Genomic DNA, 57154 nt, shown 5'->3' with positions numbered 1-57154 from the left:
AACGCCCCGGCTGTCAGGCAGCCGGGGCGTTTGCGTTCAGGGCCCGCTGCTTAAGGGCGCCCTTGAGGCCGGGGCAGGGCGATGCCCAGCGCGGCGGCCGCCTCCAGCAGCAGGTCCGTGGCGTAGCGCTTGCCGCAGCGAAGCTCCCCCGAGACGCTGTACTCCGTGATCAGGCCTTCTATTATTGGTGTGCTTATTTGACTTATTGTGTGCTATCTTCGCGGCATGAACTCAATTAAGCTTAGTGCTTTTTATCGGCTTTATGCTTTTTCAGACTATCAGAGCATGAAAGCTGCTTTGCCTTATATGCGGCACGTAGTACTGGCCAAAAGATTAGAGGAAGTGGAGGAAGGCGAGGCTCGCCGCTATGTATGGCGAATCAAAGGTGAGGGGTATAAGAATTACCTAGGTTCTCTGAGTCCCTCGCAACGCACAACATCTACCGGAGGTCAGGCATTTATTACTGCGCTGCAGGAGCTCTATAAGCAGAATGGTTTTTCAGCGCGTTACGTGGCCATCGAACGGGCTTAACTATGAAGTCCCTTCATTCCTTAAGACATGCGATAGCCGCTTTGCGAGAATAAGAATATGGCTAACCTGCCGTGTTAAATGTAATAACGAATTTTTTCCCGTTGTCTTTGCCCAGCTGTTCTGCCCAAAGTTTGCCTTGATGCAGTTCAATAATTCTTTTGGCTTTGGCTAATTCCAGGCCTGAAACTGTTTCATTGCCTGTAGCCTTGCCTGACAGGATAGCATACTTCAGGAAAATTTTCTGAAGGTCTTGTGTTGTCAAGACAGACGTTTCAGAGCTAATTTCGATGCGATACTCGCCGTCATTCTCAAAAATGTCCAAGCCAATGGCACTACCGCTCGGAGCAAATTTTATCGCCATGCTAACTAAGCTACTCAGAGCTTCCCGAATCAGGTTTGGGTCTACCAGAAATTCTCTTCGGCTGGCAACGGTGAAATAAAACTCTTGCTTCTTGGTTTTCGCTAGCGGTTCATACTCTTCGGCTATCTTACGCGCGATGGCGGATATGGCTACTTTCTGGGGATGCGGCACCAGTTCATCCTCTTCAATAGACTCCTCCAATAATTTATGAAGGCTCTCCTGCAATACATTTGTTTTGGCTTGCGCTTGCCGAATCAGCTCACTCTTATCTTCGGCATCGTAGGCAGCGGATAACAATGTTTGCTGGTCTTGCATTGGGCCAATAATGTTGCTTTCCAGGTTATTGTACAACTCATTGTGCCTGCGTGTAGCCTTGCGTGCCATAGCGCGGAACTCAATCTGCTCTACCACAAGCATAGCCAAGTCCCTTAAAGTCTCTTTTTCCTCCTCTGTTGCACTTCTAGGTTTGGAGTCAATTACGCAAATAGTGCCGATGTTAAAATGGTCGTGCGTAATGAGCGGTGCACCAGCGTAGAAACGTATACCGTTTGGACTGCTTACATAAGGGCTTTCCTGCAGACCGTTGACTTGATGCGTGTCCTCGAAAACGGTTACCTCAATATCATTTATAATGGTTAGTGAGCAGAGGCTGTCATTACGTTCTACACTTGGTACCTGAAGCGGACTGAAATTAGATTTATACCATACTCTTTCTTTATCCACCAACGAGATGAACGCACTTGGGGCCTTCAGTAATTTAGCAGCAAGCCGTGTTATCCGGTCAAAGAATGCTTCAGGAGGGGTATCCAGGATCTCATAACGAAATAATGCTGCTAAACGCTTCGCATCATTTGTGGGAATTATGCTGTCTGGTTTGCCTGTGGTGGCAATGTCGAGTAGTTGCAATGTGGTCGGTATAAGAATGAGGCGATGCCGTTAGAACAATTTTAGGAAATACAATATTACCAAATGCAAATGGATTCAAAAATTTGCACTTGCCAAAGTATGCCTAAGCCTAAACAAAGATATTAGAATTATGTTCACGAGACGAGGATTAATATAACAAACTATTTTTGAATGATTAAATAAAAATGAGGCATGTGATGGAGTACAATAACAAATGATGTATGAGTTTCATGGTGTAACCCATGAGTTACACGTACCAACAATGCGCAATTCAGGCCAGCAGCTTTTTGACGCCAAAGGCATGCATAATTAAATATTGATTAGGCGGATTTACCTTTTGAAGAATACCCTGAATGTAGTTCCCACGTTCTCCTGACTGTCAACCTCTATGTAGCCCCCTGCATTCTCAATTATCTTTTTGATCATGTATAAGCCTATACCCGTTCCCTCTACATGGTCGTGAAAGCGCTTAAACATATGGAAGACCTGCCCCTGTAGGTGACTCGGGATGCCCAAGCCGTTGTCTTGCACCGTGAGCACAACGTGGCTTTCGGTGTGCCCGCATTCAATGCGAACGTAAGGACTGCGCTCAGCGGCCCTGTATTTTATGGCATTTGAGAGTAGGTTGTAAACGATACTACGAAGGTTTTTCTCTGAAAAGTGAATAGGAGGGCAATCTGTGGCAACAATTTCAAGTTTCAGGTTTGCCTCTTCGATATTGGATTCCAAATCTAGGCTGACGTCCTTTATCACCTTTTCGAAATTGACCAATACAGCTGCCGCACTACTTTCCTGCTGCAATTTCACTACATCTGTTAAGTTGCCAATGGTTTTCTTGAAGCGTTCTACGGCACCTTGCATCAGGCCGATGATGTGTTGCGCTTCCTCATCCTGTACAATGCCAGCCTTCATGTCATGGGATAAGAGTGCGAGGAGTCCTTCGATATTCGAGATAGGCGCCTTCAGGTCATGGGAAGCGGTATAAATGAAGTTATCGAGGTCGTTATTGATCTCCTGCAGCTCTTTGTTGCTTGCCTTCAAGGCTTCGTCCGCCATTTTGCGCTCCGTTATATCGCGGGCCACAGCGAACATATGCGGTTTACCATCTAAAGTAAGACCTCCCATGCTAATCTCAACCGGGTATAGAGTGCCGTCTTTCCGCTTGTGAAGGGTCTCGAAAGGGGGGATGGTTTGCTTCTGTGTATAAGCGAAAACTTCATTGAACTTATCTTCCTGAAAAATTGGGTCTACATCCGGAACACGAATGGATTGAGCTTCCTCGCGGGTGTAGCCCCAACGCTGAAGCGCCAGATCGTTCAGGTAAGCAAATGTTGCGTCTTCGCGCATCAGGATGAAGGCATCGAAGGCATAGTCGCTGATGGTTTTAAACTTCTTGAGTTCCTCGGCATGAATCTTCATGTTGGTGATGTCCTGCACCACACCGATGGCTTTCTCGGGTTTCCCCGCCTCGTTGTTCAGCACCCGCCCCTGCAGCTTTATCCACCGGAGTTCATTGTTTGGGAGTTGTAGCCTGACTTCATATTCTATCAAACCGGTTTCCATACCCCTTTCCAGTGCCCGATCCCGGACATGCAGATCGTCGGGGTGTACCACAGTGGCGTATTTCTCTCGGGTTTGCGGGCTGTCGAACCCGAATATTTGATGAAACCGAGTGCTTGTGTTGAGGTTCTGAGTGGCAAAATCAATCTCAAACACACCGAGCTCGGCTACCTCTATGGCAAGTTTAGTACGTTCCTTTTCCTCTTCCAGGGTCTTGCGCGCTGTTATCTGCTCCGTCACATCGTACGCTATCGTGAATACGCCGCTGGGTGCAGTGTCTTCAGGGTGGGTATAGTAAGGCTGATAGGTGAAGTTATAATAAAGCAGCTCCTCCTTGCCATCAATCACCAACTGGGTAGGGTATTCTTTGGCATAGAAAGGCTGTCCCGTCAGGCGCACGTGATCCAGCAGATCTCCAAAACCCTGCTCCAGTGCTTCCGGAATAGACTCAAAAACGGGCTTGCCGATGATATCCGAAGTTCTTCCCAGTATTTTGAGCATTTGCTCATTGCAGAGTTCCATAATGTTGTCCGGCCCAGTTACAATGTTAATGGCCACCGGTGCCTGCATCAGCAGGCTATAGCTCTCTTTTAGCTTGTGGAAGTCAGCTTGCTGCTTTTCGTTTTGGCGCTGCTGCGTTACATCTGTAAAGGTGCAAAGGATGTATTGCACTGTCCCAGCCTCATCCAAGATCGGGCTGCTGATCGCTCCCCAGAACCGTTCTTCCGATAACTCAGCCGCGTTGCATCCTTTGTAGCGGAACTCAGGTAGTTGCTGCGGGGCTTTATGTAACAGCGTCTTTTCAAGGGCGAGGGTAAAGCCGGCCGGGTTGGTATGCGTGTCTGCTGCGTGCGCCGAGAAGATTTCGTAAACGCTCTTGCCGAGTACCTGCTTCCTGTCCAGGCAATTGTTGTGAAGCAAATCGTTGCTGATGGATAGCACCGCAAAGGGTGGAGTAGGCTGCAGCACCAGGAAGTTCCCGGGGATGGTGTTCAAAATCAGGTGGGCGTTCAGCGCGTAATTTTGGATCATGGGTGCTATAATGTAGTCGGGACTAAAGCAGCAATACTGTGTCTATCAGAAATATTAACGCGAGAGTGCTGGCGGGGCCTCTGTTAGATTTCGCTCAGACTTATACAGCCTAAGGCAGTGTTCAGTTGTCCCAGGATAGTTTGGCCTGTAAATTTACTTCTTTTTTTGCCAGTAACGCACTATTTAGCCTTTTGCCCTACGTAAACTGCTGGCTCTTTATAATGCTAAGCATTAGATTCGGCATAACCTGTGAACAAGTCCATATTCTCAGAACATGGGAGCAGCTTATCGGGTATAATAACATAGGGTATACCGTAGGGCATGTTCTGGCTTGGCTAACAGGCACGTTTACACCAATCCCAGCCTAAGCGGTTTGCTATCCTTTCCGGAGAAAACTATTGCTTATTCATAAACAACTAATCGTATGAAAAATGCTACACAAGGCCGAAAGGCAACACGCAGTTTTTTTGTAGGCGCAGCTGTGGCCCTGGCTGCCTGCACTTTCTCTGCCTGCGACCGCGAGGCAGAAGAGGCCGTTTCTCCCCTAAATGCGATAGCGGCAGAAACACAGAATGGTGCCATAATACCGGGCAAATATATTGTGGTGATGAACGAAGGCACGCTACGCCTGGATGCTGCCATAACCTATAAGCAGCGCGTACAAACAGTGCGCGATTTAGGACAGCAGCTTTTAAAAGCGAATGGTGTTAAGGAGGTAAATATCGATCAGGCATATGGCAAAGCGCTGGTAGGGATGGCTGTTACGCTATCGAAAAGCGAGGCAGAGCAGCTGCGCAAGGACCCGCGAGTAGCTTATGTAGAGCCTGACCGAATGCTGGTGCTAGGGAAGCCAGACAGGACAGGAGGTGATAATAGCGGGCAGCAGGCAACTCCCTGGGGGATCACGCGTGTGGGTACTGGTAATGGCACTGGCAAGACAGCCTGGGTTATTGACACGGGTGTAGACCTCGACCACCCTGATTTGAAGGTTGATGCAGCAAGAAGCGAGACCTTTGTACAGCGTGGGAAAGATGCGCAGAACGCGGATGATGGCAACGGACATGGAACGCATGTAGCGGGTACTATCGCAGCGATCAACAATAGCACCGGTGTGATAGGGGTAGCCGCTGGGGCCACAATAGTAGCCGTGAAAGTACTGAATGCGCAGGGAAGCGGTTCTTACTCAGACGTAATGGCGGGGGTAGACTATGTAGCCGCAAATGGAAAAGCAGGGGATGTCGCAAATATGAGCTTGGGCGGACCTGTGTCCAAAGCGCTGGATGACATTGTAAAAAATGCGTCCGCAAATGTAAAGTTTGCATTGGCGGCAGGCAATGAGAGTAGCGATGCCATAAACTCCTCTCCGGCGCGTGTCAGTGGCCCTAACATTTATACCGTCTCTGCCATGGATAATACGGATACGTTTGCCTACTTCTCTAACTACGGTAACCCACCCATCGACTACTGTGCCCCAGGGGTCAGCATTCTGTCAACCTGGAAAAGTGGCGGCTACAATACCATCAGCGGCACCTCTATGGCGGCCCCCCATGTAGCAGGACTCCTGCTACTGGGAATAAGCAGCAGCGGTACAGTAAAGGGCGACAAAGACAATACTCCTGACCCTATAGCAGTGTTGAAAAAATAATTTTGCTTACACATAGATCGCGGCCCCTCATGACACAGCATCAGGGGCCGCGATCTATTTTATGGTGCGAAACCCGGTGTCTGTCAAATCAACTACGCGAAGTGAGGGCATGGGATTTACGGTGGCGTATGCTGTTTCGCAATCGGCGTAGCAGTTGTTGCAGAACAGGGTATAAATGAAGCGAGGCATTGATATGTGGTGATTCCATTTCAGTTGTTATTCTTGTGTTAAAACCTGATGACGAAAAGCTGTGGCAAAAGACGCAAAGAAAAAATTAGAAGGAAACACATCTGCTTGAGGTGCGTTGCCATATAGCAAACTAACCATAATGCTTATGCCCACACGACAGGTATACCGGATGCCCAAAGCCGGTTCCATTACTCACCTGACATTACAATCAGATGAACTGGCATCCCCCGGCATAGGCGAGGTGTGCGTGCGGGTAAAAGCCATTGGGCTGAACTTCGCGGATATATTTGCAATGCAGGGCTTGTACAGCGCCACGCCCAAAGGAGCATTTATACCCGGGCTGGAGTTTTCAGGAGAAGTGGTAACAGTAGGAAAGGGGGCAGGTGACTGGCAGGTTGGCGACCGGGTGATGGGGGTAACCAAGTTTGGCGGCTATGTTTCGCACCTGAACATCAACTACCGGTATGTGCTCCCGTTGCCTGCCGACTGGAGCTTTGAAGAAGGGGCGGGTTTTCTGGTGCAGGGACTCACCGCTTACTATGCCCTGAAGGAACAGGGTAACCTGCAACCGGGTATGACGGTGTTGATCCATAGCGCAGCGGGAGGCGTAGGCATTTTGGCTAACCGCATCTGCAGGAAATTTGATGCTTATACCATCGGCACGGTGGGGCATCCGGCCAAAGTGCCTTTTCTGCAGGAAGCGGAAGCGTATGATGCCGTCATTCTACGGGATAGTCACTTCAGGGCTAAACTAACGGATGCGCTCGGGGGCCGTCCGCTAAATCTCATCATGGAGTGCATTGGCGGGAAGATTCTGCAACAGGGCTGGGAGGTGCTGGCTCCGATGGGCCGGATGGTGGTTTACGGCAATGCCAGCTTTGCCAGCCATGGCGCCAGGCCAAACTACCCGCGCCTGCTCTGGAAGTACCTCACCAGGCCTAAGATAGACCCCCTGAAACTACCTACCGAGAACAAGTCGTTGATGGGCTTTAACCTGATTTACCTCTATGAACAAACCGATATGATGCACCGGATGCTTGGCGAATTAGACGCGTTGAAGTTACGGCCGCAGCACATTGGCCACGTGTATGAGTTCGGGCAAATGCAGGAAGCCATCAAATATTTCCAGAGCGGTAAATCAGTTGGGAAGGTAGTCGTACGGACGGAGGCGTAGCTGCTTAGAGAAAAGTGACAAACCTAAATGCATGAAATGAGCCCGCCTCAACCTTGCGAAATCTTCACCCGGGCCTTAGCCAAATGGGGTACAAAAGGAAGAATATTCCGAACTTGCCGCCATGAAACGATTGCTGGACCTGAATGCTTGGGAGCGGAAAGAGCATTTTAACTTCTTTAAACAGTTCGAGGAGCCCTTTTTCGGGGTATGCGTGACTGTTGATTGCACCCTTGCCTATACCAAAGCCAAAGAGGAGGGTGTTTCGTTCTTCCTGTATTATCTGTATAAGTCGCTGGATGCTGCAAACAAGGTAGAGCCTTTCCGGTACCGCATCCTGGGCGATGAGGTGACTGTTTACGATAAAGTGCATGCATCCGCTGTGATCAGTCGGCCCAACACTACTTTTGGGTTTTCCTACATCAACTACCAGCCAACATTTGAGGCCTTTGCGGAAGGAGCAAAAGCAGAGATCGCGCAAGTGCAAAAGAGCACGGGACTGTTTCCGGCTGTTTCGGGGCAAGATGTTATCCATTTCTCCTCCATCCCCTGGATAAACTTCACCTCGGTGTCACATGCCCGCGCTTATTCCATTAACGACAGTTGCCCTAAAATCTCGTTCGGGAAGATGACTGAGGAAAACGGGCGCAGGCAAATGGCTGTGTCCATCCATGTGCACCACGGCCTGATGGACGGGTACCATGTGGGGCAATACATCGACCTGTTCCAGGAACTACTGAACAGCTAATGCTCCCGGGCATCGATCATCTGGATCACGCTCTGAAAGAGGCCTGTTAATGCGCTGCTTTCGGCCGGAAACTTCCGTAGACTTTTCGGATGAGCCTGACCACCTGATCAATGATGCCGCCTAAAACCAAGCCAGCAAGAGCCAGCACCACAACCTTGGCAACCCAGGCCAGGATAGGGATATCGGCAAGCGAGTGCTCCAGGGCATCCAGCGCATGACTCGTGAACGGAATGCCATGTGCGATGATCTCAGCACCAACCCAAAGCATGGCAGCCGTGCCCACATAGCCCAGTATACTTAAAAAATGGGGCATGAACCTCACGAGGCGCTGTCCGAAATTTCTGACAGTTGGGTGATGGTTAGCCTTGGCCAGGTGCACACCGAAGTCGTCGGCCTTAACGATGAGCCCAACAAAGCCATATACAGCTACGGTGATAAAAATAGCTACAGCCAGCATAACCACGATCTGGTTAATAAGGTTGGTGTCGGCAACGGTGGAGTAGGTGATAGCCACGATTTCTGAAGAAAGGATCAAGTCGGTACGGATAGCCCCTTTAATGCGCGTCTGTTCCAGTTCCTCCGGTGTGATGGTTGGGAGAGCATCCTGATTATGTTCAGCTGCGTGGTGCGACTTGCTGAACATGGAATGCACTTTCTCATACCCCTCGAAGCACAAGTAAGCGCCTCCCAGCATCAGGATAGGGGTGATGGCCCAGGGTGCAAAAAAACCAAGCAGCAGCGCGGCCGGGCTCAAAAACAAGATCTTGTTAAGGAGCGACTTTTTAGCGATCTGAAAGATGATGGACAGTTCACGCGACGGGTCGAGGCCCACCACATACTTAGGTGTTACCGCCGTGTCATCAATCACGATGCCCGATACCTTGCCGCTTGTTTTAGCCACTTGCGTTGGCACGTCGTCTAAACTCGCCGCGCTGGCTTTCACCAACGCCGATACATCATCCAGTAAAGCTAATAGTCCTGTAGCCATTTTTTAATCTGATTTAGAAGCGTAAACCTGCTAAAATGCCTGCCCAAGCAAGTGCCCTTGCCAAGTGGGCTGTACCTACGTAAGCAGCTCATTCTTTCGTTAGCTGTTGATGCCAACATGAGGCAGCGATATTACGAAATTTATCAACTCAGCGAGGTATAGTTTGCCAAAAGAAGTTACTGACGGCAGGTTGTTTTCAAACCTGGTACACAGGGTATGATTGCATCTGGAAGGGTGAAAAATATAGTTGGATCATGTTGTTTAGAATTAATCTAAATAATGTTTGTCAACAAAAGTTTCTGTTATAACTTTGTCTCAGTTTAAAAAGATTCTAAATAGCCTGAAGGTTTGCAGCAGCATAGCAATTTTTATAAAGTACTGATCGGTTTTATGGCTATTCTGTGCCTGACAAGTACGGCCTGGAGCCAGGTGCAGGAAAAAGCGCGGGTGTTAGGTCACGTTCGTTCGGCCTCGGGTGAAGCGCTGGCTGGCGTAAGCGTAGTGCTTAAAACGGCTAAGGTTGGCACTACCACAGATGTACAGGGGCGCTATGAGCTTTCGGGCATCGCTCCCGGGAACGATGTACTGGTGGTAAGCTTCCTAGGCTTCGAAACGCAGGAAAGGCAAGTGCAACTCTGGGCATCACAAACCACCGAACGCAACATCATTCTTCAGGAAAAGGCATTTGCCATACAGGGTGTGGAGGTAGTGGGGAAGTCTGCTACCCGCGAAGTGAATGAACAGGCCTATAACGTCACGGCAATCTCCGCGAAAGAATTTCAGAACAGCACCGCCGATGCGAAGGAAGTGCTGAACCGCGTGGCAGGCGTAAAGGTGCTGGAGGAGGGCGGACTGGGTTCCAACCTGAGCTTTTCCCTGAATGGCTTCTCCGGCGATCAGGTGAAGTTTTTCCTGGATGGGATTCCGATGGATAATTTAGGCAGCTCGCTTAGTATGAGCGACATCCCCGTGAACACCATCGACAGAATTGAAGTGTACAAGGGTGTGGTGCCGGTATGGCTGGGCACTGATGCGCTGGGCGGGGCTGTGAACATCATCACCAACAGGAAAAGCAACTTCCTGGACGCATCTTATGCCGTTGGCTCTTTCAACACCCACCGGCTGTCGCTGAACGGCGCTTATACCCGGCCGGGCAGCGGGTTTACCTTCCGAGGGAACGTGAACTACAACTACTCCGACAATAACTACAAGGTATGGGTGCCGATCAGGGAAGGAAATAACATTGTGGATACGGCCGAGGTGGAGCGCTTCCATGACCGCTACCGCTCCGGCACCGTGAAGCTGGAAACAGGTTGGGTGAACCAAAAGTATGCCGACAACCTCCTTTTCGGTGTTATAGCGTCCGGCAACGACAAGCAGGTGCAGACAGGGGCTACCATGAACAGCGTGTATGGCGGCATTGTCCGAAACAGCCAGTCGCTCGTGCCTACCCTGAAATACAGCAAGGAAAACCTGCTGGTTGCTGGGCTGAACGTGAGCCTTTACAGTGCCTATAATGCTACCAGATCAGAGGTGATTGACACGCTGCGTGGCGTGAGTTATAATTGGTTGGGGGCCGCTAATTTTACGCCCGGCTCCTCAGATGGTGAGTTGTCCCGCACATTTACCACACTGAACGACCATGATTTTAACAGCCAGTTTAACGCTGGTTACCTCATCAACCCAAAGCACTCGCTGGCCCTGAATTATGCTTTTTCCTACTTCAACAGGAAGGCGTTTGATGCGGAGCACCCTGATAAAATAGAAAACCAGTTTCCGAGGTCTTTGCGCAAGCAAGTGCTGGGGCTTGCCTATAAAGTAGACCTGAGCAGCAAGTGGAATACAACCGTGTTCGGGAAACTGTATCAGTTGGGCGCGGAGACAAGCAAAGCGTATGATTTTGCCCAGGAAACCCAGCGGGTAGAGGCGTTGGAATCCACAAAATCAAACATGGGGTATGGCCTGGCTACCTCGTTCTTCCTGCTGCCCGAACTGCAACTGAAGGCCTCTTACGAGCACACATACCGCATGCCCTGGGCTACCGAGATGTTCGGCGATGGCCTGTTTACACAGCCCAACCCGGATCTGGGGCCGGAGCAGAGCGATAACCTGAATGCCGGGGCGGCCTATGGCTTTAGCCTGGGGCCCGACCACCAGTTTAACCTGGAGAGCAGCTTTATCTACCGTGAGTCCAAAGACCTGATTTACCAGGTGGTGCGCGTAGCCAGCCCGGAAACGTACTACGACAACCTGAGCGAAACACGCACGCTGGGCATGGAAGGAAGCCTGAAGTACCGTTGGCGGGAAACCCTGCACCTGGGGAGCAGCTTTACCCACCAGGATATCACGGACCAGGCCGACCAGGTATACAATGAATCTTATACCAACACAGGCTACCAGCGCAATTACCAGAAAGGATATCGGCTGCCCAACATCCCATACCTGTTTGGCAACGCCACTGCTGGCCTCACTTTCAAAAACGCGCTGGTGCAGGAGTCAGTGTGGGGTATAAACTACTACTACAATTTCGTGGAGCAGTACTTCCTGAGCTGGGCGGAGCTTGGCTCCAGAGACTCCAAAAAAGTTATCCCAAGCCAGTCTTCGCACAACCTGGAGCTTTCCTGCAGTTTCAGCGAGGGCAGATATAATATCGCGGCGGAGTGCCGCAACCTCACCGATGCCCGGCTATACGATAAGTTCTACCTGCAGAAGCCCGGCCGTGCCTTTTACCTGAAATTCAGATACGTCCTTTAATTATACTCTATATATTATAGCAAATCATATGTTCTCAACAACACTTGCCAGAAAGCTGGCCATGCCAGTCCTCGGCCTTTGCGCGGCGCTTACCTTCACCGCCTGCGATACCGAAAATGATAACACAAAGCCCACGGAAGACAGCCCTTATGTCGTGTCGATGGCCATACAGGGGAGCAACGGGGGCTTTACCTATTATACCGTTCCGTTTGATGATGTGATGAGCGGGTCGCTTTCGGCGGTCGGAAAAGGGATAGAGCAGCCGGGCTATTACGACTTTACCCAACTTGGCAGCACCATCTACAGCATCGGCGGCCTGGATGACGTGAACGTGGTGGGTATCACCAAAAACGGGACCGGAGAGCTAAAGCAGGTGGGCAGTGTGTCTTTCCCGAACAGCCTTTCTGACATCGTGAAGGCAGATGACAACACGCTGGTGGCCCTGGAAATGGCCCCTACTTCCGATCAGGTGAAGTTCCACAAGATCAACGCCAATACCGTTACGGTGGCCAGCACCAGGCAGCACCCGGTTTCAGACATCACGACGCTTTCGGCACCGGCTTACTCCGGTATGGCCATCAGCGGCAACCACCTGTTCCTGAGCTATTATATCAGCGACCCTAACACCTATGCCACGCCGCACACCGACAAGGCTAAAATAGCGGTTTACTCGTACCCGGAGCTGGAGTTCCAGAAAGTGATCGAAGATGCCCGCACTGGTCCAGTCGGTGGGTTCAACACAAAATCAGGGCTGATCAGAGATGAGAAAGGCGACGTGTATGCTTTGTCTCACTCTAACCCTGCCAACGGCTACAGCCAAACGACCAACAAGGGCGGCATCCTGCGCATCAACAGCGGCCAGACAACCTTCGATCAAAGCTACTTTTTTGATGTGGCAGAAGTAACGGGCGGCAAGAACATCGCGCACCTGAAGTACCTGGGCAACGGGAAAGCATTCGCAGAAATCAACACGGCCAGCAACAGTCAGCAGGTAAGGTGGTCTGACGGCCCCCTGAAATCAGCGATCATCGACCTGCAAAACAAAACGGTTACCTACATCAGCGGCTTGCCGGAGCACGCGGGCAATGGCCGCAGGCTGGCTGCCCTGCACGACGGCGAAGCTGTATACATGAGCATTCCGGAAGGGAACGGCATTTATGTGTATAAGATTGATATAGCAAGCCATACCGCAACCAAAGGAGCAGAAGTACAGGCTAATTTTGTGGCGGGCTTCTCTAAGCTGTAGTATAAAATAGCTCATACCCCATGGTATCAGCCCTGTTCGCAATAATGTGGCTGATACCTATATTGGATGAACCTGCTTGTTGCAAAGGATGAAGAATAAACAGAAAAAAAGCAAAAGTGCCTTTCGCCGATTCAATGACTGGCTGCACCTGTGGCTGGGGTTGGGGTCAGGTCTGGTGGTGTTTATTGTCAGCATCACGGGGTGTTTCTACGCCTTCCAGCAGGAGATAAAAGACGCGCTGGAGCCCTGGCGCTTTGTGGAAGTGCAGGACAAGGCATTTGTGCCGCCCAGCCAGCTGCTGGACACCGCACAGGTATACATGGCCGGTGCCACCCCAACGGGCCTTACCTATAGCAACAAAGAGGGCGCTGCCGCTGTGGGGTATGAGAGCACTGAAAACGGAGCACGGGGCTTTACGGCTGTTTTCCTGAACCCTTATACCGGTGCTTTTCTCTACAAGCAGCAGGTGCTGGAAGACGGGCCTTTTGATTTTTTCCAGTTTATCATCGACGGGCACCGGGCGCTTTGGCTTCCTTACGCGATCGGCCGCCCGATTGTAGGGGTGGCAACGCTCATTTTTGTGCTGCTGCTGGTGACGGGGCTTGTGATGTGGTGGCCCAAAAAATGGAACAGGTCCAACCGTGACAAGAGCTTTAAAGTGAAGTGGAACGGCAGCTTCAAGCGGGTTAACTACGATCTGCACAACGTGGTCGGGTTTTATAGCCTGTCCCTGGCCTTGGTGCTGGCCGTTACGGGTTTAGTTTGGAGCTTTTCGTGGTTCAGTGATGGTCTGTACTTCGTGACATCCGGCGGAAAAACCATGCCCGGCCACAGCCATCCACACTCCGACATTTCGCAGGCAGGCCTTCTGGCGAACGACACGGTTTCTGTGCTGGATAAAGCCTGGTATAAAACCCTGGCCCAGGAGCCGGGTGCGCAAGGGTTTTATATGACGCCCATGCTAGAGGACAAAGACGATGCGATTGAGGTCATCGCATACCAGGACCACGGCTCCTGGTACGACAAGAACGAGTACTACTACGACCAGTATACGCTGGAGCCTTTCCGGGTGCAAGGGGATAGGTTCTCAGAAGCCAGCTTTGCCGACCAACTCGTGAGCCTTAACTACGACGTACACGTTGGCGCAGTCTGGGGCTTTCCGGGTAAGCTGCTTGCCTTCTTCCTCAGCCTGATCTGCGCCAGCCTTCCCATCACTGGATTTTTGGTATGGTGGAACAAGAAGAAGATGGCGAAGAAAAAAGCATCCACTACCACAAATCAGGTAAAGCAGATGCCAGCATAAATGCAGGTGCATGAAAGAGCTGCCTGAACGCAGCTTGTCTCGTCCTGAAGCTATAAAAGAAAAAGCGCTGTGTAAGGTTCTGGCCTACACAGCGCTTTTTCTTTTTGCTTATTCCTGATCCAGTTAATGCAGCAGTAACATGATGCGGGTATTTTGATTTAGCGCTACCAATGGAAACATCACAGCAGCAGTGGTAGATATCAATCTTTGTTAACTGTCTTTACGCCTGAAGGCAGTTTTTGCGGGGTAGTGGTCGGGCCAGAAACTGTGATTTTTCCGGCCTCCACCAGCATACGGTCAATAAAAACCACTCTTTCGTCGCCGGTTTTGGTTGTTCTGCCGTGGTAAACGATAAACATTTCTTTACCATCCGGGGAGTAGGTGATGCTGTTATGCCCCGTACCCGTTACCACACCGCCCTGGCCGGTATTTTTCTGCAGCACCGGGTTGTTGGCTGCCTTGGTATAGGGCCCTAACGGCGAAGTTGCAGTGGCATACCCCACCGCATAATGCTGCCCACCAAAGTAATTGGCCGAGTACATGATATAGTATAAACCATCCTTCTTAAACGTGACGGAGCCCTCCGTCCAGCGGCGGTTCACTTCACGGGCCGTCACAGATCGGCTTTCCCATTCTGCCTGCTTGTCGCTGAGACGAACAGGCGGTTGCAACACCAGCACAGGCTCGCCGATAACGCCGGAAAAATCAGGTTTTAACTCCACACCGTATACCCAGCTTTCCTCTATTTCCTTATACCAGCCTTGCTTACGGGCCCAATCAGCCACCTCGCTTTCTACGGGGTGTTTGTAGGCGGCACGCGAATAATATAAATAGGCCCTGCCATCGGTATCAAAAAACACATTGGCGTCGATGATGGGGTAGCCCGGGTCGAAGACAGGCTTGTTGGCCATATCCACAAAAGGCCCCGTCGGCTTGTCGGCTACAGCCACGCCAATCCGGAAATTCTCCTCTTCGTTTGCGGGGTTCTCCTTCCACTGCGCACTGTAAAACATGTAGAACTTTCCGTTAACCTCGTATACCTCCGGTGCCCAATATGCCCCGCCCCAACTGGCTTCCGGGGCGCTCCAGCCGTTCTTGTTGTCATGAAAGTACACCTGCCCCTCGTTCTTCCAGTTCACCAGGTCTTTGGAGGAATAAGCCGCAAAGCCTTTCTCCGCTCCGCCGCCTGTGCCATACATATAATACATCCCCCCGGCGTGCAGCACGTAAGGGTCGCCAAACTGAACATCCAGCGGATTGCTATAAGTGGCCTTGGCAGTGGCTGCTTGCTTTGTTTTCTGGGCAAGCACAGGGTGAAAAGCCAGGCTGGAAAAGAGGCAAGCCAGAAGCAGGAGATTTCTCATGTTGTCGATCAGGTAATGTGAGAAAGAAAAGTACTTAAATAACTCTTAGCCGCATTATACGGGTGAGTTCAATTCCATGCCTCATCAAACAGTTCATCGCGACAAGCGGGTATAACTGATAGAGGCAAAAGAAATTGGAGAAAACTGTAGTAGCAACAAAATACGAAATATCTGCGAGCATCCCCTTTTTTAAATTAACTTGTACTACACGCGCTCAGGCGGAACATCTGCATACCCTTTTTAAATTATTCAGCCAAACACTACTATGGAAAACACACCCCAGGCAGGGAAGGAGCCTTTGCAAAACTGGGCCCGCAACTTAAAGTATAGCACAAGCAATGTACATTACCCCAAAACCGTGGCGGAAGTGCAGGCCATCGTTAGGGAAAGCGATCAGGTGAAGGCGCTGGGCTCACGGCACTCTTTTAACAGGATTGCCGATAGCCACGTGAACCAGATCTCGCTCCAGGAGATGAACAAGGTTGTGGCCTTAGACAAAAACGCCCATACCGTGACTGTGGAAGGCGGAGCCAAATACGGCGATTTCGCGACCTATCTGCATGAAAACGGATATGCGCTTCCCAACCTGGCGTCGTTGCCGCATATTACGGTGATAGGTGCCTGCGCTACGGCCACGCATGGTTCGGGCGTGAAGAACGGCAACTTAGCTACCGCTGTTTCGGGGATAGAATTTGTGAACGCTGCCGGCGAGGTGGTTACCCTAACAAAGCAACAGGACGGGGAGGCATTTTATGGAGCCGTAGTGGGTTTGGGTGCCTTGGGAGTGGTTACCAAAGTAACGCTCGACCTGCTGCCTACCTTCCGCGTGAAACAGTTGGTGTACCGCAACCTGCCGATGGAGGATCTGCAGGATAAATTTGAGGAGCTGCAGGACCTGGGGTATAGCCTGAGTTTGTTTACCAACTGGAAAAACAAGAACATCAGCGAGGCCTGGATCAAGAGCCGGGTGGAAGAAGGAGAGGCTACGACCCCTGCCCCGGAATTGTGGGGCGCCAAGCTTGCCACCCAAAACATGCACCCAATAGAAACGGAGTCGGCTGAGCACGCGACGGAGCAACTGGGGAAGCCTGGCCCGTGGTACGACAGATTGCCGCATTTTAAAATGGGCTTTAACCCAAGTGTCGGCCGCGAGCTCCAAAGCGAATACTTTGTGCCCATCGAGCATGCCTACGAGGCCATGATGGCGATACAGGAGTTAAGTGAGCAGATAAGCCCGCACCTGTTCATCTCCGAGATCCGGACGATAAAGGCTGATGATTTCTGGATGAGCCCGTGTTACAAAAGGACCTGCGTTGCCTTCCATACCACCTGGAAACAGGACGAAGAAAAAGTGATGACTCTGCTGCCGTTGATGGAGGAAAAACTGGCCCCTTTCAATCCTATCCCGCATTGGGCAAAACTTTTCACCATGTCGCCTGCAGATTTACAGGCAAAGTATCAGCGGCTGGATGATTTCAAGCAACTAATTGCCACGTATGACCCAAAGGGAAAATTCCGAAACGATTACTTGGCTAGAATCTTATACTCAGCCTAATTGGGCGAGAGATTTATAGTATAGCTAGACGGACATCCTGAAAACATATAGCCATGTGAATCTTTGACTTGCATGGCTTTTTTGTGCTAAATATATTAAGACGCTCACTCTTTGCTTTATCAATAAAACTCTTGTTCTTACAAAAAAAGTTCTGCTAGCAGTGACAAAGAGTCTACAGCAACCACAAGCCCAAAGCTGCTAAACCTATGTGTATTCATGAACTGCTCAGGCTACAGTCAAACCTCTGCAGGATATGTGGAGGGGGTAAGGGACGAGTTCAGTTATAAGGAGCTGTCTTATAAGGAGCAGCCACATTGAAAAAAATCAGTAATGTTAGATTCAATCGACTGTTCTAGTTACTATTCAAACTGTAACGAGTTTTACAGTTTATTAAGTTTTTGATAAAGTCTAGCAAGATAGTATGTCGGATTTGATCTATCTATAAATCTAACAAGCTTGTAGTGCTCTGACTTTCTTGAATTATTTCATCATTTAGTTCCTGTGCCTTCCTTTTAATTCTTTCAATCTTATCTACTAGTTCATCAACCATACCTATATCATTTATTAACCTTTCAAACTCTAACTTCCATTCTCTGAAATATATTATATAATAATGAGATGGAACTTCGATAGGGGATAATTGTGAAGTAAAATTATTAATTACGAAAGATTTTATAATTTCAGAGTGCTTACTAAAGTAAACATTCAAAGAAAGAACGCTTATTATATTGACTTTTAAATAAGTTAATACAGGGAAAGGATTACCCCATATCATATATGACATAAATGTAAAGTTATTTGGAGTATATGAAAAGTCTTCACGGAAGCTTGTTTCACGATATAAGTTCATGATAAGATCTACAACAGGGGTGGAGTCTAACTCTTTATGAATTTTATCTAACTGATTTATGAGGAAATATTTTGAAAAATCAGCTTTGTCAAGTTCTTGACATAAACTCCAAAAGTTCTCATGTCCCCCAGTAGATTGTAGTAGTTGATTCTCGAATTTCCTAGTATAAATTTTCTCTTTTTGAACTAACGGAAGATCTTTTATCAATAATGCGCAGAAATATTCTTGCAAGGATTTGTGAGGAAACTTAAATTCAACCCCATCTACTATTATGATGGCAATTGAAAGAGTTAAATCTTCTATTAAATGCTGAGTGTTGAATGATAGACTTTTAGACCTTTTTATTTCATCAAACTTACTAGTTAAATATTGAGAGTCAAATGAGTACTTTCCTTCAAACAAGGTGATGTAAGAAAAATATTTTAATATTTCTTCAAATTCTTCATTCTGAAGTCCAGTTTTTCTTTCATGTTGATAACCACCCTTCTTGGTAAAACTATCATGTTTAATTGCTAGGGTATCAAATACATTATAATAAAACTTACTCTTCTTCTTTGGGAGCTCAGGATAACTGTTAAAAGTCAATATAAACATTGAAAGTAGAAGTGGACTACTTAAAAAAATATTGTAATCCTTATTTTCAGGTCGTTCAATTGTAGTCTTAATTTTTTTTGCTAACGCTTCATTATCCTTATGTTTTAATTGTAATTCAATAAATTCTATAATTTCATCATCATTTAATGACTCTACAAAGTAATTGTTAAATCGTGGAAATGAATCAATACCTGATCCGGGTCTTGAAGTTATTAAAAAGTTATTCTTATTATACTTATCAATAAAACTTTCTAAATCAGAAGTGATTTTGCTTTTTCTAGTAGAAAATATTTCATCATAGCCATCCAGTAAAAAAATAAACTTACCACTAGATAGTAGTCGTTCTAATATGTCTTTATTCGGAGAAAGTTTGTTGTGAAAAATGACTTGATATATATATTCAATAATACTTCCATCAAAATCATTTAGGTTCCGCAGTTCTAAGACTATTGGAATTCGGAATTGATTATTTATACTGCTTAAAAAAAAGTGTTTCATCAACATTGTCTTACCGCTTCCGGCATTTCCAATGATTGTTGCAAATCTAGAAGAATCAAACAAGTCTGTTAATGATTGTATTCTCGTTGTAGAATTGCCTAGTCTTAGAGAAACTGGAAAGAAAACTGAATAGAAGTCTACATTTTCATTTCTATATAGAAAGGTCTTGGTGCTACTATATTTTCCTCTAATGTTTTCAATATAGTCTTGTAGGCCATCATTAATAAAATAAGAAACTTCGTCTTTTAAATTGCTAAACAGTTTTAACAAAGGACCTTTGAATGCATTTATTAAATAAGCAGTTTCTTTGCCAGTCATATTATTGTCATGCATGATAAGTGATATTGATGGATATGAAGAAATAGCTTTACTAAAATACGCGCAAATAAATACTTAATCCTAAGAGTTTTTCAGATTAAATTCCACCCCTAATACGTCCTCCAAAAACAAAAAAGCCCTGCAAGAATAAACTTACAGGGCTTTATTTTTTGTTCTTGTACCCAGAGCCGGAGTCGAACCGGCACGAGTGTAACCTCATTGGTGTTTGAGACCAACGCGTCTACCAATTCCGCCATCTGGGCATGTCCTTCTGCTAAGAACGTGCTGCAAACTTAGATAAACTTTCTTGAATGCGCAATAGATATTTTTTCTTCAGATAGTATGTTTTTATCTGCTGCAGGGCCTCGTCTTTTGTAACTCCATGAAGCTCAGGATATCGCTGCAAAACCGGCAGAATATCATTTTCTAATTGGGCTACCACGCCGCTGCTTTTTTCTCCGATCTCGTGCAGTTTAGCAGCGTCAAAGTCAAACTCCAGCTCCATGAGTTCCTCATTCAGCTCCATCATTTCCATCAGAAAATCGGATGGCAGCTCGTTTTTGCCGCCTTCCTCCAGCAGGCCGTGCTCCTTCAGGATGTACTGCATGCGCAGGTCGGGGTCAGAGAGGGTGCGGTAGGCATTGGTGTTTTGGGTGGAGAGCTGTAAAATCTCCTGCTGCTTCTCCTGCGGCTCGTTCGCGAAGAAATCGGGGTGGTACTCGCGGCTCAGTTTGTAATAGGTGTTTTTCAGGGCTTTCTCGTCCAGCAGAAATTGCTCTGGTATGTTATAAAAATCGAAGTAGTTCATCTTTTGCAGTTAACAGTTAGCAATAAACAGTTATCTCAGTAAACAGTTACCAGTAATCGGTTATCAATTGAGCTAACAGGTATACGTGGCAAAGGTACAGGAATTGCTAAATGTTTACTGTTAATCGTTAATTGTTCACTGTTCAAATGTTTACTGCCTTATGCGACCAGGCCTGCGGCTTGTCAGCAAAAAGCGCTTTGGTGGCTTTCCATACCTGCCCAAACAGCTCCGAGTCACGGTAGTTGTTCAGGTGCTCCTCCGAATCCCAGAGGCTGTAGGTACTGTAAATGTTAGGGTGGTTGATGTCCTGGAGTAACTCCACGTGGTTGCAGCCTGCAAAACCCTGAATCTTGTCTTTAGAAGTGCGGAAGATCTCCAGAAACGCAGCAGTCTTATCCTCCTGAAACGTCATGCGGACAATGCGAACTAACATAGTTTAATTTTGAGTGAGTGAATGAGTGAATATGTGAATATAGAAAATTATACTTTGTACTTCCAGAGAGTGTAGCTTTTGGTTCGGGCAGAGGTTTTATCCATCTATAAATTGTTAGATCAGAGCCTGTCAAAACAGAATTGTACAAACTCACTCATTCAGTCATTCAGTCATTCAAAATTAACCTCCGGGGTAAAAGCGCACATCTACCTGCGAGTCGAAGCCGAGGCCAAGCAGTTCGGCGGCGTGGCCTTTGTTGATGCCGATGCAAAGCTGCCCCTGGCTGTTGTAGATACAGCAGCAGTCGCCGTTCTCTACCTGGTTGTAGTTGGGTTGAATGTGGCCGACCGTCTCACGGCCGAAGTGAATCGTAAATGTCCGCCCGTGGGCAATGGTATCTACGCTTTCTGCCGTGATGTTTGTGATCAGGTTGCCGTAGCCATCCACATGAATCACGTGGCCTATAATAGAGTGGTCGTTCAGGCGCAGCTGGCGGTGCAGCAATTGCCGGAACTCGGTGGTGCGCTCGCCCATTACCTCAATGTCGCCACCCTTGGCCAGGTATACCGCCGCCTGGGCCAGCAGGTCCTTCGCCGGGAAAGGCATAAGGGGCGTTTCGGTTTTCAGCTCCACAATAATCTCGGGTTTCCCATCCGTCAGGAGCGAGAGCAGGCCGTTGTCAGCCATCAGGAAGAAGTGCCCTTTGTACTTGGCGGCATGGTAGCGGCCATGCTTGTTCACGTGCGTGTCTACAGCCACCAGGTGCACCGTGCCAGCCGGGAACTCCTGAAACACCGAGCCAAGCACGTAGTGGGCGTGGGCAATGTTGTAGGGTTCTATCGCATGCGAAACATCCACCACGGTAGTTTGTTGCTCCTGCGAGAGGATTGCGCCTTTCACGGCAGCTACATAATGGTCGTTATACCCAAAATCTGATGTAAACGTAATAAGAGCCATAATACGAACTATAATCCAGGTGAAATTGTAATTAATGTAATGAAATTTACTTAATTTAAAGAAATATTACCTACTTACTATATACAGGAGCATAAATTTGGTCGAGAAAATAATAACCTTAGAGAATATTTCTCTCATTGACTTTCTGGGGACAGAGAATCAGAACATAAAGCAACTGGCCGCTGCCTTCCCAAGCAGTAAAATCATCTCTAGGGGCAACGAGATCAAGATTCAGGGGCAAACACCCGAAATAACCAAGATCCACGAAATACTCGGATCGCTGATAGACCATTACCACAAGTTCGGAAAGATTACGCACAGCAGTGTAAATAGATACCTGTCTGCCGATTCTTTTACAGACGAGGAAGTGATTGTGACTTCACCGGATGTAATTATATATGGCAGCAAGGGCGGCGTGATCAAAGCCAAAACGCCTAACCAGCAGAAACTGGTGGACGCGGTGGAGAAGAACGACCTGGTGTTTGCGCTCGGGCCAGCCGGTACGGGTAAAACCTATGTGTCGGTGGCGATGGCGGTGCGGGCGCTCAAGAACAAAGAGGTGAAGAAGATCATCATCTCCCGGCCGGTAGTAGAGGCTGGCGAGAGCCTTGGCTTCCTGCCCGGCGACATGAAGGAGAAAGTGGACCCTTACCTGCGCCCGATCTACGATGCCCTCGAGGACATGATTCCGGTCGAGAAGCTGAAGTATTACCAGGAGAACAAGATCATTGAGATCGCGCCGCTGGCCTACATGCGCGGCCGAACCCTGAACAACGCCTTTGTGCTGCTGGACGAGGCGCAGAACACCACGCCAGCCCAGATGAAAATGTTCCTGACCCGTATGGGCCCGAACGCGAAGGTGATGGTGAACGGCGACTGGTCGCAGGTGGATTTGCCGCGCAACCAGCGCTCCGGCCTGATGGAGGTGCTGAACATTCTGCGGGACGTGAAGGGCATTGGCTTTGTAGAGATGAGCGCTGAAGACGTGGTGCGCCACCGTCTGGTACGCGACATTGTGCAGGCGTACTCCAAACTAGAGGAAGAGCGCCGTGCTATGCGCGAAGAAGCGAAAGCTTTGGAAGACGGCACTAAGTCGAGCTACGACCGGCGCAACCGGAAAAGCCTGACGGAGTAAAAGATAAATTAGAGTGAGAGGGAAGAGGCGCAGGATTGCGTCTCTTCCTTTTTGGTTCAGTATTTCAGATCACAATAACTTTTGGCTCATACAGGGTATACCCATCAGCCGAATTTTTATCAATTATGATTTCATCTAAAAGAGCAAAAGAGGAGCAAGACCTGAAGGCCGCCTTCCGGATTCGGGAGCAGGTGTTTGTGGAGGAGCAGCAAGTGCCCCGCGAGGCAGAGTATGACCAGCACGAAGACAGTGCCCGGCATTACCTGGCTACTTACGAAGGCATACCCTGCGGCGCTGCCCGCTGGCGCACTACGGCTGATGGCGTAAAACTGGAGCGCTTTGCTGTATTGGCGACCTACCGCAACAAAAACGTAGGGGCCGAAGTGCTGCGCAATGTGCTGGCAGACGTGCAACAGGAGCAACCCGGTAGCAAGATTTACCTGCACGCCCAGTTGCCCGCCGTTAACTTTTACAAACGCCATGGTTTCGAGCCGGAGGGTGCTATGTTCACGGAGTGCGACATCCAGCACTATAAAATGGTGTATAAAGGCTGATGTTCCGGTGGGCGCCATACCCCTTTATTCGTATCGCGCTCAGCCTGATCGCAGGCATCTTACTGTATTTCATTTGGGGCAAAGACTTCCACTACCCGCTGGGGATCTTTGCTTTTTTTGTGGCCCTGTACGTAGCGGCTTTCCTGTATGCCCGTCGCGCCCGGACAGTTGCAGCTACCAACCTGGCCGGTTTTATAGCACTCGTATGCGTCTGTAGCCTGGGCTTTTGGGCCACGCAGCTGCATACCTCACTTAACAATTCCCGGCATCTGGCATACCTGCCAGCTGCGCCAACCTATTATACAGGCGTGGTAACCGATTACGTAGTACAGAAACCCGGCTACCAGCAAACGGTTCTAGAAGTGCAGCAGGTGCAAGTGCATGGGGTATGGCAGCAAGCCAATGGCAAGGTGCAACTGTCACTTCCGCATGATGGCGCGCAAACCTATGAGGTAGGGTATGGCGATGTGCTGCTGGTGAAAGGCGCGCCGCAGTCAGTTGCGCGCACTCCCAACCCTAACCAATTCGATTACCGTGCCTACCTTGCCAACAAGGGCATTCACCACAGGCACTATTTGCAGCCCTTCCAGTTTAAGAAGATAGCCGAAGCTCCGCCGAATGCATTCGTTTACGCCAGCATCCAGCTGCGCCGCAACCTGGACCAGCTGCTGCGCGAGCACATCACAAAGCGGGAGGTTTACGCGATCTCGTCTGCGCTGATACTAGGGGTGAAAGACGACCTCGACAATGCCATCCGGAATGCTTATGCCAGCACCGGCACCATGCACGTGCTGGCAGTTTCTGGCTTGCATGTCGGGCTTATTTACGTAGTCCTCAAGTGGCTGCTCGATCTGTTTGCTCCCTCTCGTCGGCAGCGGGTATTGAAGGTCTTGCTAATCCTCGGTTTTCTGTGGACCTATGCCTTCCTGACAGGGCTTTCGCCGTCGGTGCTGCGGGCGGTAGTCATGTTTAGCATGGTGACTGTGGCAGACGGTATCCGGCGGCAAACGAACATCTACAACACCATCGCCATTGCCGCCACTGTGTTGCTCTTGCTAAATCCCTATAACCTGAAGGAAGTGGGGTTTCAGTTGTCGTTTCTGGCGGTATTGGGCATCGTTTACCTGCAACCGCGTCTCTACAACTTGTTGGAGGCAGACAGCTATGTGCTGGATAAGGTATGGATGTGGTTTACGGTAACTGTGGCGGCGCAACTCGCTACGTTGCCGCTGGGGTTATACTATTTCCATCAGTTTCCGGTATACTTCTGGTTTGCCAATTTAGTCGTGGTGCCGGTTGCCACCCTGGTGCTTTATACCGGGTTGCCTGCCTTGGCATTTGGTTGGGTGCCGGGTGTAGGGGCGTTCTTGTTTTGGGTGCATGGCGGTTTGATTCAGTGGATGAATGTGTTTAACCTTTGGGTACAGCGTATACCTTATGCCGTTTTGGATGGCATTGACATCACAGCGCAACAAACATGGCTGCTTTACCTGCTTTTATGTTTGCTGCTGCTTTTTCTGGCCCTGCGAAAGCTGACCTATTTTGCCTTAGCAACTGTGGTAACAGGCGTTTTGTCGGTGCAAACGATCGGAGAGGACTTGGAACAGGAGGACCAGCGACTAATGGCTGTCTATAAGCTGCGGGGTGAAACGGGTATCGCCTTGGTGAAGAGACAGCAGGCAACCTTGCTGACCGACTCAAGTTTGCTGCCCTCAGCAGACAGCTATACCTATAACATACTGCCGCACCTCCGGTACTTAGGCATCGAGCAGCCGCAGCGCATGCCCATTTCAGGGACTTTCACCGGCACTGGAGCCTTAGCCTATACCGTATTACCGGATAGCAACCGTATGCTGGTATGGCAGGGCAAGCGGATGCTGTTCTTGTCGCATCCACCAAAATTGCAGGCACCCCAACCGCTGTATTTAGATTATCTTTTCGTTCGCCGAAACGTGCGCCTCTGGCCTTCGGACCTGCAACGTTACAAAGTAGGCAAAGTCATTCTGGATGGCTCCAACAGCCCTTGGTACAGACAGCGCCTGCACCAGCAACTGGATACGCTGGGCATTGCCTATTATGATGTCGTAGATTCCGGGGCTTTAGTAGTGCGGTTGAAGTAAGTTGCTGTGCTCGATTTTGGTAAGCCGGTTCCAACCACCCCCAGCCCCTCCTTGTCCAAGGGAGTCCGTTCATGCATTTGTCAGTGCAGCTTTCATGGCTGCAGCTGCATACTAAAGCTGCAATTTAAAGCTATACCTATACTTAGAAGGTTAGGCGGTAACGAGTGCAATACTTCCTCTCCTGTTTTTAGAAGATGGCCGGGGAGAGGTTAAACTCCCCGCCTGGGGGTAGGGGCCCTCGAAAAACCCAGGGAGGGGCAGGAGTGCTGGCGCGGTATCGCCACAACGGCTTCCAACGCTTCAAGACATCTTCCTTCATTTTCCGTATCTTTGCAAATCCAAAAGAAAAATAAGCATGAGCGAATATACCCCTTTGAGTGAGCTTGGTGAGTTTGGCCTGATCAAGCTGATAAATGAGAAAATTGAACTGCGAAACACGTCCACCATTAAAGGCATAGGCGACGATGCGGCAGTGCTGGAGCCCCAGTCAAAGCAAATCGTTGTGTCCACGGATATGCTGCTGGAAGGTGTGCATTTCGACCTGACTTTTTGCCCGCTGAAGCACTTAGGTTACAAAGCAGTAGCCGTGAACGTGTCGGATATTGCAGCCATGAACGCGACTCCTACGCAAATTACAGTGAACGTTGCCCTTGGGGCGCGTTATACCGTGGAGGCCGTGGAAGAACTTTACGAAGGGATTCGGTTGGCCTGCGAGAACTATAAGGTAGACTTGGTGGGTGGCGACACAACCTCTTCGCATGCCGGCCTCGTGATCAGCGTAACGGCGATTGGGGAGATTGGCAAAGGCGAGGCGGTGCTGCGCAGCGGCGCGCGCGTGAACGACCTGGTGTGTGTAACCGGCGACCTGGGCGCTGCCTACATGGGCTTGCAGGTACTGGAGCGCGAAAAGCAGGCATTTCTGGCAAACCCCGAAATGCAGCCTGAACTGGAAGGCAAGCAGTATATCGTAGGCCGTCAGCTACGCCCTGAGGCGCGTATGGATGTGATCTATGAGTTGCGCGAAATGAACATCAAGCCAACTTCTATGATTGATATTTCTGACGGGCTAGCCTCCGAACTGATGCACATCTGCAGCCAGTCGGGTGTGGGCGCAACGGTGTATAAAGACAACCTGCCGGCCGACAGCCAGATGCTGGAAACTGCCGTAGAGTTTAACCTCGACCCGATTACCTGCATCATGAACGGGGGAGAGGACTATGAACTGCTCTTCACCATCCCACTGGCTGATTATGACAAGGTGAAGAACCACCCGGACATCACCGTGATCGGTAACATCACTGAGGCCAGTTCAGGCGTAAACCTTGCCAATAAGCACGGCCAGGCGTTCCCGCTGCATGCGCAGGGTTGGAAGCACTTTTAGTTACAGCGTATCACGATTCACGTATCAAGTAGCACGACAAATAAGAAGAGGGAGACCGTACTGGCTCCCTCTTCTTATTTTATGCATAGCTACCTCTATTAAGCTTAAGTCTGTGAAGAGAAGCCTCGGCGCCACTTATGTATTGTCGTGCTTCGTGCTACGAGATACGTGCTACGTCATCAATCCTCCGGGAATGGTATGAAGACGAAGTTTTGGAAGTCGTCGTCTACTACAAACAGGCAGCAGAACTCGTCGGGGTCTTTGTAGGCGGCTTTAAAGTCGTCCGCTTTATCCTCCAGCACCAGCTGGCGCTGCACGAAGTCCTCCAGGTAGGAGGCATTGATATGCCACTCCAGGGCCACTTCCTCTTTGTTTAAAAAATTAGAGCCTACCGGTACCTGCGTGCGACTAAACACAAAGATCGGGTAGTCCGATATCTTGCGCTTGCGCACCTGGTACGAGGCTTCCCGCAGTGTCTCGGCTACCACTACAAAGTCCTTGGAAATTGTGCCGAGGTATTTACCGTTTAATTCCGGATCGTTTTCCATATGTTTCTTTTTAAGATGTTAGACTTTAGACATTAGTATTTAGACTAAAAGTATCTGAGGTTTCCCTTCAGTCTAAATACTAATGTCTAGCATCTAATGTCCAAATTCTAGCGTCTATTCAACAATACTATATTCTCTACGTGGTGCGTCTGCGGAAACATATCCACGGGCTGCACGCGTGTTACGTCATACTTGGCATGCAGGAGCTCCAGGTCGCGGGCCTGCGTGGCGGGATTACAGCTCACGTACACAATGCGCTCCGGGTGAACCTCCAACAGCTTTGCCACCACGTCCTCGTGCATACCGGCGCGTGGCGGGTCCGTTATCACCACGTCCGGTCTGCCGTGTTTAGCGATCAGCTCATCCGAAAGGATGTCTTTCATGTCGCCGGCGTAAAAGGTGGTGTTTGTGATGTTATTGATCTCTGAGTTGATCTTCGCGTCTTCGATGGCGCTTGGCACATACTCAATGCCGATCACCTCGCGGCACTGCTTCGCCACGAAATTAGCAATGGTTCCGGCCCCGGTATACAAATCATACACCAACTCGTCGCCCTTTAAGTCTGCTAGTTCGCGGGTGAGGCGGTATAGCTCGTACGCCTGATCGGCGTTGGTCTGGTAGAAAGACTTTGGGCCCACACGGAATTTTATACCCTCCATCTCTTCATGGATGTAGGGCAGGCCATGGTAGCATACTACGTCCAGGTCGTGGTAGGTTTCGTTGCCTTTGCCATTCACCACATACTGCAGCGACGTTATTTCCGGGAAGGTAGTTTGCAAATGTTGCATGATGCCCTCTATGGCCTCCGCGTCGTTGCGGAATACCTGCAGAATCACCATCAACTCGCCGGTGTTGGCTGTCCGGATGATGAGGTTGCGCAGGAAGCCGTTCATTTTCAGGACATCGAAAAACTCCAGCCCATGGGCACGGCCATACTCCCGAACAGCAAGCCGTATGGCGTTCGATGGGTCTGGCTGCAGGTAGCAATGCTGTATGTCCAGAATTTTATCGAAACGGCCCGGTATATGGAAGCCCAGCGCGTTGCGGTCGAACTCTTCCCCGGACTTGATCTGCTCGTTTGTCAGCCAGCCGTTGTTTGAGAACGTGAACTCCAGTTTGTTGCGGTAATAGCGCGTTTTGGCGGAACCCAGAATCGGGTCAAACTCCGGCAACGGTACTTTACCGATGCGCTCCAGGTTGTCCTTCACCTGCTTCTGCTTGTAGTGCAGTTGCGTGTCGTAGCTGATGTGCTGCCACTTGCAGCCGCCGCATACCCCAAAATGCTCACAGAAAGGCTCCACGCGCAAATCGGAGAACTCCCGGAAAGCCACAGGCTGGGCCTCCAGGAAGCTTTTCTTCTTGCGGGTAATGCGCAGGTCCACCACGTCGCCAGGGGCCACGCCTGCCACAAAAATGACCATGTTTTCATGGCGCGCCAGGCATTTCCCCTCGGCCACCATCTCCTCGATCTTTATATTTTCGAGAATCTCGAATTTGTTCTTCTTATGCTTATTTCTCACGATGCTGCAAAAGTACGAAAATCTTAGAACTCAGTTAGCAGCGGTATAGATTTGGTGTAACTCTGAATAAAGGATCAAAATGCTGACATATTGGACTCAGCGCAAAAGCGGATAGGGTATAGCTCAATGATTCAGATTCATCCATCCCTTATAAGGACAATTTGATGGTATGAACCGATCGTTATCGGGCAATCAACAAGAAGCCCTATCTTTGTAGCGTTTCAAACACGGATTCCGCAGCATGAAAGATAAAGTAGTTTTAATAACAGGAGGAACTTCAGGAATAGGCCGGGCACTGGCCTTTGCGTTTGGTAAGGCAGGAGCGAAGGTTGCCTTCTCGGGCCGCAAGCCGCAGGGGCTAAGCGAGACAACCGATGCCCTTTTTGCAGCCGGTATAGAGAACCTGGCCATACAGGCCGATGTGAGCCAGGAGGCTGATTGCGCACGCATGGTGCAGGAAACGGTAGCGAAGTATGGCCGCCTGGACATCCTGATTAACAATGCCGGTATCTCGATGCGGGCGCTGTTCGAAGACCTCGACCTGGCTGTGTTGAAGCAGGTGATGGACATTAATTTCTGGGGGACGGTATACAGCACCAAATACGCGCTGCCCTACATAAAGCAGGCGAAAGGCTCGGTTATCGGCATCTCGTCGGTGGCGGGTTACCGTGGCTTGCCGGCGCGCACCGGGTACTCGGCCTCCAAGTTTGCCATGCACGGTTTCTTGGAGACGCTGCGCACGGAACTGCTTTATTCGGGCGTGCATGTGCTACTGGCCTGCCCGGGCTTTACGGCCTCCAATATCCGAAATTCAGCCTTGGCCGCAGACGGACAGCAGCAGGGCGAAACACCGCGCGAAGAAGAGAAGATGATGAGCGCCGAAGAAGTTGCCGACAGGATCTTAATCGCGACCATAAAGCGCAAACGCGACCTCATCATGACCACACAGGGCAAGCTGGCAGTATGGGTAAACAAGCTGTTTCCGAGCCTGGCCGATAAGCTGGTGTACAACGTGATGGCGAAAGAGAAGGATTCTCCGCTGCCAAAAAAGCAGTAGTTTAGCATTCATACCTAAACAGCGAAGCACGATGTATGGCCAGTTACCATACATCGTGCTTCGCTGTTTTTATACCAAGGGCCTAGAAAAAGTACATCCCGCCGCCACCTTCAAAGCGCGGGTTCACCACGTTGTTGAACAGCGAGCCGAAGCGGTAGCGAATCCCGAAGTTCACGTAAAAGTCGTAGTTGGAGTTAAGCTGGCGACGGCGCGTCAGCAGGTCCTCCCCGGATACTGCTCCCTTCACAATGTTGAGCTGGTCGTGCTGGATGGCGTAGTAGCCGCCCACGTTGAACGACAGGCCTTTCACGAGGCGGATATCCCCAAAACCGGAGAAGGAAAGACGCTTTTTGGAGAAGTCGTGGAAGTAGTGGCTATAGGAGGTGGAGCCGCTGATCTGCCCCCATTTCTGGTTCAAGCTCACATCCAGCGAAAGGCTCTGCTGGAAGCGGAACTCCTCGGTTTGGGAGTAAATGGTTTCTTCTTTGTAATCAAAATAGCGCGGCCCGACCTTATACATCAACCCCACATACTTGTTGTTGGAAGCAGAATAAGGAAAGAAGTTATACTCGATAGCCGGCATTACTGACAGATCGAGTTCGTAGTTGTTGTAGTCTGATCTGCTCGCCCCCACATAACCGCCTGCCGAAAGATGGTTGCTAAGTGACCATACTGTCATGTTGTTGAAACTGTAGCGCTCGTTGGTGTAGGTAAACTCTTCGTCACCTTCGCCGAACCGGTTCTTGTTTTTGCTGGCATCCAGCGAGAAGTTTGTCTTTAGTTTGTCGGTAACGCGGCCAGCAGTAAATCCCCCGCTCAGGTTGCTGCTGGAGTAATTCTTGTCGCCGTTAAAGTAGCCACGTGCGCGGAGGTTGAACACCCAGAAATTCCAGGGGTCCTCATCTGGGCTCGTCGCCATCTGCCCTTCATTACTGTTCTCTTTGAAAGAGATAACCAGATCATTGGCCTTGTCTGTTTTCAGGAGATAGGGGAGCAGGCCAAGCCGGATTTTCTCCACGGCCTCCTTGCGGTTCTCGTCGTCGGTGGCGGTCGCCTGCCGGATGTACGTTTTCATGTCGCTTATCCCCTGAAACTTTTCCTGCCCCTCAAACTGCAATTTATACTCCCGGCCCCCGCTGCCCGTAGTCTGTGCCGTAATCAGGATATATACATTCGACTGAAAACGGTCGTTCACATAATCTACAAACGTGATTTCACGCTTGATGTAGTCGGTATCGCAGAAGGCCTGACAATCAATGAAAACCCGCAGGTTATCGGTTTTGGTTGCAGGTGCCTGCGCGTGGCTGCTAAAGACACTGCAAAGGAGCAAGACCACAAAAAGAGTTGTTTTCATGTATAGCTTATGTTAGCGAGGCAGTATGACCCATATCATACAGAGGTGCTAATATAAGCAAATTTAAATGTAACTGATGTGGTTTTAAATAGTGATATTTTATGACTTGCTGAAGCGGCAGTTTTATGTTGTTGGTTAATGGTTTTAAGAAGAGAAGGCATGAGAGGCCAACCTAAGGTAGTTCCAACAGGTTGCTTTTCCGGATAAAGGCTTTCTCGCCTTTCCACCTGATCTCATACCAGATATCCTGTTCGCCCTTAATCGGGACTTTATGCCCCTCCGTGGCTGTGGCAATCCAGTTACCGCCTGCCGAAGGGGCCGACATAATGGCCACATGGTTATTCCGGATGATGCCTGCCTCGCCCAAATTCAGAAAATTGATGTAGTACAGGATAAAAAGCAGGTACAGCGTAAAAGTGATCTTGAAAGTCCTGGTGAAGGTATGGCCCTTGCGCCAACTGAAGAACATGATGGTGGCCGTAACCACAGCGGCCAGCAGCATCAATTCCAGAATGCGCATGTAGTGCTTGCTCAGCTGCGTTTTAAAGAACTGCAGGTCGTTGTACTCATACCCCTGCAGGCGGTGGGCTTGCGCCAGCTCCTCCATTTTGCGGAGCACCGACCGGCTGGGCTCTTTGGTATAAAAAAGGTGGAGGTAATACATGGCGCCGGTATAGTCGCGCAGGCCCTCTTTGATGTAAGCCATCTTCAGGAGCATCTGGGGGGAGTAGAGCAGCTCGGTATGCAGGATTTGTTCATATTCGGCCAACGCTTCGGTGTAGTGCTGCGTTAAGAACAAAGAATCTGCTTTTTGGAGTTGATTTTTATCTTCCTGAGCATAAGCGGGTTTTGCGATAGTGAGCGAAATAAAGACAAAAAAGGCAGATATTTTGAACCAAAGGTTTTGCATTTAAAATCTTAGCTGTTAGTTTTGCATCGCAATTCAGGGAAACGCCCCACGAAATGCAAGGTAATAAAAAGATTCTGTAGCTCAGCTGGTAGAGCAATACACTTTTAATGTATGGGTCCTGGGTTCGAATCCCAGCGGGATCACAAAAGCAAATAAGCCTTTTGACGAAGGTGAGTTCATTTTTGCTGACACGTTTGCCAGAAGGGCAACGAAAAAAACTTCGGAGTTTAATTTTGCTTTTCTAAAATTTAGCTCTACTTTTGCACTCCCAATCAACGGGAAATAGTACCGATTCTGTAGCTCAGCTGGTAGAGCAATACACTTTTAATGTATGGGTCCTGGGTTCGAATCCCAGCGGGATCACTTCAAAAGCCTCAAACTTACGTTTGGGGCTTTTTTTTTCTGCTTACGGCAACGCCCTTCGTCAGCTTGCCGCCAATTTCCGTTACTGACAAAGCACCAGCAGCACGTACTCATGGAAAGTCCCATCAACATCCACTTGCCCATTACCATCTCGTATCCTGCTTTGGAGGGCGTATTGCAGAAGCAGGCAGTAGGCCAATACATTCCCAAGCCCGAAGCCGGGGTAGACAGCCAACCTTACGCTAAGATACTTGGGGTGGAGATGACCGGGCACGCCACGGGGGGGTATAATGTGGTGCTTTGGGTGAAGCTGAAGATCCTGCGAACCGTTCTGAAGCGTGACGAAGTGAACCTGCAGATTTTGGCCACGGTAGGGTATGACAATGCCGCGCAAAATCTGTATGTGCGCCAGTTTAAACTCAGTTCCATGACTTCCAGCAGCTTTTACAACACCGCGCTGGAGGTATTGGCGAACAAGGTAGCCTACAGTCAAATTGTGAGCAAATCGCAGGTATACCTCAACGACATACTTGCAGCGGAGATGAAGCGGGTAAATGGCATGCTGGCAGAAGGAGTGGCTCTGAAAGGGGCATCCTTGCAAGGGGAAGTGAAGGAGTTGAGCATACTGGATGTAGTTCCGCAGCCTCAACACGTTTCCTTGAGCCTGAAGCTGGAGGGAAACCTGCAAGTACACATCAAGGACCTGCTGAGCGTAATGCCTCCAGCCTAAATCAAGGCTTCAAGCAAGTCATTTTCTGATTATAGAGGGTATAAATACAAAAAGAGCAGCCCGGCATTTAAGCGGGGCTGCTCTTTTTAGTATGATTAGGGCCTTTTTTTAAGCTTCTGCTTTGAAAAGCTTTTCAAACATCTTGTGTTTATACCTGGGGTACTCCCGCAGCACCGCTACCAGCGCAAAGAAAACACCGCCAATCAGCAGCGGGTACAACAAATAGAGCAACGGGTGTATGCGCGGCAGAAACAGCATGCTGAACAGCGCGATGGAAATGAAGTTGAAAAGGTAAGACGTTTTGGCGCTGAAACTGAAGATACCTCCCTTCACAGCCTTCGGGCTGACAATGGAAGAGATGATGCCGATCGGCGTGAGGACCAGTATAGCGGCCAGGTACATCAGCACGATGAACAGGGCGCTTTCGTGGTTAAAGAACGTAACGTATGCAAACGTCAGCACCGCATCCAGCAAAAGCGGCACACACAGCGGCAAAAGGCTGGCTTTGATGAAGTCTTTGTACGTGCCGTTGCTGCGTTCTATGGTCAGCCACAGGTTGCGGTAAAATCCCCAGGCATTGTTGAATACATAAGAGAAGATCACCAGAGGGCCCACAAACATCCACAGCGAAATGATCTCGTCGAAAATGTGCGTGCCCTTCCGGTTAAAGGCAACGGCGTCTACGGCCAGGATAATGGCTTTGAAGGCAAACCCGAACAGAAGCATCTGCTTGGCGAGCTTGTGGTTTTTAAACAGGCGCCATCCCAGGCTCCGCCGAGCCGAGCTGCTGTACGTCACGACTTTGCGCCGTGGTTCGGTAGCGCCTTGCTCTAACAGAAAGTTACTGGTGATAAAAAAGCCCAGGGCAGCCATGTGCACAACCAGCATGAGCCAGTCTTCGTGGGGCCGGAACATGGGGACCCGCGCCTGCAAGGCCACAAAAGAAGCCGCCATCACGGCTGCCATGTATAAGAACGCACTGCTCCAGCGCACTTTCCGCTCTACCAGCACCTGCAGGCTCCGCAGGGTTACATGGGCTGTCAGAAGCACTAAAACACTTTGCAGCAGGTGCACAAAGCTATACTGCGGCGACATCAGGAAAAGCAGCAGCAGGAAGTTGAGGATCACAAAGTAAAAGGGAGAAACAAGTTCCACCAGAAACTCCGTCCAGAATTTTTGAAGGGCACGGATAGGGTAAATGCGCTGGATGAGGTTGGCCTTGGGTACGTAGGCAGGAAAAAAGCCCTTGAGGATGATCAGAGAAAGCAACAGCAGGTTTGCGTACTCGATCAGCTGCTCGGTGCTGTATTTCAGCATAGCGCCTTCTGTGGCCTGTTGCAGCACAAAGGTTATGGTATAGCTCAGGACGCCGGCCAATACAATGCCCCCCGAAAGCAACAGGGTGCGCAATTCTTTTTGCTGCCGGAAGTATCCGGCAATTCTTGCCTGGCACGAGAAAAGTAATAAATCCATTTGGCTGAGTTAGTTTAGCATCCAGTCCATGTTGGTTTCGGCTGGGTGGTGCGGCAGCAGCAACTGAAACAGCGCCTGGTCGATCAGGTTGGCACCGTTCATCGTAAATTCCTGCACCGATCCGTTGTACATCAGCTTGCCTTCGTTCAGGACTCCGATGTGCGTAGCAATCTTCTCAACATAATTCAGGTCATGCGAGGAGATCAGAATCACCCGGTTGTTGTTGCGGTAACTGCGAATCAGGTTCACGAGCAATTGTGCAGCTATAGGGTCCAGCCCGGTGAACGGCTCGTCCAGGATCAGCACCTGTGGCTTGTGCAGGATGGCAGCGGCAATGCCTACTTTTTTCTTCATGCCGGTAGAGTAACCTGCGATATTTTTGTGCAGCGACTCTTTATCTGAGAAGAAGTAATTAGTGAGGCTGGCGATACGATCAGTTGCTTCCTGGACAGGCAGTTTGTAAAGCTTGGCTACGAAATTCAGGTACTCCAGCCCTGTGAACTCCTCAATAAGCGGGTTGTCCTCACACAAGGCTCCCAGCATTTGCTTAACAGCTAAGCCATCATCGGCGTAAGTTCTGCCAAACAGCGAAACGCTGCCGGCATCTGGCTGAACAAGATCAAGAATACAATTCAGGAAAGTGCTTTTGCCGGCGCCGTTTTTCCCCAGCAGGCAGTAACACTGCCCGGTGTCAATGCACACCTCAAGCTCATTTAGTACATGTTTCTTTCCAAATGTTTTGGTTAACTGGTTTATTACAACGCTCATATATTTCCCGGTACGAATTGTCTACTCAAAAACTATATAGCAGCAAAAAAGGCTGCAGAGGTATAAAGTTAAGTATAAAGCCATTGCTGCCCGAGAAAGGTTCTTGTAATGTTTATACTTACTGCCTTACTGAAGCTTATAAGGTATACTGTATAATAACAACACGGACTAAGATTTAAAGTTCTATGATGATGATAATTAACTCAAACCTGAAATAAATGCGTTAAAATTGGCAAAAGGGCATTGCAAATGTCGAGGGGCGTGGTTACTTTTGCAACCACATTTTACCTGCGCACGTGGTGAAACTGGTAGACACGCCATCTTGAGGGGGTGGTGCCTTCGGGTGTGGGAGTTCGAATCTCCCCGCGCGCACATTCAAGGATTCGGCCTATTTGGCTAAACAGAAAAAGCAGCTTTACGCTGCTTTTTCTGTTTCAGGGCCTCGCTGGTTGAGTATGCTATTTAGGTTGATTGGCAAAAGGATTCTGCGGCTTTACGAGCAGCACCTGCTCCCGCTCTACTACTACGGCTCCCGGCGCTGCGCCCTTTGGCTTCCGCACCCACTTTTTTGGGGTATACATCACAGGGCACAGGCTATCTGATTTACGTTTGCTGTAATAGGCTGCCAGTTGGGCCGCTTTCTCGAGCACGGTTACCGGCACCGTTTTACCGGCCTGGTGCTTGATGACCACGTGCGAGCCGGAGACGTCTTTGGCGTGCAGCCATATATCTTCCTTGTAGCTGTGGCGCTGCGTCAGCTGGTCGTTGCTTTTGGCGCTTTTCCCGACCAGTATCCGGAAGCCCTCCGCTTCGAAGAGCCTGAACGGTATTTCCTGCTGCTCCTGCTGCTTACCTGATAGCAGGTGGGTATACTCCTTCAGAAAAGGCTTCAGCTGCTTATACTCCTGTATTTCCGCCAGCGCCTGTAGCGCGTCTTCCAGCACAATCAGTTCCTCCAGCTTGCGTTCCGTCTTTTCCTCGAGCTGCTTTACCTCCACGTGTTGGTTCTTGGCTTTCCGGTATAAACGCTCCGCAAACTTCTGAGGGGATTCGTTTTGCTTCAGTTTGATGACGCGCTGCTGATTTATGTAAAAGTCGTAGAGTTCTACCACTTCGGCACGGGGCGGTATGTTGGTCAGGTTTGCCATGATCACATCGGCCGTTTGCGCATAAGACTTGTCGTGGCGGAGTTCGTTCAGTTTCTTGGATGACTGCTCCAGCACCGTTTGGGTCATGTGGCGCTTCCGTTCGAGTTGTTGCTGTGCCTGTGCCATCTGGCGCTCAAAGCCGGTTTCGGAAAGGTAGCGACGGGTATAAGCGTTCAAAGCCTCTAATGGACCCTGATAAGAATCAATGATTTCGCCGAGCGGCAGGAGGGATAGGCGCAACTTGCCCTGGTAACGGATAATGTAGTATTGCTCCGGCTCTTCCAGCAGTTCCAGCATCTCCTGCACCATTTCCCACTGTGTTTCCAAGGGCTGATGGGCATAGTCCCGTTCCTGCAGGTAGGCGGCAGGCAAGTCGCCGAACGTAGGGTATATCCTGCGAAGATTACCCTGTGCTGCCGTAAAAGCGGCTAGGTTCTGCTCCAACGGCCTGTCCATACCCCCCGGGTTAAGCTCAGCGTCGGCACTGAACTTATGGTGGAACAGTTCAATAGGCGCTTCGTGACGGAACAGCACCAGGTTGGAGCGGTTGCCAAAAAGCTTGAACAAGAGGGTATACCCCTCGGAAAAGTTTATGTAAAAACTGCGCTCATTCAGGTGCTGCACCACCTTCTCCACTGTTTGCCCGTGCAGGTCCTGCATCAGTTCCACGGTATTAGCGCGAGCCCGCCGGAAGTCGGTGGGGAAGGAGATGGTAGCGAAGTGTGAGGTAAGCGAGGCGCGTATATAAAACTCCCGGCCTCCTTTTGCAAAGCCCAGCACCAGTTCGTCCTTATTCTGGCTAAAGGCCGTAACGGCTTGCATCCCAACAAGCTGGTGCTGGAGGGCCTTGGTGAGCTGTTTTAAAAAATAGTAGTTCTGGTGCACTTATAGTTCAATCTGCAGGCCATCGTAGCCCAGCCGGATAAAGTCAGGGAGTTGCGGCTCTACCTCGCGGTGCTGGCCCAGCAAATGGCTGATGTGCGTCAGGTAAGCTTGCTCCGGCTGCAGTTCCTCTAACAGGGCAATGGCTTCCTGTAACGAAAAATGAGAGATATGCGGTTCATGCCGCAACGCGTTCAGCACAATCACCCTCGATCCTTTGATCTTTTCCTTCTCCTCCTCAGAAATAAAATTGGCATCGGTGATGTACGTAAAATCGCCCACACGGAAGCCAAACACGGGGAGCTTGTAGTGCATTACCCGTATAGGGGTAAACAACACGCCTTCTACCTCGAAGGGCTCATTCTCTACTGTGTGGAGTTGAACGCGCGGTATACCGGGGTACTTGAAATCCGCGAAAATATAGGCGAACTCTTTTTTCAGCTGATTCAGCACGCGCTCCTCCGCATACACAGGCATGTCTTTATGCTGAGCGAAGTTGTAGGCCCGGATATCATCTAGCCCCGCGGTGTGGTCTTTGTGCTCATGCGTGAATACCAAGGCATCGAGGGTGCGGATGCGTTCGCGCAGCACCTGCTGCCTGAAATCAGGGCCGGTATCGATGATGATGCTCTTGCCCTGCACCTGCAAATGAACGGAAACGCGCAGGCGCTTGTCCCGGTAGTCAACAGAACGGCACACCTCGCAGGTGCACCCAATCACGGGTACGCCCTGCGAGGTGCCTGTTCCTAGTAATGTAACTTTCAATTGGCTTTCTCCTGATTGCGGATGGCAAGGTATAACTGGCGGTTTTTGTCGCTCAGTTGGGTTTCGTCTACGGCAATGGTGCGGAGGATGTCATAGAGGCAGTTAATCTTGCCTTCCAGGCTATAGTATTTGTTCACTACCGCCACTTTCATATCCTTCAGCAGACAGTAACCGGCTTTGAAATTTCCTTTTTCGTAGCGCAGCACAAAGTCAGACTCTGCAAAAATATCCTCTAGCTTATTCAGGAATGGCCGCGTGTACTTTAATTCCATTTAATCAGCGGTGTATTTTTTTACGGTTAAAACCAGCGCATCAAAGTCCAGCGGCTTTGGCAGGTAGTCGTTAATGCCGGCTTCCTTAAAATCCTCCATGCTGTAGTTGTTAGCGTTGCCGGTAACCGCGATGATCGGAATGTTGGCAATGTCCTTGTTCTCGTGCGCACGGATTTCGCGGGTGCAGTCCATACCGCTCTTCACGGGTATGTTCAGGTCCATCAGGATAGCGTCGATCTTATTGTTCTCTACCTGCTTGATCACCTCGCCACCATTTTTGGCGACCAGTATCTTGTATTTCTGGAGTTCCAGAATCTTTTTCGTCAGGTTCAGGATAACGGAGCTATCCTCGGCGATTAATATAGTTTTACTTTCAGCCATGTGCTAACAGAGTATAATGTCTTTATAAGTTTTTCGATAGTTTTCGTAATGGGACTGCAATTTGTAGAAATTTTCATCTACATGCTCCAAATGGTTGGCTTTAATATCGTGCTCCAGCTGTTTGGCAAGTTCGGCAACCGAAACGATGCCCAACGTAAAGCCAGTGCCCTTCAATTGATGCAATGTACTTAATATGGTATTATATTGTTGTAACTCCAGGTCTTTTTTAACGCTCTCTAACAACTCAGCTGCTTCTTCTTCAAATTCGGTGTAAAGCTGTTCCACAAAGGCAGGGCCGCCAATCTGTTTCAGTTGCTCCACTACGTCCATGTCAATGACCTTTTCCGGCGTCTCAGCCTCCTCCGGTTGCTGCGCTTCTTCCTCCTGCACCACGGCTTCCGGCCAGGGATGTGCCTGTAGTTGCCGCTGCTGCCACTTCACGATAACGGTATGAAGGTCCACGCTTTTGGCAGGTTTGGAGATATAGTCGTCCAGGCCTTGGTTCATGAACTTCTCGGCATCATCTTTCATTGAATACGCGGTCATGGCCACAATAGGAGGACATTTAGCGCCTAATTTTTCTTTGATGATGTTCGTGGCCGTCACCCCATCCATCTCAGGCATCTGGATATCCATGAAAATGATATGGTAGAAGTTGCTTGTCGCCAGCTCGATGGCCTGGTAACCGTTAGAGGCAACGGTGGTATAGCAGCCAAGCCGCTCCAGTAATTTCTGGGCTACTTTCTGGTTTATCACGTTGTCATCCACCAACAGCACATTCGGGCGGTCCTCAAGGGCGGCTACCTCTGTGTTCTGGCGCTGCTGCTTTTGCTCCCTAACCGCCATCTCCTCGGTGGTGGCCCTGCGTACCACAATGTCAAACCAGAACACGCTGCCTTCCTCGCTCATAGACTCCACGCCAATGTCGCCGCCCAGCAGGTGGGTCAGCTGCTTCGAGATCGCCAGGCCTAAGCCCGTTCCGCCAAATGTTTTGGTAGAGGAATTGTCCAACTGAGCGAAATCGTTGAAGAGCAGCACTTGGTCTTCAGAGGATATACCAATGCCCGAGTCCTCTACCCGCACGTGCAGCCTGTAATACTCCTTGTCCAGCGCCTCGGCATTCACATCGATAACCACTTTGCCGGCGTTGGTGAACTTGATGGCATTGGAGGTCAGGTTCGACAGGATTTGCAACAGGCGCGTTTCGTCAGTGTAAATGTGCCGTGGCACATCAGGGGAGATGGTATAGGTGAAATCCAGGTCCTTCTGCTGTGCCCGGTTGGCAAAAAGCGAGTGGATCTTACCCAGGGTCTCGTGCAGGTCTACGCCGCTTTCGTGTAGCACCAGCTTGCCCGCCTGTATCTTGCTCAGGTCCAGGATGTCGTTCAGGATGGCTAAGAGGGCATCCGACGATTTGCGCAGGGTATCGATGTACTCGCCCTGCTCCGGGTCCGTGTTCACCTGATTCAACAGGTCGATCATGCCGATGATGCCGTTCATTGGGGTGCGCAGCTCGTGGCTCATGTTGGCCAGGAACTGGGTTTTCACTTTCAGCAGGTTCTCAGCCTCTTCCTTGGCTTTCAGCAGGGCTTTTTGGGTGCGTTTCAGTTCCGACACGTCACGGAGTACACCCTCCATGGCTACAGGATCACCGTCTTTGTCGTATACCAGCCTTGAGTCGAGAATCACAGTTTTGGGCGTGCCGTTTTTAGTCTGCACCTCCACCTCAATGTCGCGTACGCTGTGCTCGGTAAGTACCCGGTTACGGATAACCGCAGTTTCGTGGGCGTTTATGTAAAACTCCAGCACATTTTTGCCCAGCATCTCATCATCGCGGTAACCCAGCAGCTGTTTCACCGACGGGCTCACCAGCTGTATGGTGCCATTCAGCGTGCAACGGTAAAACACATCCTGGAAAGACTCAAAGATGTGCCTGAACTTCTCCTCACTCTCTACAAGGTCGAGCTGCGATTTCTTTTTGTCCGTAATATCCAGCGCCATACCCGAGATCTCCTCAAAGGTGCCATCCTCCAGGTAAATCGGGCTCAGGTATACCTCTCGCCATATACCAAGTTCATCCAAACGAACCTCAAAGTGCTGTGGCTTGCCGCTGAAGGCCAGTTTATACTTCTCATCCCAGAAATCAAATGACAGCTCATGAATGTTGATCAAATTCGGGCCATTCAGGCGGGTATATGGCTTTAATTCCATCCCGCTGCGCATCTCAAAGCTTTCTGCAAAATTCTTGTTGAAGGAGGTCAGCTCATAACTGCGGTTGATGGACCACATATGGTGCGTGCCACTTTCAAAGATCGCGTTCAGCCGTGCGTTTTGGTTGTTGATCTGCTCCTCGTTTCGCTTGCGCTCGATGGCAAGGGCCACCTGGTTCGAGATAAAGTGCAGGATCTCGATGTCGGTATGCACATAGGCTTCGGCGTTCTGGTAATCCTGCAACGCAATCACCCCGATAATGCGGTCGCCGATAGCAAGGGGGGAGCAAAGCATCACCTCCGGCAGGGTACCATACGGGTTCAGGTTTTCCTGTACCGCCAGGTCCTTCAGGTCAGCCTTTTGCATATACAGCGGCTTGCCCGTTTCGATGATGTACTCCGACAATCCGGTAGAGAAAGGGCGGCGCACCTGCGTTTTGCTGCCTTTTTCCACATACTGATCAACCAGGTACACGAAGTTCAGGTACTTGCGCTCGTTGTCGACCAGCGCGATGTAGATGATCTTGCTCAGCTCGCGGTGGATGGCCGCGTAGAGCGAGTTAAGGTCTTTGCTGCTGATCGCCAGGTTGGCAATGCTGTAGTATACCTTCTGCAGGCGCTCGGCCTTGATGCGGTCGGTGATGTCGTGGAGGATGGCGCGCGTGGCCACTGGCCGGCCATCCTGCCAGCTGCAGTTTATACTACCGATCAGGTGTACCGGCTTACCCGCCTTGGTCAGGAATACCGTCTCGATCTTGTTTGCATTCTCGCCTTTGTACAGGTTGCGGAGCTGGTAAATGAGCTTCGCCTTGTAATAGGGGTGCACGATGTCGTGGAGCGTAAGCGACTCTATGTCGAAGTCGTTGTAGCCCAGGCGGTCTTTCCAGGCCTTGTTTACAAAAATGAACTTGTTGTCGACCGAGATATTCTGAATCAGGTCATGGGCATTATCGAAAAGGTCCTGCAGGCGGATTTTGTTATCCTTCAGGGCTTCCATGGCCACCCGTTTGTCGGTCATGTCCTTGCCCACGCTGGTTACCCCGATCACATGGCCCTTCTCGCTGTAGTCAAACATCGAATTCCAGCGGAGTGTCTTCAACTGGCCCGATTTCGTGACAATATCCCGCTCGTAGTAGGAGTTCAGGTGGTTAGTCCGGAGCGCCTGCTCGTGCTCCTGTTTCCACTGTGCGCTCTCATGCTTAGGCACCAGCAGCTCAAAGAAGTTCTGGTCAATCAGTTCCTCTTCTTTATACTCCACATACTTCAGGAAGTAATTATTGGTGTGCTTGATGTTTCCTGCCAGGTCCAGGCTATAGTAAATCAGGTTTACTTTGTCCAGGAAATCGCGGAAGCGGCCCATAGACTCGTGCAGGACCTCCTGCCGGCGCTTGGCTTTTTGGGCCTGCTTGCGCTGTGTTATGTCGCGCTTAAAAACCTGGATGTAATATTCGTTGTCGATCACCACACGGTTCACGCTCAACTCAACGTCGATAAGTGTGCCGTCTTTGCGGAGGTTCTGCCAGTCAAAAGTCATCGGCTTGCCTGTCTCGATGATCTCCTGCATGAGCCGTTGAGCCTTCAGGTTAGAGTCTGTTCCGTCGGGTTGCAGGGGAGGGGAGAAATCCTTTGCTGAGAAGCCGATCAGTTCGTCGCGGGTGCACCTGAAAAATTCCAGGGCTTTATCGTTGCACTCCACCACCACCCCGTCCTTGTATAGCAAGATGGCATCATACGATGACTCAAATAACTTGCGGTACTTATCCTCAGAGGTGATGAGCTGTTGCTGTAACTGGTGGCGCGCAATATAATTGCCAATGGCTGCCCCGATAAAATCGAGCAGGGCCATAAACGAACTGCTGGTGCGGATTCTGCCTCTTTGCCACATTACGAGCAGTGCAAGCAGCTCACTTTCCGTCTGCACGGGCACCAGCACTACCTCATGCTGCAGCTCGCTCTCCAAGTGCTTGGTCAGTGTTTTCAGCGCCGACGGCTTGTGAGGTGTTACGAGCTGCCCTAACAGGCCGGCGTCTAACTGCAGCACTTCTGGTTTATGAACACCTTTTACTTTGCCGGCTACATAGGTTAGGTTGGCCTTATGGCTGTCCGGTTGGCACGTATAAACATAGCCACCTTCCATACCGCTTTGCTGTAGCAGCCTGTCCAGGGTATGCTGCAGCACCTCGTATTTACTGTCGGAGGAAGAGAGGTTGGTGATGAGGTTGTTGATGAACTCCAGCTGGTGGTTCCTGAAACGCACTTCCTGTTCGGCCGCGATCATCTCCACCAGGTTCTTAACAGAGCCGTACAGTACGTCTTGCCCCTTAAAGGTACCCCGGCAGAGCGTTATCTCTACCGGAAGCAAATCCTGCGGGTCTTTTCCATGCAGCCACCATTCAAACTTTTGCGTTGTGCCTTGCAGCGCCTGTTTTACCTGCTTGCGCAGTGTGGTGCGCTCAAAGTGCGTCAGGGAAAAAAGGTCATAAACTGACCGTCCGATCAGTTGCTTTTTTTTCTGCTTGGCGAGTGTAAGGGCACTTTGGTTGACATCAATGAAATTGCCTTCGTAGTCCAGTATAAACAACGGTTCCGAGCTGCCCTCAAACACCAAATGGTAGCTCGTCTCTTCTGCAGCCTTCTGCACCTGCTCTGAAAGCTCCAGGTAAATGAAATTCTCGCGCTGATATTCTAGTAACCGGCACTTGTAAGCCACTTGCTGCTCCTCTGCATCGGGCTGAAAGGGAAGATAGTCTGAAGCATTTTTTTCTGCTTTGAGCTTGCCGAGAAATGCCTGAAACTGGTTTTCTGACTGATGCAGTAATTCCTGGATGGTGAAGTCTGCTTCAGCCTCTGGGTTCCGGGCACGGTAATAGCCTGCAAACTGGGCATTGCTCGCTAATATTTTACCGTCGCGATGCGCAATGGCCACTCCCTGCTCAGGCGTGGTCAGTTGCGCCAATACTTGCAGCAGCGTCTGGGCTTGTTTGGCAAGCAAATCGTTTGTTTCCAGGTTGGGTATAAAAGGCATTCCGGTATAAAAACTAGGTATAAGAAGCCCCCGAAACAAGTTGCGGAGGTAGCTCCAGTGTTCATTTTATAAAATTAGCGATAAATTAGCAAAAAAATTATCCTTCTGGCTCGATTAGCCGGGTAGCCGGGCTTTGCTTGCCGTGAAAATATGAAAAAAATCATCTTCGCTGTTACCACCGACCTTAACCATGACCAGCGGATGCAACGCATCTGCGGCTCACTGGCTAAGGCCGGGTATGCCGTGGAACTGGTAGGGCGGGTCACCCCGAAATCAGGCCCGCTGCTACAGCAGCCCTATAAGCAGCAGCGGTTGGTGTGCCGGTATCATAGCGGAAAGCTTTTTTACCTGGAGTTTATGCTGCGGCTTTACTTTTACCTCCGGAAACAGCCTTGCGATGCCTATTGCGCCATCGACCTGGATACTGCCTTGCCGGTATACTTCCGGGCAAGGCAGATGCAGAAGCCGTTTGTATATGATGCGCACGAGTACTTTCCGGAGGTGATAGAAGTGACAGACCGCAAACTGGTGAAAGCTGCCTGGACAGCCATTGAGCGGTTTATCATCAAACGAACCCACTATGCTTATACGGTTACCTCGTCTATCGCCGGTATTTTCTATAGCAAGTATGGCCGAAAGTTTGCCCTTATCCGAAACATGCCCTTGTTAGAGCCCTTCGCGCCGCCTGAGCGGGAGCCACGCACTGTTCTATACCAAGGTGCCGTAAACGCCGGTCGGGGCCTGGAGCAACTGCTGCAAGCCATGGTCGGGCTGGATGCGAAACTGGTTGTTTGCGGCGATGGGGATATCCTGCCACAGCTAAAAGAACAGGCACTGGCTTTGGGGCTACATTCTCGGGTTGAGTTTAAAGGGATGGTATTGCCCCAGGACCTGTTGCAGATTACGCGCAGGTGCACCGTAGGGGTGATGTTGCTGGAAAACAAAGGGCTGAGCTATTATTACTCGCTTGCCAATAAGTTCTTTGATTACGTGCACGCCGGCGTGCCCCAACTGGTCATCGACTTCCCGGAGTACCGGCAACTCAACGAGCAGTACCAGGTGGGCTTGCTGACGAGACTAAGCGTGCCGGAGATACAGCACAAACTGCGGCAATTACTCACTGACCAGGAGTTGTACCTGCGACTGGTGCAAAACTGCACCAGCGCCCGGCAGGACCTGAACTGGCAGCGGGAAGAACAAAAGCTTATTCGATTTTACGAACAGATAGGGGTATGACAAAGCAGAAGCATTTAGTGGTGGTAGTGGGGCCGACAGCGGTGGGCAAAACAGACTTGTGCGTGCAACTGGCCAGGCACTTTCATACCCAGGTCATTTCAGCCGACTCACGGCAGTTTTACCGCGAGATGAGTATTGGCACCGCTAAACCCACCGCAGCAGAGCAACAAGGGGTACAGCATTATTTTGTCGACTCCCATAACATTGCCGAAGAGTACAATGCCGGTGCCTATGAACAGGATGTGTTAATGCTGCTGGACAAATTGTTTGAGGAGCAGGATGTGGTGATCCTGACGGGTGGCTCAGGGCTGTATGTGCGGGCTGTGCTAGAGGGTATGGACGAGATGCCCGAGACAGACCCTGCCCTGCGCCACGCCCTGGCCCAACAATACGAAGCGGAAGGGCTGCAACCGCTGCTGGAAAAATTGGCCGAACTGGACCCCGCCTATTATGAGCAGGTTGACAGAGCAAATCCGCAGCGCGTGATCCGAGCGGTGGAAGTGAGCCTGAGCAGCGGGTTGCCTTATTCCTGCTTCCGGAAAAGCGAAAAGCAAAAGCGCCCTTTCCAGTTGATAAAGATCGGCCTGAACCGCGACCGAAACGAGCTTTACCAACGCATTGACCATCGGATGGACCTGATGCTGGCACAAGGGCTGCTGGAGGAAGCGAAAGCGCTATACCCGCATCGGGCCCACAATGCCCTGCAAACGGTAGGGTATAAAGAAATTTTCGATTTCATGGAAGGGAAGTATGATTGGGAAGAGGCCGTGCGCTTGCTGAAACGCAATAGCCGCCGCTACGCCAAACGCCAGCTTACCTGGTTTAAAAAGGACCCCAGCGAGTATGCCTGGTTTGAGCCTCAGCAGTGGCAAGAGATCGTGCAGTACATAAACGCACAAATGCAGCCCTGATTTTTGATTCTTTCCTGCTTAGCACTGACTGGGACTGAGGTTATTGCTTTTATTGCGGCCCGAAAGCATCCTGGAGTTTTATACCAGCATTGGGTTTGTGCCTTCCATCAAGTGGGCCGGAAGCCCGCTGAATGGGAGGCCACGAGCCAGGACGCCGAGCCATAAACAACTCCTGAACCTATATCCCTGGTTAGAAAGGATAGCCGATGGCGATGTTCAGCACCATGCTGTTCTCGCCTGTGAAGCTGCCGTTAAAGTCCTTCAACACGTTACGCTCTCCTTTGGGCAGGTAGGGTACCTGCACCGGTATACCGACATCCAGGCGCAACACGAAAAACTCCACATCCACCCGCAGACCGAAACCGGTACCTATAGCCAGCTGGTCCAGGAAATTCTTGCTGTTGAACTGGCCACCCTCACGCAGGGGTTCCCCTTGCTCATTCCTCTCTTCTTTAAACGTCCAGATGTTACCGGCATCTACAAACAGCGCCCCTTTAAAGAATCCTGCCAGCGGGAAGCGGTATTCCACGTTGCCCACTAAGCGTATGTCGCCTACTTGGTCGAAGTAAGAGAAAATGGTGGAATCGGCGATTTGGTAAGAACCAGGGCCAATGCTGCGGGCACGGAAGGCGCGGATGCTGTTAGGTCCGCCCACCGAGAACTGCTTGACATAGGGCAGGGTAGAGGAGTTGCCGTAAGCATAGCCCGCTCCGGTGACTAACCGCGTGACCAACTGGCTTTCCTGGCCGATATTCAAATAATGCCGGAAATCGTTGTCAAGCAGCACATACTGCGAGAACCTGCTGCCAGCCACCGATCGGGGCTCTTCATCTGTAGGGGGCGGAAAGCCAGTCAGCGATTGTACCCCATTGAGCAGGTTGCCTGATAGGTCCAGCACTACCCGATCGAAGAACTGGTTCGTGCGTTCCTTGTATACCTGCGTGCTATAGGTCATTTGGTAAATCGAGCCGATGATAAACTGGTTCTCGAAGCTGCGTTGCAGGAACGGGTTTTTGAACAGGAACTCATCAAAGGCTGGCGTGGTGTTCGACAACCGGACATACTGTAGGTTGATGGGGGTTACATCGAGCGTAAGGGTTTGCGAGGGGCGCCAGTTGTAGCCATAGGTGGCGCTGTAAGAGTTCATCCGGAAAAATTCTACCCGGTTTAACAGGCTAAAACCAAGCCCGATCCGGGTTTGGGGAGCGAACTCTGTCCGGAGGTTACGCAGGTTAAACGGCGACATGATGCGTGGAATACTGAGCGATGCTTTGGCGCTTAGCTCATAGGAAGAAAGATTTTCGTTGCCCACTTGTTCCACACCCTCCGGGGTGTCTCCGGTACCCCGGCCCCCTACGTAGGATTCGAACGTGCTGGAGACTTCCACTTTCAGAAGCTCAGACCCCTTGAAGGCATTCTTGTTCTGGAAAGACACATTTATACCCGGCCCGGCAAACCCGTTCGACTTGCTGACCATTTGCAATTCCGTTCGCAGCGATTTCTTCAGGGCAGGGGTCAGGTATACGAAGGCATCAAGCGCATTGTCTTTCAGGGTATCAACGGCATACTCCACGTTCACGAACTTATAAGCGGGGTATGCTGCCAAACGCTTGGTGGTCAGGAGATGGTTCTGACGGGTGTAGAGGCTGTCCTGCTCTAGGAAAACGCCGCGCAGCAAATGCCTTGCCCGCACATAGTTCTCGTTCGGAATGTAATGGTAGCCCTTGTAGTCGATGGTGTCGTTGGTGGCCAGGCTGTCGCCAACAGAGTAATTGGCGAAGATAAAGATGTCGTCTATTTGGTAGGGCTTCAGGGCTTTAGCCGAGGCAGCGTTTTTCACGCGCAACAGCACATCTGCTTTTCTATCGCCCACAGTGGTATCGGCACTGAAAATCAGTAACTCCGGACTGAAAAAGTAATACCCTTTGTTTTTGAGGATACCGTCTATCCGAACCCGCTCGGCTGTGAGTGTGGACAGGTCATAAGGCTCACCCGGTTTCAGCAGCGACTCATCCATTGCCCGTTCAATGTCCCGGTGCACAGGCAGCGAGTCGTTAAGGGTATAGGCGATCTTGCGTATGCGGTAGGGCTCACCTACTTTGGCTGTCCATTCTACTGTGGCCTTTTTCTTGGCTATGGTGGCCGTGCTCCCCACTTCGTTGTTGAAGTAGCCGCGGTTATGCAGCCGGTTGCCCATGATTCCACTCACTGTACCCGTGTCCACCTCCGAAAAATACACGGGGGGCTCGCCGAGTTTTGTCATGATAAAGTGCTTCAGGCCTTTCTCCTTCTCTGTATAAAAAGCGTTGTAGATGGCCAGCTTTGGCCGAAGCCCCAGGATAGAGGCGTTAGGCTTGGGGCGCACCACCTGGCTCAGTTCAAGCTCCAGGTCCGAGGAGCGCTTGCTGCTGTCTTTCTCGCCGTTCACTTTTACATCGTAGCCCCAGAAAAGGGCTTTCCCTTCGGGCACGACCTTCGTAACGCTACAGCTGGATGCCAGTAGCAGCAGTGGTAGTATAACTAGAATGGTAAGCCTGCTAAGAGGTGTATCGTTTAACATAAATTACTGGTCTATACCCTTTTCTTGTAACTCTTCTTCTTCTTTTAATGCCTGTTGCTCCTGGCGGTATTTTTGCTCTGCTTCCAGCTTGCGCTCGGCCTCCCTTAACTGCACCGCCTCCACGCTGCGGAACAGGTCGGAGAAGTTATTGTACTCGCGCACATAGATGAGGGAGGCCCCTGTGGCACGTACATCGCCTCCCTCCAGCACGCCCTCATACTGGTTGCGCTGGAAAGCGCGTACCCGCAGGCGGCCATCCTGGGTCAGGGAGTACTCCACGGAAATGTCGCCACCAAAGCCACTCATCGTCTGGTTGGCCTGGCCACCGCCCTCCAGCCCAATGTCGGTGCCGACGCGCACGGTAAGCCTGTCGTTCAGGAACTGCTGGCGCAAGGCGACGTTCAGGTCGGTGCGGCCCTCGGCACTGCCTGAGGAGTAATCCTGGTAAGAGTCCACGCCGAACTCCAGCCCGAGGCCTCCGGCAAATTTGTTGGTCAGCTGGTTGAGCTGGTCTGTGAGCACGCCGCTTAGGCTGTTCCGTGCCGAAGCCTCGAACCCGCCTCCGGAACTAGCCAGCGGGTCAGGGGCCAGGAAGCGGTTAAGCACCAATAAGGCAAACACCTGCTTGTTCAAATCCGACTCATTCTGCCGCAGGTTACCCAAGCTGGTGTTCACCTGCTCTGGTACTTGGCCCCGCTCTTCCGGAGCCAGCTGTATATCAAAGCCAATCTCCGGGGCCAGCAAGTCGCCTGTTACTTTCACAAGCACCTGAAACTCCACCTGGTTCTGCAGGGCAGGGTTCTGTACCCCCGCTACCTGTGAGGCCACCAATTCCTGGGGGGCGGTTTTCACGTTATAGATGGCCGTGATGTCCATGTCTGCCTGCAGTGGGTCGCCGCTCCAGTTGATGTAGCTGCCCTCGGCAATGTCAAGTTCGCGGGAGGCCAGGTCATAGAAATCCATGCTGTAACGGCCCTCTGTGATGGTGTACCGCCCGCTCATGTTGATCTCTCCGCTTGGCCGCATCCCAATGTAAAGCGGGTCTGCGGTGCCGCGCACGACCAGGTTATCGCCCGTAATCGGGTCGATCACGATGGTGATCGGGGTGGCATCCGTCACTTTGATCTCTGCCTCTATGTCTGCCCCCACAAACCCTGTCACTTCCACCGAGTCCTGTTCCTGCGGTCTGCTGATAATGCGCGTCATTTCCGGGTTCAGGTTCACGAACTCCACAATGCCCTCGCGCTCGGCAGCGCCCACCTCGTCGGCAGGTATAACGGTCGTAAAGTCAGAGCCATCCAGCACCCGCACATCTACCTCAATTTTGGGCACCTCCATATTGCCGGTGATGGCTGCGTTGGCGGCCACGAACAAGGTGCCGTAAAACAGCTCGTTGTCGGCGGCAGTGGAATTCAGGGCCAAGAACCGCTGGGTGTCCACATCAAGGTCAAACTTAAAATCAGTATAGGTTTGTGTCGCAATCGACCCATTGATCAGCAGGTCGTTGCCCAAGGTGTCGGTGATGGTGAAGTTCGGGAAATTGATGCCCTGCTCATCAAACACCAGCCGCTCATTCTCGAGCGTGAACAGCGAGCCGAACATGGCAATGTTAAACTTGGCCTGGTCGAAGTTGAGCTGGCCGTTGATGGAGGGGTTCGCTATGGTGCCGGTGATGCGCAGATCGCCGTTGGCGCGACCATCCAGCTGGTTTACCATACCGGCGGTAAATCCTTGTAGTGAGGGCATGTTCAGCTGCTCAATGTTTGCGTCGAGGTTCAGGAGGGTAGCGTTCGGTTGCGTCTCCACAAAACCGTCCACCAGCAACTGGTTGCCGTTGTCGGTAAGCTTTGCGTTGATGTTATAGCGGTTGCCCCCTGCGCTGCTGGCCTGCAGGGCAATATCCCCAACCGGAGTGCCTTCAAAAAGCAAATCGTCTATTTTCAAATCTGATGTAAAGCCCATAGTGCCCGCCATCAGGTTGTTCAGGGTGGCCTCACCGTTCAGCGTACCGGCTATCAGGCTATCTTCCGGACTCTGGAAAGTGCTCATGATGTAACCGATGTCCACGTTCTCAAACCCCACATTTAGCGGGGCGTTCGGGCGTATGGAACCCACGCTGTTTAGCGCGATGGCCTGCCTGCCGTGTTGCAGTACAATGTTGTTGGCATACAGCACACCCGTACTGAAATGCAGGAAATTATCCTGGGGTACGTCCCAATCATCGCCATTGATCACCAACTGGTCTGGGTTGATCGAGAAGCGGTAGCCCTGGCCCTGGCTATTCAGGGTGCCGCCCAGTACCAGTCGCTCGCCTCCCTTCAGCGTATCGCCGGTTATGGCCAGCCGGGTTGTTAGGGCGTCGTCTTTGGCAGCGCCATCCAAGGTGATTTGTTGCATGTTCAGGGATGGGGAAATGAGTTTCTGCAAGTTCAGGTTATACCCGATCTGTTCCTGGTTGCCGCGTAACTCTAGCGCGAGGTTGCGGAGGGTATAATCGGTATAAGTGATGGTGTTGATGTGGCCATCCACCCGCAGCTGCTTGGACTGCGCCTTGTAAGAGCCGGTAAACGCAGAGTCTATTTGGAGCGCCGTGAGCCCGGGCACAAAGGCCCTGATCAGTTTGGTGCGCTTCAGGTCGAGCGTAAACCGGAAGTCTTCGAGGTTGGTGTTGGCAGGGTATGGCACATCAGGCTGCATGTCGATGTAGTTCGAGAAATGCTTCTCCAGGGCCGTGGGAAGCGTGGCAAGGGAGTTCTCGAAATGCATTTCCGCATCGGCAATATCTGAGCGCAACGCGATCTCAGCCATTTCCCCGGACTGCTCCAAGGTCAGCAGCAAAGAATCGATCGGGTAACTTGTGTTGTTGTATTTCACCACAAGTGCACCGCCTCTCAGTTTGCCGCTGAGGGTGCTGGCATCGGCACCTGTAAAGTTGCCCTGCAACTGCCCTCGTAAGGCCAGCGGCTCCGGGTAGAAGTTAAGCGCCTTCAGGTCTGCCTGCTGCAAATCCAGGTCAAAGGTATAGGCTGGCTGCTTCGCATCGCGCATGTTGAAGTTTCCGGCAAGTATAAAGTTCAGGTTGTTGTCGGCAGCCCTGGCGTCTACCTGGTAAATGTTCCGGTCAATGCGGGCATCAATGTCCACATTGTTATAGGTATAGTTGTTATAATCGAAGCGCTGCACATCGGCCTGTATGGTAGCCCGCATGGTTTCAGGTGTCAGGCCCTGTCCGCTTGCCTTGGCCACCAGCGCCACGGTGCCCAGGCCCAGGCTATCGGTAAGCATTCGCCCGAGCTGAAAGCCCTTTGTCTGGATGGTTGCCGTAAACTGCTCGTTAGCGCCCATGTCCACCACAGCATCCATGTTTCCGAATGAAGTGAGCAGATCGGCGGTGGCGTCGAAAGCGGTTAGGCTGCCGGTATAGTTTCCCGTCAGGCTGAGTTCCGCAGGTATTCGGATGTCGGGGGGCAACATGCCGGCTGGCGTGAGGGCTTGTATGTCGGTTCGGGTCGTGGCAAAGCGCTTGACATCGAGGTCGAGGTATAAATTGTCTGGCTCCATGGCGTTGCGCACCTGTCCGCTCACATTCACGTAAGTATCCTTCAGGCCCGCCAGTTGGAGGTTCTGGATGTATAAATTATCTAGTTGGCCATTGGCTTCTGCCTCCAGCTTGATGGTAGAGTTGGCGATGCTCCTAAAGGAAGGGTTGTCGGCCATCTCCGGCATGAAATACAGGACATCCTGCATCCCGATGTAGCTGTTGTTGATGTCAACGTTCAGCCCGACAGCGGCAGGGTTTTCAGCAATGGCTTCGAGCGAGGGGTAGGTCATTTTCAAGTCGTTCTGCAAATGGCTGTTCCCCGTCTTCAGGTCCAGGTTGGTCAGTTGGGCACTGGTAGAGTCCATGACCAGCTTCGTGTTGAAGTTTTCGAGCTGGAAGCCGCTTTGCTCTCGCAGCGTGAATTGGTTCAGGTCTACCCGCATACGGTTCAGGCTGTACAGAATATCCTGGGCATCGAGCCTGATGTCGGAAAACAGCAGGTGGTTGTAGTCCATGCCCTTGGCTTGTCTAGGCAGGCCCATGTTGTCATACTGCACGTCCAGGTCCACGACGTCCAGCTCGCCCAGCGCGAGCACCCAGTTCATCGGCTGCCCGGCAGTTTCCTCCACCGACTTATCTAGTTCTTCCGCGGTTTTGGCCGGGTTCACGGCAAGGGAGTCTACCGGCTTGATTTCCTTTAACACATACTTGAGGTCTGTGTTATGCAGCTTGAAGCTGGCCAGGTCCACACGCGCCTCCTTGAGGTTAATGTTGTCGGCCACTATTTCCGACTCTCCCAGGGCCAGTTCTATCTGCTGGTCTGCGGGATGACTGATATAGCTGAGCCGGATATTTTCGAGGGCCACGCGACTGATGCCAAAGTCCATTTCCAGGGGTTCCTGCTCCGTAGTGTCGGGGGGCGGAAGCTTGGTCTGCTCAAATTCCACCCACGTGTTGGCCAGCCTCACTTCATCCACTATGTAGCGCTGGGCGTCCATATCCAGCTCGTCCATGGTGGTGGTGAGTTTGCCGACGCGCGTCTTTACGAAATTGCCTCCCGCTTCATCCTTAAAGTTGACATACACATTGTTGAGGTTCACGATGCCCACCGAGATGGGCATGGAGGCAGCAGTTGTGTCGGCGGGTTGTGCGGCAGCAGTGTCGGTGGAGAAGGCTTCGGCAATAAAATCGAAGTTGGTGGTGCTGTCTTCCCGGATATGCAGTTTCAGGGTGGCATTGTCGAGGTCTACCTTGCTGATGTTGATCTCGCCGCTGATGAGGGAAAGGATGGCCATGTCAACGCCCAACCGCTCGCTATACCACAGGGTGTCCTGCTGGCGGTCTTCCACATACACTTCCTTCAGCACCAGCGTGTTCCGCCAATCTGTGGTAAAGCCACCGATATCCACCCGCGTTTCGAGGGTGTCTTCCAGGTAGTTTGCGCCTTTTTGGGCCAGGAAATTCTGCACTCCCTGAAATTGTAGTGCAATGATGATGAGCAGCAAAAGCCCTACTATAATGGCAAGAGGCCATAAGATGACTTTTAAAATGATCCGACCGGTATGTTTAGCAGAAGCGATAGCAGTACAATGTTAGTTCGCTCTGCTTTTACGGAAATCTTCGGAGATGGATAGGTATATTAGAATATCGGCAAAAGAAGCATTGCACCAGCGATATTCTTGGATAGGATGGGTGGGCTTTTTGAAATAAGGTTATTTTATACCCCTGGGCAATACTGCCACAGAAGTATAAAATAGTGATTCAGGAAGGTATAAACCCGGATGCCGGATTAGCTCGAAAGCACGTTCACCATGTTGATGAACTCTGAGTTTATCGGCTTGTCTTTGGTGATCGTATCGATAAAAGGGGTATACACTAACTCCGTGTTGATGATGCCGGCCATTTTGTTCTTGTGCCCGGCTAGTAGTCCCTCTACGCAGGCAATACCCAGACGGCTCGCCAGCATGCGGTCTGCTGCGGTAGGAGAACCTCCACGCTGCACATGACCCAGAATCGTGACACGGGCATCCATATGCGGCAGGGCCTCCTGTACTTTGCTGGCAACCTCTGTAGCGCTTCCTTCTTCGTCGCCCTCAGCAATAATCACAATAAACGAGGTTTTGGAACGGCTCCAGCCGGTGCGCAGTGTATCCACCACGTATTCGATGCTGGTGTCCGTTTCCGGGATCATCACAATCTCGGCACCGCCGCCAATGGCGCAGGGGATCGCGATATAGCCGGAGTCACGCCCCATCACCTCTATGAAGAACACGCGGTCGTGGCTGTCAGCCGTGTCACGGATCTTGTCGATGGCGTCCAGGGCCGTGTTTACCGCTGTGTCGTAGCCGATGGTATAGTCCGTGCCATACAGGTCGTTGTCGATCGTGCCTGGTGCGCCGATGGTAGGTATGCCGTACTCCTCAAAAAATATATTCGCACCCGTGAAGGTTCCGTCACCGCCAATCGCCACCAGTCCTTCAATGCCAAAGCTCTGCAACTGATCGTATGCTTTCTGCCGCCCTTCTTTGGTCATGAATTCCTTGCTGCGCGCAGAGCGTAGGATCGTGCCGCCCTTCTGGATGATGTTGCTGACAGAGTGAGACTCAAGTTTGAATATCTCCCCTTTGATCATTCCGTTATATCCGCGTTGAATCCCGTATACTTCTATACCATGATAAACGGCAGTTCTCACAATTGCTCTGATACAGGCATTCATGCCTGGAGCATCACCGCCGGAAGTAAATACACCAATTTTTTTCATGGAGTAATAATGTGTTTAGTTAAATCATTTTATATATTATTCGCTGAGCGTGCCAGCAAATACTGCAAAACGTGCGGGAGAGGTATTGCTAAAAACAATCGCTTGTAGGGCCTGGTAAAATTAAGGGCCTAAAAGCACGACTTTTAAAAACAGAAAACCGTATGCATTAGCAATTCGCAGACGGTATACTTTCTGTGTTTGCCTGAGCGTCGTCCTTACACGTAGAGCGTAAGACCGCAAATTTAGTAGAAACTAGAGTTTTACCACAATATCAGACGAATTAATTAATTTTTAAATTAGAGGCATCGTATGTTCGGTTTTTTTGAAAGCGAAGAAACAAAGAGGTTAAAAAGCCACATCACCAATCTAGGCGCACTGGCTAAAATTGACGGGCACCTGGACCCGACGGAGATGAATTACATCGTCTCGATCGGGAAGAAGCACGGTATGAAAGCCTCGGAGGTGCGAAACCTGATCTCAAATGCAGATAATATAGAGCCGCAGATGCCCGCTAATGACTCGGAGCGTTTCGACCAGATTTACGACCTGGTGGAGATGATGCTGGCCGACGGCATTGTGGATGAAAACGAAATGGACTTTTGCATCAACATGGCCTCGCGGTTGGGTTTCAAGAAAACAATTGTGGGGGTGCTGGTGCGTAAGATTTCGACGGGCGTGAAAGATGGCCTCAGCCGCGACAACATCAAGCGCGATGCCCAGTCTTTTCTGAATTATTAGAGTATGACCTTAAATTCCCGGCCATTTAGCTTCTCGCTGCTGCTGCTGCACTGCGCCATACTGCTTTTCCTGAGTTTTTATTTTCTGGGGCGCGAGGATTACCTGCTGCAGTACATGCATTACAAACTTCCTTTGCATTTTCTGCTGCGTTTTGGCGTGTTCTGGTTTATCAGCTTTGTCTTTACGCTGTTAGTCTACCTGTCGTATGTGCGGCGTTACCAGCTACAGATGCCTGTGGCAGAACGCAGCTTTGCTCTTCTGACGGGCAAGTATGCGTTTAGTTTTGGGGCCGTGGCGGCAGCACTGCTCATGTTACTGGTTTTTTATCTCTATAACACATAGTAAACCTATAGCCGGGGGCATGGCCGGCTTCCAAGCTGTTTCATTCGCTTATTCGGTAGGGCTGGAAGGCACCGTTCTGGTAGAGGTACCCTTTCACCTGCCCTTCGATGCCAACTGCCACGGCATCGTGTTCAGCCCCCAGTTCAGCATTATCCTCCCGTAGCAGCTTTTCACCTTTTTCCAGCAAATACAGATAGTACATGCTTTTTAGCTTTCCGCGGTCATTGAACATGATATCGCGTGTGAGCTCATGTAGTTCGAACACGCCATCCTGCGGCTGCAAAGCTGCTACCATCACAATGTCTTTGTCCTGCTGCAACTGCAGGGCCACATCCTGCCGGGTATCATTGTCCAGGTCGCCACGCACAATAATCGGTCCTTGTGTTTTGGATGCATCCGCATATTGCCTGGCTTCTTCGCTCAACTCAGGCTGCTTCCAGCCTGGGTACTGCTGCGCCAGCAATTGCATTACGGGCTGTGGCATGGGCAGGGTCACGCTGATTTCGTTCTCATCTGTTTTCAGGGCATCCTTGTTGGTGGCGGCAATAGAATCAAGGGCGTCGGCTGGCGGGGCAACGTCTACCATTTCGTCCTTTACCTCATCGTTTTTCGGGCCACAGGCAAAAGTGAGCACTAGCAGCAGGTATAAATAGTTTTT

The 57154-nt window shown here is 50.7% G+C and carries 41 protein-coding genes and 4 tRNA genes (1 of these 45 running past the window's edge); 21 read left to right on the top strand and 24 right to left on the bottom strand.

The annotated features are described in order from the left end of the window. The first annotated feature begins 306 nt into the window (after positions 1–306). Complete coding sequence (locus ACXYMU_RS18580; protein ID WP_458987916.1) at positions 307–531, top strand: hypothetical protein; 225 nt, start codon at positions 307–309, stop codon at positions 529–531. Positions 532–592: 61 nt separating this feature from the next. Here the strand turns inward: ACXYMU_RS18580 and ACXYMU_RS18575 are convergent, their stop codons facing one another. Both ACXYMU_RS18575 and ACXYMU_RS18570 read right to left on the bottom strand, forming a co-directional pair. Next, positions 593–1798 (bottom strand): GAF domain-containing sensor histidine kinase, encoded by a 1206-nt coding sequence (locus ACXYMU_RS18575; protein WP_458987915.1) that lies wholly within the window; start codon positions 1796–1798, stop codon positions 593–595. 330 nt (positions 1799–2128) lie between these two features. After that, positions 2129–4390 carry a PAS domain S-box protein gene (locus tag ACXYMU_RS18570; protein WP_458987914.1) on the bottom strand — a complete coding sequence of 754 codons (2262 nt, stop codon included), beginning with the start codon at positions 4388–4390 and terminating at the stop codon, positions 2129–2131. 424 nt (positions 4391–4814) lie between these two features. Here ACXYMU_RS18570 and ACXYMU_RS18565 point away from each other — a divergent pair, with 424 nt between their 5' ends. The 3 genes from ACXYMU_RS18565 to ACXYMU_RS18555 all read left to right on the top strand — a co-directional run bounded on the left by ACXYMU_RS18565 (position 4815) and on the right by ACXYMU_RS18555 (position 8143). After that, positions 4815–6035, top strand: coding sequence for a S8 family peptidase (locus tag ACXYMU_RS18565; RefSeq protein WP_458987913.1), 1221 nt, complete (start codon positions 4815–4817; stop codon positions 6033–6035). 334 nt (positions 6036–6369) lie between these two features. Next, the gene (locus ACXYMU_RS18560) at positions 6370–7398 is read left to right on the top strand and encodes a synaptic vesicle VAT-1 family membrane protein (protein ID WP_458987912.1); all 1029 of its coding nucleotides are present in this window, start codon (positions 6370–6372) and stop codon (positions 7396–7398) included. A gap of 121 nt (positions 7399–7519) precedes the next feature. Beyond that, the gene (locus ACXYMU_RS18555) at positions 7520–8143 is read left to right on the top strand and encodes a CatA-like O-acetyltransferase (protein WP_458987911.1); all 624 of its coding nucleotides are present in this window, start codon (positions 7520–7522) and stop codon (positions 8141–8143) included. 46 nt (positions 8144–8189) lie between these two features. Here the strand turns inward: ACXYMU_RS18555 and ACXYMU_RS18550 are convergent, their stop codons facing one another. Next, positions 8190–9131, bottom strand: a complete 942-nt coding sequence (locus ACXYMU_RS18550) for a DUF808 domain-containing protein (RefSeq protein ID WP_458987910.1) — start codon at positions 9129–9131, stop codon at positions 8190–8192. A 390-nt stretch (positions 9132–9521) separates the two neighbouring features. On the opposite strand from ACXYMU_RS18550, the gene ACXYMU_RS18545 reads away from it, so the two are divergent. From ACXYMU_RS18545 to ACXYMU_RS18535, 3 genes are all read left to right on the top strand, one after another. Beyond that, entirely contained in the window at positions 9522–11885 is a 2364-nt protein-coding gene (locus tag ACXYMU_RS18545; protein ID WP_458987909.1) for a TonB-dependent receptor, read from the top strand. 28 nt (positions 11886–11913) lie between these two features. Then, positions 11914–13131, top strand: coding sequence for a DUF4374 domain-containing protein (locus tag ACXYMU_RS18540; RefSeq protein WP_458987908.1), 1218 nt, complete (start codon positions 11914–11916; stop codon positions 13129–13131). Between the two features lie 88 nt (positions 13132–13219). Then, positions 13220–14434 (top strand): PepSY-associated TM helix domain-containing protein, encoded by a 1215-nt coding sequence (locus ACXYMU_RS18535; RefSeq protein ID WP_458987907.1) that lies wholly within the window; start codon positions 13220–13222, stop codon positions 14432–14434. A 200-nt stretch (positions 14435–14634) separates the two neighbouring features. Here ACXYMU_RS18535 and ACXYMU_RS18530 read toward each other — a convergent pair whose 3' ends face one another. After that, positions 14635–15798, bottom strand: coding sequence for a glycoside hydrolase family 43 protein (locus tag ACXYMU_RS18530; RefSeq protein WP_458987906.1), 1164 nt, complete (start codon positions 15796–15798; stop codon positions 14635–14637). 265 nt (positions 15799–16063) lie between these two features. Between ACXYMU_RS18530 and ACXYMU_RS18525 the strand changes: the two genes are divergently transcribed. Continuing rightward, positions 16064–17353: an FAD-binding protein gene (locus ACXYMU_RS18525; protein ID WP_458987905.1), complete on the top strand. Its 1290-nt coding sequence runs from the start codon at positions 16064–16066 to the stop codon at positions 17351–17353. 439 nt (positions 17354–17792) lie between these two features. Here the strand turns inward: ACXYMU_RS18525 and ACXYMU_RS18520 are convergent, their stop codons facing one another. The 5 genes from ACXYMU_RS18520 to ACXYMU_RS18500 all read right to left on the bottom strand — a co-directional run bounded on the left by ACXYMU_RS18520 (position 17793) and on the right by ACXYMU_RS18500 (position 21811). Further along, positions 17793–19628, bottom strand: a complete 1836-nt coding sequence (locus ACXYMU_RS18520) for an NACHT domain-containing protein (RefSeq protein WP_458987904.1) — start codon at positions 19626–19628, stop codon at positions 17793–17795. A 164-nt stretch (positions 19629–19792) separates the two neighbouring features. Continuing rightward, a tRNA-Leu gene (locus tag ACXYMU_RS18515) sits at positions 19793–19876 on the bottom strand. 11 nt (positions 19877–19887) lie between these two features. Beyond that, positions 19888–20421, bottom strand: a complete 534-nt coding sequence (gene hscB / locus ACXYMU_RS18510; protein ID WP_458987903.1) for a Fe-S protein assembly co-chaperone HscB — start codon at positions 20419–20421, stop codon at positions 19888–19890. Between the two features lie 142 nt (positions 20422–20563). After that, a complete protein-coding gene (locus ACXYMU_RS18505; protein WP_458987902.1) occupies positions 20564–20854 on the bottom strand; it encodes a putative quinol monooxygenase in 291 nt (96 codons plus the stop codon). 180 nt (positions 20855–21034) lie between these two features. Further along, positions 21035–21811: an SAM hydrolase/SAM-dependent halogenase family protein gene (locus tag ACXYMU_RS18500; protein ID WP_458987901.1), complete on the bottom strand. Its 777-nt coding sequence runs from the start codon at positions 21809–21811 to the stop codon at positions 21035–21037. Positions 21812–21908: 97 nt separating this feature from the next. Here ACXYMU_RS18500 and ACXYMU_RS18495 point away from each other — a divergent pair, with 97 nt between their 5' ends. The 4 genes from ACXYMU_RS18495 (at position 21909) to thiL (ending at position 27001) form a co-directional block, all read left to right on the top strand. Next, positions 21909–22946 carry a PhoH family protein gene (locus ACXYMU_RS18495; protein WP_458987900.1) on the top strand — a complete coding sequence of 346 codons (1038 nt, stop codon included), beginning with the start codon at positions 21909–21911 and terminating at the stop codon, positions 22944–22946. Positions 22947–23071: 125 nt separating this feature from the next. Beyond that, a complete protein-coding gene (locus ACXYMU_RS18490; RefSeq protein WP_458987899.1) occupies positions 23072–23500 on the top strand; it encodes a GNAT family N-acetyltransferase in 429 nt (142 codons plus the stop codon). Continuing rightward, positions 23500–25620: a ComEC/Rec2 family competence protein gene (locus ACXYMU_RS18485; RefSeq protein WP_458987898.1), complete on the top strand. Its 2121-nt coding sequence runs from the start codon at positions 23500–23502 to the stop codon at positions 25618–25620. Before ACXYMU_RS18490 ends, ACXYMU_RS18485 begins: the two co-directional genes overlap by 1 nt. Positions 25621–25975: 355 nt before the next feature. After that, positions 25976–27001, top strand: coding sequence for a thiamine-phosphate kinase (gene thiL, locus ACXYMU_RS18480; protein WP_458987897.1), 1026 nt, complete (start codon positions 25976–25978; stop codon positions 26999–27001). Between the two features lie 179 nt (positions 27002–27180). Here thiL and ACXYMU_RS18475 read toward each other — a convergent pair whose 3' ends face one another. Both ACXYMU_RS18475 and rlmD read right to left on the bottom strand, forming a co-directional pair. Continuing rightward, a complete protein-coding gene (locus ACXYMU_RS18475) occupies positions 27181–27549 on the bottom strand; it encodes a hypothetical protein (protein ID WP_458987896.1) in 369 nt (122 codons plus the stop codon). A gap of 107 nt (positions 27550–27656) precedes the next feature. After that, positions 27657–29069, bottom strand: coding sequence for a 23S rRNA (uracil(1939)-C(5))-methyltransferase RlmD (gene rlmD, locus ACXYMU_RS18470; protein ID WP_458987895.1), 1413 nt, complete (start codon positions 29067–29069; stop codon positions 27657–27659). Between the two features lie 241 nt (positions 29070–29310). On the opposite strand from rlmD, the gene ACXYMU_RS18465 reads away from it, so the two are divergent. After that, positions 29311–30126 (top strand): SDR family oxidoreductase, encoded by an 816-nt coding sequence (locus ACXYMU_RS18465; RefSeq protein ID WP_458987894.1) that lies wholly within the window; start codon positions 29311–29313, stop codon positions 30124–30126. 82 nt (positions 30127–30208) lie between these two features. Here the strand turns inward: ACXYMU_RS18465 and ACXYMU_RS18460 are convergent, their stop codons facing one another. Both ACXYMU_RS18460 and ACXYMU_RS18455 read right to left on the bottom strand, forming a co-directional pair. Further along, positions 30209–31480: a hypothetical protein gene (locus ACXYMU_RS18460; RefSeq protein ID WP_458987893.1), complete on the bottom strand. Its 1272-nt coding sequence runs from the start codon at positions 31478–31480 to the stop codon at positions 30209–30211. Between the two features lie 172 nt (positions 31481–31652). Further along, the gene (locus ACXYMU_RS18455) at positions 31653–32279 is read right to left on the bottom strand and encodes an SH3 domain-containing protein (protein WP_458987892.1); all 627 of its coding nucleotides are present in this window, start codon (positions 32277–32279) and stop codon (positions 31653–31655) included. A gap of 181 nt (positions 32280–32460) precedes the next feature. On the opposite strand from ACXYMU_RS18455, the gene ACXYMU_RS18450 reads away from it, so the two are divergent. From ACXYMU_RS18450 to ACXYMU_RS18440, 3 genes are all read left to right on the top strand, one after another. Further along, positions 32461–32533: transfer RNA gene (locus ACXYMU_RS18450), tRNA-Lys, on the top strand. 147 nt (positions 32534–32680) lie between these two features. Next, a tRNA-Lys gene (locus tag ACXYMU_RS18445) sits at positions 32681–32753 on the top strand. Next, complete coding sequence (locus ACXYMU_RS18440; protein ID WP_458987891.1) at positions 32722–33483, top strand: DUF4403 family protein; 762 nt, start codon at positions 32722–32724, stop codon at positions 33481–33483. Before ACXYMU_RS18445 ends, ACXYMU_RS18440 begins: the two co-directional genes overlap by 32 nt. A gap of 108 nt (positions 33484–33591) precedes the next feature. On the opposite strand, the gene ACXYMU_RS18435 is transcribed toward ACXYMU_RS18440, so the two are convergent. Beyond that, on the bottom strand, positions 33592–34956 hold the full coding sequence (locus tag ACXYMU_RS18435) for a hypothetical protein (RefSeq protein WP_458987890.1): 1365 nt from the start codon (positions 34954–34956) through the stop codon (positions 33592–33594). Positions 34957–34965: 9 nt separating this feature from the next. Continuing rightward, positions 34966–35724 (bottom strand): ABC transporter ATP-binding protein, encoded by a 759-nt coding sequence (locus tag ACXYMU_RS18430; RefSeq protein WP_458987889.1) that lies wholly within the window; start codon positions 35722–35724, stop codon positions 34966–34968. Positions 35725–36014: 290 nt separating this feature from the next. On the opposite strand from ACXYMU_RS18430, the gene ACXYMU_RS18425 reads away from it, so the two are divergent. After that, positions 36015–36096: transfer RNA gene (locus tag ACXYMU_RS18425), tRNA-Leu, on the top strand. Positions 36097–36182: 86 nt separating this feature from the next. Here the strand turns inward: ACXYMU_RS18425 and ACXYMU_RS18420 are convergent. From ACXYMU_RS18420 to ACXYMU_RS18400, 5 genes are read right to left on the bottom strand one after another with little or no spacing between them, the layout of a single operon-like run. Further along, a complete protein-coding gene (locus ACXYMU_RS18420; protein WP_458987888.1) occupies positions 36183–37757 on the bottom strand; it encodes an NFACT RNA binding domain-containing protein in 1575 nt (524 codons plus the stop codon). Further along, positions 37758–38519, bottom strand: a complete 762-nt coding sequence (locus ACXYMU_RS18415) for an MBL fold metallo-hydrolase (protein WP_458987887.1) — start codon at positions 38517–38519, stop codon at positions 37758–37760. After that, positions 38516–38791 (bottom strand): hypothetical protein, encoded by a 276-nt coding sequence (locus tag ACXYMU_RS18410; RefSeq protein WP_458987886.1) that lies wholly within the window; start codon positions 38789–38791, stop codon positions 38516–38518. The genes ACXYMU_RS18415 and ACXYMU_RS18410 overlap by 4 nt, the downstream gene beginning before the upstream one ends. Then, positions 38792–39172 (bottom strand): response regulator, encoded by a 381-nt coding sequence (locus ACXYMU_RS18405; protein WP_458987885.1) that lies wholly within the window; start codon positions 39170–39172, stop codon positions 38792–38794. 3 nt (positions 39173–39175) lie between these two features. After that, positions 39176–44407 carry a PAS domain S-box protein gene (locus ACXYMU_RS18400; protein ID WP_458987884.1) on the bottom strand — a complete coding sequence of 1744 codons (5232 nt, stop codon included), beginning with the start codon at positions 44405–44407 and terminating at the stop codon, positions 39176–39178. A 150-nt stretch (positions 44408–44557) separates the two neighbouring features. On the opposite strand from ACXYMU_RS18400, the gene ACXYMU_RS18395 reads away from it, so the two are divergent. Together ACXYMU_RS18395 and miaA are read left to right on the top strand one after the other, a co-directional pair. Then, complete coding sequence (locus tag ACXYMU_RS18395) at positions 44558–45643, top strand: glycosyltransferase (RefSeq protein WP_458987883.1); 1086 nt, start codon at positions 44558–44560, stop codon at positions 45641–45643. After that, positions 45640–46554, top strand: a complete 915-nt coding sequence (gene miaA / locus ACXYMU_RS18390) for a tRNA (adenosine(37)-N6)-dimethylallyltransferase MiaA (protein WP_458987882.1) — start codon at positions 45640–45642, stop codon at positions 46552–46554. Before ACXYMU_RS18395 ends, miaA begins: the two co-directional genes overlap by 4 nt. 190 nt (positions 46555–46744) lie before the next feature. Here the strand turns inward: miaA and tamL are convergent, their stop codons facing one another. The 3 genes from tamL to pfkA all read right to left on the bottom strand — a co-directional run bounded on the left by tamL (position 46745) and on the right by pfkA (position 55416). After that, positions 46745–49114 carry a translocation and assembly module lipoprotein TamL gene (tamL, locus tag ACXYMU_RS18385; RefSeq protein WP_458987881.1) on the bottom strand — a complete coding sequence of 790 codons (2370 nt, stop codon included), beginning with the start codon at positions 49112–49114 and terminating at the stop codon, positions 46745–46747. A 3-nt stretch (positions 49115–49117) separates the two neighbouring features. Then, positions 49118–54193 carry a translocation/assembly module TamB domain-containing protein gene (locus tag ACXYMU_RS18380; RefSeq protein ID WP_458987917.1) on the bottom strand — a complete coding sequence of 1692 codons (5076 nt, stop codon included), beginning with the start codon at positions 54191–54193 and terminating at the stop codon, positions 49118–49120. A 251-nt stretch (positions 54194–54444) separates the two neighbouring features. Next, positions 54445–55416: a 6-phosphofructokinase gene (gene pfkA, locus ACXYMU_RS18375; protein WP_458987880.1), complete on the bottom strand. Its 972-nt coding sequence runs from the start codon at positions 55414–55416 to the stop codon at positions 54445–54447. Positions 55417–55725: 309 nt separating this feature from the next. On the opposite strand from pfkA, the gene ACXYMU_RS18370 reads away from it, so the two are divergent. Both ACXYMU_RS18370 and ACXYMU_RS18365 read left to right on the top strand, forming a co-directional pair. After that, a complete protein-coding gene (locus ACXYMU_RS18370) occupies positions 55726–56154 on the top strand; it encodes a TerB family tellurite resistance protein (RefSeq protein WP_458987879.1) in 429 nt (142 codons plus the stop codon). A 3-nt stretch (positions 56155–56157) separates the two neighbouring features. After that, positions 56158–56496 carry a hypothetical protein gene (locus ACXYMU_RS18365; protein ID WP_458987878.1) on the top strand — a complete coding sequence of 113 codons (339 nt, stop codon included), beginning with the start codon at positions 56158–56160 and terminating at the stop codon, positions 56494–56496. 40 nt (positions 56497–56536) lie between these two features. Here ACXYMU_RS18365 and ACXYMU_RS18360 read toward each other — a convergent pair whose 3' ends face one another. Further along, positions 56537–57154, bottom strand: partial view of a hypothetical protein gene (locus ACXYMU_RS18360; RefSeq protein ID WP_458987877.1) — the 3' portion only. 3 nt of this gene lie beyond the right edge of the window; 618 of the gene's 621 nt are visible here — the last part of the coding sequence; the start codon falls outside the window, past its right edge — the gene reads right to left on this strand; its stop codon occupies positions 56537–56539.

The sequence above is a fragment of the Pontibacter sp. CAU 1760 genome, from assembly GCF_054482735.1.
This window is presented reverse-complemented; position numbering and strand designations above follow the sequence as displayed.

Bases quoted from the DNA above. Each gene is read 5' to 3' on its own strand.
- ACXYMU_RS18580 (WP_458987916.1), top strand. From the start codon at position 307: ATGCGGCACGTAGTACTGGCCAAAAGATTAGAGGAAGTGGAGGAAGGC.
- ACXYMU_RS18570 (WP_458987914.1), bottom strand. From the start codon at position 4,390: ATGATCCAAAATTACGCGCTGAACGCCCACCTGATTTTGAACACCATC.
- ACXYMU_RS18565 (WP_458987913.1), top strand. From the start codon at position 4,815: ATGAAAAATGCTACACAAGGCCGAAAGGCAACACGCAGTTTTTTTGTA.
- ACXYMU_RS18560 (WP_458987912.1), top strand. From the start codon at position 6,370: ATGCCCACACGACAGGTATACCGGATGCCCAAAGCCGGTTCCATTACT.
- ACXYMU_RS18555 (WP_458987911.1), top strand. From the start codon at position 7,520: ATGAAACGATTGCTGGACCTGAATGCTTGGGAGCGGAAAGAGCATTTT.
- ACXYMU_RS18550 (WP_458987910.1), bottom strand. From the start codon at position 9,131: ATGGCTACAGGACTATTAGCTTTACTGGATGATGTATCGGCGTTGGTG.
- ACXYMU_RS18545 (WP_458987909.1), top strand. From the start codon at position 9,522: ATGGCTATTCTGTGCCTGACAAGTACGGCCTGGAGCCAGGTGCAGGAA.
- ACXYMU_RS18540 (WP_458987908.1), top strand. From the start codon at position 11,914: ATGTTCTCAACAACACTTGCCAGAAAGCTGGCCATGCCAGTCCTCGGC.
- ACXYMU_RS18535 (WP_458987907.1), top strand. From the start codon at position 13,220: ATGAAGAATAAACAGAAAAAAAGCAAAAGTGCCTTTCGCCGATTCAAT.
- ACXYMU_RS18530 (WP_458987906.1), bottom strand. From the start codon at position 15,798: ATGAGAAATCTCCTGCTTCTGGCTTGCCTCTTTTCCAGCCTGGCTTTT.
- ACXYMU_RS18525 (WP_458987905.1), top strand. From the start codon at position 16,064: ATGGAAAACACACCCCAGGCAGGGAAGGAGCCTTTGCAAAACTGGGCC.
- ACXYMU_RS18520 (WP_458987904.1), bottom strand. From the start codon at position 19,628: ATGCATGACAATAATATGACTGGCAAAGAAACTGCTTATTTAATAAAT.
- hscB (WP_458987903.1), bottom strand. From the start codon at position 20,421: ATGAACTACTTCGATTTTTATAACATACCAGAGCAATTTCTGCTGGAC.
- ACXYMU_RS18505 (WP_458987902.1), bottom strand. From the start codon at position 20,854: ATGTTAGTTCGCATTGTCCGCATGACGTTTCAGGAGGATAAGACTGCT.
- ACXYMU_RS18500 (WP_458987901.1), bottom strand. From the start codon at position 21,811: ATGGCTCTTATTACGTTTACATCAGATTTTGGGTATAACGACCATTAT.
- ACXYMU_RS18490 (WP_458987899.1), top strand. From the start codon at position 23,072: ATGATTTCATCTAAAAGAGCAAAAGAGGAGCAAGACCTGAAGGCCGCC.
- ACXYMU_RS18485 (WP_458987898.1), top strand. From the start codon at position 23,500: ATGTTCCGGTGGGCGCCATACCCCTTTATTCGTATCGCGCTCAGCCTG.
- thiL (WP_458987897.1), top strand. From the start codon at position 25,976: ATGAGCGAATATACCCCTTTGAGTGAGCTTGGTGAGTTTGGCCTGATC.
- ACXYMU_RS18475 (WP_458987896.1), bottom strand. From the start codon at position 27,549: ATGGAAAACGATCCGGAATTAAACGGTAAATACCTCGGCACAATTTCC.
- ACXYMU_RS18465 (WP_458987894.1), top strand. From the start codon at position 29,311: ATGAAAGATAAAGTAGTTTTAATAACAGGAGGAACTTCAGGAATAGGC.
- ACXYMU_RS18460 (WP_458987893.1), bottom strand. From the start codon at position 31,480: ATGAAAACAACTCTTTTTGTGGTCTTGCTCCTTTGCAGTGTCTTTAGC.
- ACXYMU_RS18440 (WP_458987891.1), top strand. From the start codon at position 32,722: ATGGGTCCTGGGTTCGAATCCCAGCGGGATCACTTCAAAAGCCTCAAA.
- ACXYMU_RS18435 (WP_458987890.1), bottom strand. From the start codon at position 34,956: ATGGATTTATTACTTTTCTCGTGCCAGGCAAGAATTGCCGGATACTTC.
- ACXYMU_RS18430 (WP_458987889.1), bottom strand. From the start codon at position 35,724: ATGAGCGTTGTAATAAACCAGTTAACCAAAACATTTGGAAAGAAACAT.
- ACXYMU_RS18410 (WP_458987886.1), bottom strand. From the start codon at position 38,791: ATGGAATTAAAGTACACGCGGCCATTCCTGAATAAGCTAGAGGATATT.
- ACXYMU_RS18405 (WP_458987885.1), bottom strand. From the start codon at position 39,172: ATGGCTGAAAGTAAAACTATATTAATCGCCGAGGATAGCTCCGTTATC.
- ACXYMU_RS18400 (WP_458987884.1), bottom strand. From the start codon at position 44,407: ATGCCTTTTATACCCAACCTGGAAACAAACGATTTGCTTGCCAAACAA.
- ACXYMU_RS18395 (WP_458987883.1), top strand. From the start codon at position 44,558: ATGAAAAAAATCATCTTCGCTGTTACCACCGACCTTAACCATGACCAG.
- miaA (WP_458987882.1), top strand. From the start codon at position 45,640: ATGACAAAGCAGAAGCATTTAGTGGTGGTAGTGGGGCCGACAGCGGTG.
- tamL (WP_458987881.1), bottom strand. From the start codon at position 49,114: ATGTTAAACGATACACCTCTTAGCAGGCTTACCATTCTAGTTATACTA.
- pfkA (WP_458987880.1), bottom strand. From the start codon at position 55,416: ATGAAAAAAATTGGTGTATTTACTTCCGGCGGTGATGCTCCAGGCATG.
- ACXYMU_RS18370 (WP_458987879.1), top strand. From the start codon at position 55,726: ATGTTCGGTTTTTTTGAAAGCGAAGAAACAAAGAGGTTAAAAAGCCAC.
- ACXYMU_RS18365 (WP_458987878.1), top strand. From the start codon at position 56,158: ATGACCTTAAATTCCCGGCCATTTAGCTTCTCGCTGCTGCTGCTGCAC.